This is a genomic window from Streptomyces sp. NPDC005262, assembly GCF_042872425.1.
Classification (GTDB): domain Bacteria; phylum Actinomycetota; class Actinomycetes; order Streptomycetales; family Streptomycetaceae; genus Streptomyces.
The window spans coordinates 795,346-852,847 of the sequence record NZ_JBIAKK010000002.1; the positions used below are offsets into that span (position 1 = coordinate 795,346).

A 57,502-nucleotide genomic window follows, 5' to 3' on the forward strand; every position below is an offset into this window, starting at 1 on the left:
GCGGACCGTCTGGAGCGCACCTCGACCTGGCTGGACCGTATCGAGGGCGGCCTCGACCACGTACGGGACGTCGTCGTCCACGACTCACTGGGGCTCTGCGAGGAGCTGGAGCGGATGATGGCCGACCATGTCGCCGGCTACCGCGACGAGTGGGCCGAGACCATCAACGACCCGGAGCGGCTCCGGCGGTTCGTCACCTTCGTCAACGCACCCGATGCACCCGACCCGTCGGTGAAGTTCGTCCCGGAGCGCGACCAGGTCAAACCCGACCTGGAGATCCTCGCCGGTCCGGTGCTCGCCGTCCGCACTCTCGAAGGGACCTCTTCCCGATGACCGCACAGACGATGGATACGGCACAACGGACCCAGGTGCTCCAACTCGCCGACGGAACTGAGTGGTTCACGGTCTGTGAGCTGTCGCGGCTGACTCCGGGGCGCGGTATCGCCGCGCTCCTCCCGGACGGCCGGCAGATCGCGCTCTTCGTTGACCGGGCAGGGCGCGCGTACGCGATCGACAACCGCGATCCGTTCACGGGGGCGTACGTTCTCTCGCGCGGCCTGGTCGGGTCCGTCGAGGGGCGTCCGTTCGTCGCCTCGCCGCTGCTGAAGCAGCGCTTCGACCTGGCGACGGGCGCCTGCCTGGACGACGACGGGGTACGCGTCCCGGTCTTCGCGGTGCGCGCCGTCTGACGGGTTCCACGAAGACCGGGACAGGAACGCTCCCCAGCCGATTCCGGCCAACAGATCCCGGCCGTACGCTTGATCCATGACCCAGGGCTGGAACGCGAGCGACATCCCCGACCAGAGCGGCCGTACGGCCGTGGTCACCGGAGCCAACAGCGGCATCGGGCTCGTCACCGCACGGGAGCTGGCGCGCCGCGGCGCGAGGGTGCTGCTGGCGTGCCGTGACGAGAGCCGCGGCAAGGAGGCCGAGTCGCGCATCCGGGCCGCGGTGCCGGGCGCGCGGGTGGAGTTCGCACCCCTGGATCTGGCCGATCTGTCCTCCGTGCGGGAGTTCGCGGCGGCGTACCCGTCCGACCGGCTGGATCTGCTGATCAACAACGCGGGTGTGATGGCCCTGCCGTACGGGAGGACGGCCGACGGCTTCGAGACCCAGTTCGGCATCAACCACCTCGGGCACTTCGCTCTGGCCGGCCTGCTCCTGCCCAAGCTGCTCGACGCCCCCGGGGCCCGGGTGGTGAGCGTGTCCAGCGCGATGCACGCCGCGTCCAACATAGACATCGGCGATCTCAACAGTGAGCGCAACTACCGCCGTTGGATCGCGTACGGCCGCTCGAAGACCGCGAACCTGCTCTTCGTCCATGAGCTGGCGCGCCGGCTCGCGGCGTCCGGATCCGGCATCGTGGCCGCCGCCGCACACCCCGGCTACGCGGCGACCAATCTGCAGACCGCGGGCGTACGGATGGAGAACCGCAAGGCGGCGGAACGGGTCTTCGAACTGGGCAACCGGATCGTTGCCCAGCCCGCGTCGTCCGGTGCGCTGCCGACGCTGTACGCGGCAACCGCGCCCGGCGTGCGCCCCGACTCGTTCACCGGCCCGAAGCTGCTGGGCTGGCGGGGTGCGCCCGCCCCGTCCTGGCGGGCGCGCTGGACGCTGAACGACGTGGCGGGCGAACGGCTGTGGGTGGCGTCCGAGCAGCTCACCGGGGTGACCTGGCCGGACCTCAAGCCCTGACCGGTCCCGGGGGCGAGCGCTGCGGCTCGGACCTGGACGGTTCAGCCCTGGCTCTGGACCGCGGCCGGGTCCATCCACACGACCTCCCAGATGTGGTGGTCAGGGTCCTGGAACGACCGGCCGTACATGAACCCGTGGTCCATGGGCTCGTTGGCGGGCGAGCCCCCGGAGGCGAGTGCCGTATCGGCCAGCTCGTCGACCTCCTCGCGGCTCTCGGCGCTGAGCGCGATGATCGCCTCGGTGGTCTTCGAAGCATCGGCGATCTCCTTCTTCGTGAACTCCTTGAAGCGCGGCTCGGTGATGAGCATGGCGAAGATGGTGTCGCTGATGACCAGGCACGCGGTGGTCTCGTCGGAGAACTGCGGGTTGAACGAGAAGCCGAGCTTGCCGAAGAAGCCCTTGGTCGTCTCCAGGTCCTTCACCGGCAGGTTCACGAAGATCATCTGGGTCATGTCCGTCTCTTCTCCTCGGCGGCGCTCCGTGTGAGCGCGGTCGCAGGGTAGACGGCGGGGCGGCGCGGAACTCATCGCGACGGGCGAGAAAATCATCCGGAGCGGCCGGCCCCACCCATTGAGCGGAGTGTCCCCACCCGCCGAGCCGTCCGCTCCCACCTGTCAGGAAAACGCGAGCGGTGCGCCTCCCCTGAGGAGCGAGCCGCCCAGCGGGGTGAGCGTGTGCAGGACCGAGCTGCCGTGCCGCAGGGTGCGTACGAGCCCCGCCTCGCGCAGCACGCACGCATGCTGACTGGCCGAGGCGAGGGACACCCCGGCCCTACGGGCGAGCTCACTGGTCGTGCAGCCCGCGCCGATGGCCTGGAGGACCGTCGACCGGGTGTTGCCCAGGAGCCTGCCGAGCCAGGGGCCCGGGCCCGGCTCGGCGAAGACCGGGGCGGCGGAGTGGGTGACCGGGTACACGAGGACAGGTGTGAGCTTGGAGTTGCGGTAGACGACCGGGGTGGACCGGCAGAAGAACGACGGCTGGAGCAGCAACCCCCGCCCGTCCAGATGCAGTTCGCGGTCGACCGGATAGTCCGCCTCCAGTACCGGGGCCCGCCAGCGGATCATGGACGGGAGGGAGGCGAGGAGTTCGTCGGCGCCTCCGTCAAGGAGGGCGCGGCCACGGACTGCCCGGTCGGCCTCGATGCTGGCCTGGATGTGTGACCAGTACGGCTCGACGGCGGCGCGGTGGTAGCCGCGCAGGGTGGTGATGAGCCGCCCGAGAGGTTCGGTCCGCCCTTCGGAGAGCGCGTCCAGCCGGACGGGCGGCACCGGCCGGCCGTCCCCCGGCCGTCCGCCCGCGGGCCGTACGCCACCGGACCGCGCCCCGCGCCCGGAGCCGTGCCCGCCGCCGTGCCGCCCGCCCAGCGACAACGGCCGTCCGGGCTCACGGCGGTCGGCGCGCAGCAGGCCCAGTTCGACGTGGAGCCGCTCGGCCGGGGTGTCGCGCAGCGCCTCCATCCCGGCATCGAAGCCGTGCGGCTCACTGCCTTCCCGGGAGGGCGTCAGAAAGTCCGGGAAATAGCCGCGGGGTGGCACGAGGGCTGCCAGGAGGCGTGTCTCACCATTCAACCGGGGCCGGGCTTCCGTACGCCATTTCCCGAACACCGTGGAGGCGCGCCGGTCCCTGAGCCGGTGAAAGCTCAGAATGGTTTCCCACAATGCGTCCGGCCGTGTGGCCATCCGCACCTTGGAAAGGTCCATCCCGGACACATGGATACGCAGCACCGAACCCCCATCTGTTGCATCCGCAATTGCCCCCGCCCAAGGGTATGCGCACCGTCACAGGACGTCACCACGGGGTTTCGGCCAGAGGTGAAACGTCTCGCCGAACCCCACCGCCACCGGAAAAGCTGTACGACGTCGGGCACGAAACCTGAGCCGACCGGAAGAGCGAGTGAAGGCCGTGGGGGGTTTTGCTCGTTCGGCGGCGGTCGGCGGACGGTGCGGCTCCGTGTCCGACGGGGGTAAGCCGGGTGCGGTCCATGGATGGGGATCCATGGACCGCACCCCGGTCCGTTCACCGCCTATATCTTTGCGTATTGAACGATGCAATGGGCCGATGAGCGAACGGCGAACACCGAAAGCGCTTGCGCCCTTTTCTCTCTGCGTGAGGACGGGTGACCCATTCACCCACGGCCACTCATGACCGACCGTTTCCGCACACCATCCGCTCCACGGCGTGTGGGCCGACGGCGTACGGGACGGAAGCCGGCGCGGGGCGGTCTCCGCCGGGCAGGGGTACCGGCATCCACGGGTGCCATCAACGTCCCTGTACCGGCGCTCGCAGCAGGACCGGTGACACAGGCACGCCGGTCAAGCACTGTCCCGTAATCCCTGGCGGGCGCACGACGACAGCTACGGCACCTCGCTGCGTTGCCGGAACGCCCGAATACGACCGGTATGAGCCCGTCCCTCCGCCTTGCGATGCACCGCATCTGACGCCGCGCGCTGATCCACCAGGGATTACGGGACAGCCCTTGGCTCACGTGGAGACAGGAGTGCGGGACAGGGCGGTGCGCAGCGCGAAGGCGCCGAGCAGGCCGCCTGCCGTGAACCGCTGGGCGGTCATGACGCGGGGCCGAGCAGCCAGAAATCCCGACACCCGTGCCGCGCCCAGCATGATCAGAGCGTTCACGCAGATCCCCACGATGATCTGCACACCACCGAGCTGGAGCAGTTGTCTCCCGGCCGGACCTGACTGCGGGTCCAGGAACTGGGGCAGTAGAGCGGCATACATGAGAGCGATCTTGGGGTTGAGCAGGTTGGTCAGCAGCCCCATCGAGAACAGCCGGGCGTCGGAGACCGGAGGCAGGTCTTGGGCGGGAGTGAAGGGCGAGCGTCCGCCGGGCTTGAGCATGCCCCAGGCGAGGTAGGCCAGGTAGGCGGCGCCGACGAGCTTGACCACCGTGAACGCCACCGGCACGGCGGCGAACAACGCGGACAGGCCCGCAGCCGCGGCCAGCAGATAGCACAGGAATCCCACAGCGGTCCCGCTGAGGCTGACCAGGGCCGCCCTGCGGCCTTGGGTGATCGCACGGGACGCGAGGTGGATCATGTTCGGTCCTGGAGTCAGGGCCATGCCCAGTTCGACCAGGGCCACTCCTCCCACCGCGGCCAGAGTGATCACCGGTCGACCTCCTGGTCGTTCGTCGGGTCACCTGGTACCCGGGGCGGGAGTCACCCGGCCGCAACGGACGGCTGCGACGAATGGGCAGCGTCTGCCTCGCCTACTGGAGAATACGGCCCCGCCACTCGGTATCTCCACGCACCCCTGACCGCGCCCGACGAGCACCGGTACGGACCGCGGCCCGGCGCCACGGTCCGTACCGGTGGTGCAGCGCTCAGGTGGTCAGCGGGCCTGGTTCACCGCCCAGGGCCTGTGCGAGCCCGGGGCGTGCGCGAGTCCGGTGGCCCACAGCTGGTCGACACGCGAGCGCTCGGTGGCGTTCGGGTAGCGGTTGGTGCAGGACGGGCCGGGGCCGCCACCCGACATCAGCTCACTGCACGGCCCGCTGTAGTCATCCGGCAGGCCCAGCACGTGCCCGGTCTCGTGGGTGGCGACGCGGATCGAGTCGTTCCGCCGGTTCTGGGCGTAGTCGAGGAAGATGTAGCCGCCTCCGTGCCCGTTGGTGGAGGCGTGGGACCCGCGCGAGTCGTTGCCCTCGTAGTAGAAGAAGTCGGCACCACTCGTCGCCGGCTGGAGCTTGACGTTGGACTCGGAGCTGTTCCAGATAGCGGCCGCGCTCGATATCTGCGAACGGAAGCTCGGTGCGTGGGAAGCGTCGTAGTAGACGGTCACCGCCTGCGTGTTCGGCTGGGCGGCGCGCTTCTCGGCGACCGAGTTGAGCACGGCCCCGAAGAACGCCTTGTTGTTCGCAGCCTCCTCGACCGACCCGGCGTACCCCGCCACGGAGGTACCGGCGGCAGTGGACGGGGTGGCGGCCGGTTGCGCGCTCGCCGGCACCACCGCGCCCAGCGCGCCGGTGGCCAGACCCAGGCCGAGAGTGACGGCGAGGAACCTGGCGGATGTTCGAGACGACTTCATACGGGGGCTCCTATCGCTCGTTGACGCCGAGCGCCCGGTGCGTGGTCGACACTGCGTGAGCACCGGTTCCGAACTGCGGCGACGTCCTGTGGGTCGTCATTCTTAGGACGGCTCGACAGGGAGCACAAGGGGGTCCCGCCACGACGTCGCCTCGTAGGTCCCGGGACCTCGCCAGGGGCTGTGCGCCGGTCTTCGGTCCGCACATGACGGCAGGAGGGGAAGCTGTCACGGCGTCAGAAGCCTTACGCCACGAGGCAACGGGCGTGCGGGCCGGCCGGGCGGAATCCCCGGACGCGCGGCGGGATCCGAATCACGGACAATACGGACAAATGCCCAGATGTCTGCCATGCCGTATCTACTAAGTGCGCCGACTGGTCGGCGGAGCGCTGTGACCGATGTCATAGAACAGGGACTTCCGTCCCTTTCGCACCCCATCGACCCCCGGTCGCCCCCAGGGAGTCACCCTCGGCGTTGGGCTGCATCCCCCACCGCTGAGCCGCCGCCACTCAGTCCTGATCAGGATCGAGGCCGGGCCCGCCGTGCAGCCCGGCGAGCGGGGGCTCCTGACGGGACCCAGCCGCGTCCGGAGGGCACAACGAGGGCACAACGGCTTCGCGCAGCTTCAACGGCAACCACCGCAAACCAACACCATTTCGCCTGGTCAGCGACGTAGTTCGACAGTCTCCGCAGATGATGCGCGAAGCGGCGGCACCCCCGCACAGGGTGCCGCCGCTTCCGGGTCGTCCGGGGCTGTCGTCGAGTCGGTGAGGGTCCGGGTGATCCGGCGACAGCCCTGGAGTCCAGGGTGAGTTCAGGTCAGCGGCTGTCGCTGCCCTTCGACTCCGCGGCAGCCCTGCCCGCCTCCAGACGCGCGACCGGGATCCGGAACGGCGAGCAGGAGACGTAGTCGAGGCCCACCTCGTGGAAGAAGTGCACCGACTCCGGGTCGCCGCCGTGCTCGCCGCAGACGCCGAGCTTGAGGTCCGGGCGGGTGGCCCGGCCGGCCGCGACCGCGCTGCGGACCAGGGAGCCCACACCGTCCTTGTCGATCGTCTCGAACGGCGACACCCCGAAGATGCCCTTCTCCAGGTACGCGGTGAAGAACGAGGCCTCCACGTCGTCCCGGGAGAAGCCCCACACCGTCTGGGTCAGGTCGTTCGTACCGAAGGAGAAGAACTGTGCGGCCTCGGCGATCTGACCGGCTGTCAGTGCGGCGCGCGGCAGCTCGATCATCGTGCCGATGGTCAGTTTCAGCGCGGTGCCGGTGGCCGCCTCGACCTCGGTGATGACCTGGTCGGCCTCCTCGCGGACGATCTCCAGCTCCTGGACCGTGCCGACCAGCGGAATCATGATCTCGGCGCGCGGGTCGCCCTTGGCGTTCTTGCGGTGCGCGGCCGCCTCCGCGATCGCGCGGACCTGCATCGCGAACAGGCCGGGGATGACCAGACCGAGCCGTACGCCACGCAGACCGAGCATCGGGTTCTGCTCGTGCAGCTTGTGCACGGCCTGCAGAAGACGCAGGTCGTTCTCGTTGGCGTCCTTGCGGGACTCGGCGAGCGCGACGCGTACCGACAGTTCGGTGATGTCCGGCAGGAACTCGTGCAGGGGCGGGTCGAGCAGCCGTACGGTGACGGGCAGTCCGTCCATCGACTCGAACAGCTCGATGAAGTCGGCCTTCTGCAGCGGCAGCAGCTCGGCCAGCGCGGTCTCCCGCTCCTCGTCCGTGTCCGCGAGGATCAGCTTCTCGACCATCTCGCGGCGCTCGCCGAGGAACATGTGCTCGGTGCGGCACAGGCCGATGCCCTGGGCGCCGAAGCGGCGGGCCCGCAGCGCGTCCTCGGCGTTGTCGGCGTTGGCCCGCACCCGCAGCCTGCGGACCCGGTCGGCGTACGCCATGATCCGGTGCACTGCGGCGACCAGTTCGTCGGCGTCGTCGGCGCCCGCGTGCATCCGGCCCTCGAAGTACTCGACGACCGGGGACGGGACGACGGGGACCTCACCGAGGTACACCTTGCCGGTGGAGCCGTCCACGGAGACGATGTCGCCCTCCTCGACGACGGTCCCGCCGACAGTCAGCCGACGCCGCTTGGTGTCGACCTCGATCTCCTCGGCGCCGCAGACACACGTCTTGCCCATGCCGCGGGCGACGACGGCGGCGTGCGAGGTCTTCCCACCGCGGGAGGTCAGGATGCCCTCGGCGGCGATCATGCCATCGAGGTCGTCCGGGTTGGTCTCCCGGCGGATCAGGATGACCTTCTCGCCGGAGCGGGACCACTTGACGGCGGTGTACGAGTCGAAGACCGCCTTGCCGACCGCGGCTCCCGGCGACGCGGCGATGCCACGGCCGAGCAGCTGCGTCTTGGCGTCCTCGTCGAAGCGCGGGAACATCAGCTGCGCCAGCTGCCCCCCGGTCACCCGCTGCAGCGCCTCGGCCTCGTCGATGAGCCCCTGGTCGACCAGCTGCGTGGCGATCCGGAAGGCGGCACCGGCGGTGCGCTTGCCGACCCGGGTCTGGAGCATCCACAGCTGGCCGCGCTCGATGGTGAACTCGATGTCGCACAGGTCCTTGTAGTGCGTCTCGAGCGTCTTCATGATCTGCATCAGCTGGTCGTACGACTTCTTGTCGATCGACTCGAGCTCGGCGAGCGGGACGGTGTTGCGGATACCGGCGACGACGTCCTCGCCCTGCGCGTTCTGCAGGTAGTCGCCGTACACGCCCGCGTGACCGCTGGCCGGGTCGCGGGTGAACGCGACCCCCGTACCGGAGTCCGGGCCGAGGTTGCCGAAGACCATGGAACAGACGTTGACGGCCGTGCCGAGGTCGCCGGGGATGCGCTCCTGACGGCGGTAGAGCTTGGCCCGGTCGGTGTTCCACGAGTCGAAGACGGCCTTTATGGCCAGGTCCATCTGCTCGCGCGGGTCCTGCGGGAAGTCGCGCCCGGCGTCCCGCGTGACGATCTTCTTGAACTGCTTGACCAGCTTCTTCAGGTCGGCCGCGTCGAGATCAACGTCGACGGTGACGCCCTTGGCCTCCTTCGCGGCCTCCAGCGCCTCCTCGAAGAGGTCGCCGTCGACGCCGAGGACGGTTTTGCCGAACATCTGGATGAGGCGGCGGTACGAGTCCCACGCGAACCGCTCGTCGCCGGCCTGGGCGGCGAGCCCGACGACGGACGCGTCGGAGAGGCCGATGTTGAGAACCGTGTCCATCATGCCGGGCATCGAGAACTTCGCGCCGGAGCGGACGGAGACCAGCAGCGGGTCGTCGGCCTGGCCGAGCTTCTTGCCCATCTGCTTCTCGAGGGCGGCGAGGTGTGCACTGACCTCGTCGCGCAGCGCCCTCGGCTCCTCGCCGCTGTCGAGGTAGACCTTGCACGCCTCGGTGGTGATGGTGAAGCCCGGAGGGACGGGCAGCCCGAGGTTGGTCATCTCGGCGAGGTTGGCGCCCTTCCCCCCGAGCAGGTCCTTCAGATCCTTGTTGCCCTCGGTGAAGTCATAAACGAACTTCTGACCCTGGAGCTCCGGGGTGGATACGTGGGGATCTTTGTTTTCCGACACGGGTCTCGACTCCTCGAGGACGCGGGTGGCTGCCCTGACGGCCAGGAACATACCCAGATCGAAGGTGCCTGGGTACGTCCACTTGCGCGTCATACGGCCTTAACCACTCGTCCGCCAGCAGATCGAAAGTTGCGTACGGCTCCGCCCCTCGAACACAGCCATTCGACTCTTGAACTCATCATCACCCAACGCATCACAGGGGGCGCATGTTAGGCACACTCCGTAATGGATGTGTCGATCGATCAAAGTAAAGTCGGGTGGCACCGAGTGCCATCATTTGAGAAATGCAGTCCCCAAAATACCGCTCATCTGAGCAACGGAGGCCTCAGGGGTGGCGAGAATCACGCCGCACCGTGCGCTCAGATGTCACCATCCGGACACCGTGAGCGCTACACGTGGTCACGCAACGACCGCGCAGGGCGAACAAAATGGAAGCAGGGCGCCTCGATCGCCCGACACGGCATTCCGCACCGCCCGGTTCACCTCCAACCCGCACCCGATATGCGCTCAGATGAGCATCCTTAAGGCAAGGGCACCCGGTGCCTGATACCGGAGACACGAAAGGGCCCCGCGGGAGTGGAGTGACACCCTCCGCAGGGCCCTGTCCTAACCGGAGCCGTCGCCTCAGCCGCCCGACGTGTCGAGCTCCGCCTCCGCGCTCACGCCCGAGCAGTCGTAGGGGTCCTTCAGCCAGCCGTCCGGCAGCACCACACGGTTGTTGCCCGAGGTGCGTCCGCGCGGCCCGTCGGCCCCGTCCGGCCATGCCTGGTCCAGGTCGAGCTCGTGCAGCTGCGCGCCCAGCTCGTCCAGCGACGAGGTGACCGCGAGCTTCCTGCGCATCTCGGAGCCGACCGAGAAGCCCTTGAGGTACCAGGCCACGTGCTTACGGAAGTCGATCACGCCACGGGTCTCGTCGCCGATCCACTCCCCCAGCAGCGTCGCGTGCCGCAGCATGACGGTGGCGACCTCCCGCAGCGTCGGCGCCTGCCGCGTCTGCGTGCCCTCGAAGGCGCTCACCAGATCACCGAAGAGCCACGGGCGCCCCAGGCAGCCGCGGCCCACGACCACACCGTCGCAGCCGGTCTCGCGCATCATCCGGCGGGCGTCGTCCGCGCACCAGATGTCGCCGTTGCCGAGGACGGGGATCTCCGGGACGTGCTCCTTGAGGCGGGCGATCGCGTCCCAGTCGGCGGTGCCGCCGTAGTGCTGTGCGGCGGTCCTGCCGTGCAGCGCGACGGCTGTGACGCCCTCCTCCACCGCTATCCGGCCCGCGTCGAGGTAAGTGAGGTGGTCGTCGTTGATGCCCTTGCGCATCTTGATGGTGACCGGCAGATCACCCGCATTGGAGACCGCCTGGTTCAGGATCGCGCGCAGCAGGGGCCGCTTGAACGGGAGCGCCGAGCCACCGCCCTTGCGGGTCACCTTGGGAACCGGGCAGCCGAAGTTCAGGTCGATGTGGTCGGCGAGGTCCTCGTCGACGATCATGCGGACGGCCTTGCCGACCGTGACCGGGTCCACTCCGTACAGCTGGATCGAGCGCGGGGTCTCGCTCGCGTCGAAGTGGATGAGCTGCATGGTCTTCTCGTTGCGCTCGACCAGCGCCCGCGTCGTGATCATCTCGCTGACGAACAACCCCTTGCCGCCGGAGAACTCCCGGCACAGGGTGCGGAACGGCGCGTTGGTGATGCCGGCCATGGGTGCGAGCACCACCGGCGGCTGCACGGTGTGCGGGCCGATCCGGAGCAGTGGGGGCGAGGGGGCGAGCGTGGTCATTGCTCCATTGTCGCGTACGTCGGAAGCAGCTTCGGCAGGCACCTCGGTACGGGCGACGGGCGACGCCGTCCGTACCCGCGACGGCGCCGTACGGATGGACCGGGGGCGCCGGTCGGGGTCTCCCGGCGACAGCAGTCGTTAGTTAACCGTACTATCTATGTATGCCTGAGCTCACCCACCGCCGACGGCAGTTGGTTCTGGCGATCTGCTGCATGAGTCTGCTGATCGTCAGTCTCGACAACACCGTCCTCAATGTCGCTCTGCCCTCCATGCAGCGGGAGCTGCACGCGACCGTCGCCGGCATGCAGTGGACGATCGACGCCTACACCCTCGTCCTCGCCTCGCTGCTGATGCTGGCGGGCTCCACCGCCGACCGGATCGGACGGGCGAAGGTCTTCAAGATCGGGCTCGTCCTCTTCACCCTCGGCTCGGTGCTCTGCTCCGTCGCGCCGAACCTGGAGTCGCTGGTCGCGTTCCGGATGGTGCAGGCGGTCGGTGGCTCCATGCTCAACCCCGTCGCGATGTCGATCATCACCAACACCTTCACCGACCCGCGCGAGCGCGCCCGGGCCATCGGTGTGTGGGGCGGTGTCGTCGGCATCTCCATGGCGGCGGGACCGGTGGTCGGCGGCCTGCTGGTGGACTCGGTCGGCTGGCGGTCGATCTTCTGGATCAATCTGCCGGTCGGTCTCGCCGCGCTGCTGCTCACCTGGCGGTACGTCCCCGAGTCCCGCGCCCCGAAGCCGCGCCGCCCCGACCCCGTGGGACAGCTGCTGGTGATCACGCTGCTCGGTGCGCTGACGTACGCGATCATCGAGGCGCCCTCGGCCGGCTGGGGCTCGCCGCGGATCCTGGGCTTCGCGGCGCTCGCCGCGTGCGCCCTGATCGGGCTCCTGTTCTACGAGCCCAGGCGCGCCGAGCCCCTCATCGACCTGCGGTTCTTCCGCAGCGCCCCGTTCAGCGGCGCCACCGCCATCGCGGTCTGCGCCTTCGCCGCCCTGAGCGGCTTCCTCTTCCTGAACACGCTGTATCTGCAGAATGTGCGCGGTCTGAGCGCCCTGCACGCCGGTCTGTACATGCTGCCGATGGCCGCTCTCACCTTTGTCTGCGCCCCGCTGTCGGGGCGGCTCGTCGGCAGCAGGGGGCCACGGCTCTCGCTGCTCGTGGCGGGTGCGGCGATGACGGCGTGCGGTCTGATGTTCGCGGCGTTCGACGCGGAGATGCAGAACGTGCTGCTGTTCACCGGCTATGTGCTGTTCGGTCTCGGCTTCGGCATGGTGAACGCGCCGATCACCAACACCGCCGTCTCCGGGATGCCACGCTCCCAGGCGGGCGTGGCGGCGGCCGTCGCCTCGACCAGCCGGCAGATCGGCGGGACGCTGGGTGTCGCCGTGATCGGCGCGGTGCTGGCGGCGGGTGTGGCGGGCAGCGGTTCGCCGCGCGGCGCCGGGTATGCCACCGCCTTCGTGGACGCGAGCAAGCCCGCCTGGTGGATCATCACCGGCTGCGGTCTGGCCGTTCTGCTGGTGGGGGCGCTGACCAGTGGACGGTGGGCGCGCGAGACGGTGCGGCGTACCGCCGAACGGCTGGAGACCCCGACCGGGGCCGGGGCCGCCGGCTACGGAGGTCAGGCTTCGGCGAGCGCCAAGGCGTGAAGGCGCTCGAGCCGCTCGCGGGACTCCTCGTCGGCGGGGACGTACGTCACCATGCGCGGACCCTTGGACGGGCCGAGCCAGAGATCGGTGTGGTCCAGGCGCACCAGTCCGACCTGGGCGTTACGGAAGAGCTTGGTCCGGCCTCCGGGGCCGACGACCTCGTGGCGTGCCCAGATCTCCCGGAATTCCGGTGAGGACGTCTCCAGCCGCTTGAGCAGGGCCTTCCAGGCGGGCTCGGCGAGATGCTCGGCCATCGAGGCGCGGAACTTGGCGGCCATCACCCGGTTCATCTCGGGGAGGTCGACGACGGACGCGCGCCAGTTCTCGTCGGTGTACGACAGCAGCATGCAGTTGCGGTTCTCGGGGGCGACGGCATCCAGGTCGCAGAGCAGCCGCCCGTAGGTCCTGTTGTAGGCGAGGATGTCGTACCGGCTGTTCTGCACACAGGCCGGGATCGGGTCCAGCCGCCACAGCATCTCGCGCAGCGCCGGGGTGATGCTCGGGCACTCCGTACCCGGGGCGGGGTCGACGGCGCCCGCGAGGGCGAAGAGATGGGTGCGCTCGCTCCGGTCGAGCAGCAGAGCTCGGGCGAGGGCGTCCAGGACCTGCGGCGAGACCTGGATGTCCCGCGCCTGTTCGAGCCAGGTGTACCAGGTGACGCCGACGGCGGAGAGCTGGGCGACCTCCTCGCGGCGCAGTCCGGGGGTGCGCCTGCGGCGGCCGCGCGGAAGGCCCACCTGCTCGGGGGTGATGCGCTCGCGCCGACTGCGCAGGAAGCCCGCGAGTTCGTGCCGCCGGACCTCGGTCTCCGGCGGCTCGGCCGAACCGGCCGCCCGGGGACCGTGGGGCATCTGCTGCACTTCGGTCACCATCGTCGTCATGCTCCCAGCGTGCCGAATGACCCGGCCCTGTGCCAGGTGCCGCTTGTACCAGGATAAAGACACTCTGGTACCAGGCTTCGATTGGGACGATCGTCGACATCGTGAGTGATTCCACCGTACGGACACAGACCTCCGCCCTCACCACCCGTGTGGTGCGGCACGACCATCCCATCCCGGTACTCGGCACGCTCGGACTGTTCACCGTGCTGATCGGTGCGGCCCTGCCGCTCATCGACTTCTTCATCGTCAATGTCGCCCTGCCGACCATCGACGAGGATCTGGCCGCGGGCCCCGCACTTCTCGAACTGGTCGTGGCGGGCTACGGACTCGCGTACGCCGTCCTGCTCGTCCTCGGCGGCCGACTCGGCGACATGGCCGGGCGGCGCCGGCTCTTCCTCACCGGCATGGCGGCCTTCGCGCTCACCTCACTGGCCTGCGGGCTCGCCCCGGATGCCTGGACGCTCGTCGGGGCACGGGTGGCGCAGGGGGCCTCGGCGGCGCTGATGCTGCCTCAGGTGCTCGCCACCATCCAGGCCGCCACCTCCGGACACCGGCGGGCGCGTGCGATGAGCCTCTACGGGGCGACGGCCGGGCTCTCGATGGTCGCCGGCCAGATCCTCGGCGGCGTACTGGTCGCGGCCGCTCCGCTGTCGTCGGTGTTCGGCGAGAGCGCGGGATGGCGGTCGGTCTTCCTGGTGAACGTTCCGGTGGCAGCGGTGGGGCTGGTCCTGGCCGCGCGTGCGGTGCCGGAGACCCGCTCGGACCGGCCCGCGCCCATCGACGTGCCGGGGACGCTGCTGCTCGCCGTTTCACTGGTGACGTTGCTGGCGCCGCTGACGGAGGGACGGGCCGCGGGCTGGCCGGTGTGGACCTGGATCTCGCTCGCGCTGTTCCCGATCGCCGCGGCCGCCTTCTACCGGGTCGAACAGCGCGCCGACCGGCGCGGACGGATCCCGTTGATCCCGCCGAGCCTGCTGCGGCTGGACTCGCTGCGACGCGGTCTGGCGCTGGTGCTGCCGTTCTCACTCGGCTTCGGCGGCTTCATGTTCGTCATCGCGGTGGCGCTGCAGCAGGGCCTGAAGCTGGGGCCGGCGGCGGCCGGGCTGGCGCTGGCACCGATGGCGGTGGCCTTCTTCGCGGCCTCGCTGGCCGGACCGCGGCTGGTCCGGCGGTTCGGCAGCCGGGTCGTGACGGCGGGCGGGCTGATCCAGGGCACCGGCGTCGCGGTGCTCGCACTCACTGTGTGGCTCGGCTGGCCCGGCCTGGGACTCCCGGCCCTGCTGCCGGGCGTCGCGATCGCCGGTCTCGGCCAGGGGCTGCAACTGCCGGTCCTGTTCCGCATCGTGCTCTCCGACGTGCCGCCCGAGCGGGCCGGGGTGGGCGGCGGAGTGATGACGACGACACAGCAGGCCGCACTGGCCCTGGGGGTGGCCACGCTCGGGACTCTGTTCCTCGCCCTGGTCCCCGGATCGGGCATGCGGGACGCGCTGATCGTGGCGCTGCTGGTGCAGCTGGCGGCGGTGGCGCTGACGACGCTGCTGAGCCTGCGGCTGCCGCGCGCGGTGGCGTGAGTGCGAGGGGCCGGACGCGGCACGGTTCAGGTACGGGTGTGGGCCCGGATCACTCGATGTGATCCGGGCCCACGGTCGTACGGGTGAGGAGCAGGCGTCAGCTCCGGGCCTGCTGGTCCTGCTCCTGGGAGTCGTCCGACCGTGCGGACTCGGCGGACTCGGCGGACTGCGCACGCTCACGCATCTTGCGCAGCAGCTCCTGCTTCTGGTCGGCCGCCGTCTTGCGGTCGGCGTTGCGCGCGGTGCCCGCGCCCTGCTGCTCGGCGCGGGACAGCTTCTTGCGCTGTCCGCCGACGCCGAGAAGGTTGTTGCGGCTCTTGGCCACGGGGTTCTCCCATTCGTGGTGAGTCGTGAGGTCGTGAGCGACCTGGGATCGATCCGATGGGCGGCGGGCGGAGAGAGTCCGGGCCCGCCGCGCTCTCACTCGTAGATCTGGAAGAACGAAGACATGCGGGAACCGTACCCCGGCCGCACCGGGCCCAGCACCCGCTTTTCGGCCCGTCCGGGTGAAGCATCACAACAATGGACTGACAGATATTGAAATCTGTCATCACTCATGCCACAGTTGTGTACGTCCCGCCCTCTCTTTCCCCTGGGAGTCCCTCATGACCGCCACCCGCACGCTCGGCTCCACCGGCCCACAGGTCTCCGCACTGGGCCTCGGCTGCATGGGCATGTCCGCGCTGTACGGCGAGAGCGACCGCACCGAGTCGATCGCCACCATCCACGCCGCGCTCGACGCGGGCATCACCCTGCTGGACACCGGCGACTTCTACGGCATGGGTCATAACGAACTGTTGATCAACGAGGCGCTGCGCACCGCTCCCGGCGCCGCTCGCGAGCAGGCGCTGACCAGCGTGAAGTTCGGTGCGCTGCGTACGGTCGAGGGCGCCTTCACGGGGTACGACGGCCGCCCTGCCGCCGTGAAGAACTTCGCCGCGTACTCGCTCCAGCGGCTCGGCACCGACCACATCGACATCTACCGGATCGCCCGTGTCGATCCCGATGTCCCGGTCGAGGAGACCATCGGTGCCATCGCCGAACTGGTCGAGGCCGGCCATGTCCGCCACATCGGCCTGTCCGAGGTCGGCGCGGACACGATCCGCCGGGCGGCGTCGGTGGCCCCCATCTCCGATCTGCAGATCGAGTACTCGCTGATCTCCCGGTCCGTCGAGGACGCGATCCTGCCGGTCTGCCGCGAGCTGGGCATCGGCGTCACGGCATACGGGGTGCTGTCGCGCGGGCTGATCAGCGGGCACTTCAGCCGCGACCGCGAGCTGGGCCCCGGCGACTTCCGCGCCATGAGCCCCCGCTTCCAGGGCGAAAACCTGCAGCACAACCTCGACCTGGTCGACGCCCTGCGCAAGATCGCCGAGCAGAAGGGTGTCTCGGTCGCCCAGATCGCCATCGCCTGGGTGCTCGGCCGGGGTACGGACATCGTGCCGCTCGTCGGCGCCCGCCGCCGCGACCGGCTCACCGAGGCTCTCGGCGCCCTGGATGTCACGCTGGACGCTGCCGACCTCGCCGCGATCGAGGAGGCCGTCCCGGCAGGCGCGGCCGCCGGTGCGCGCTACCCGGAGAACCAGATGGCCCACCTCGACAGCGAGCGCTGAGCTCCGGGTACGGTCGTCGGGGTGCGGCCCCCGCCGGGCAGCTCCCCGACCGGCGCCCTCCGAAAGGCAGCACAGACACCATGCCGTCAGCCGACCCACTGACCCCCGAGCGCATTCTCGAGGCCACCGAGGACGTGCTGCGCCGCTACGGCCCCGCCAAGGCGACGGTGGTAGACGTGGCCCGCGCGCTCGGCGTCAGCCACGGCAGCGTCTACCGCCACTTCCGCACGAAGTCGGAGCTGCGTGAGGCGGTGACCGCTCGCTGGCTCACCCGGACCGAGGTCGCCCTCACGGAGATCATCAACACGTCGGCGGAGCCCGCCCCGGCAAAGCTGCAGCACTGGCTGACGGCGCTGTTCGAGGCCAAGCGCCAGAAGGCCGGTGACGACCCCGAGCTGTTCGCCACCTACATCGTGCTGATCGGTGAGAGCACGGTCGTCGAGGCACACATCCGCGAACTGGTCGGCCAGCTGCGGGAGATCGTCGAGGAGGGCGTGCGCAGCGGGCAGTTCGCGGTCGACGATCCGGCGGTCGCCGCCCAGGCGGTCTTCGACGCGACAGCGCGCTTCCACGACCCGGCGTACGCCGCCGAGTGGCAGGCCCCCGCGATCGGCGCCGAGTTCACCGCCGTCTCGGACCTGCTGCTGCGCGGCCTGCGCGCGTAACAGCGCTGCGCACGGAGCCGGTCACGGCAGACCGCCTGACAGACGTGGGGTTCAGGCCGTCGGGTCGACCGTGGCCTGGTGGACCGCGGCGAGGTGCTCCTCGGCCTTGAGCCAGGGCAGGAACTGCACTCCCTTGCGCCAGTCACAGGTGTCGCAGCTCAGCTGCCGCTGGATCCCCGACTTCCGTACATGGACGACATGTTCACGGCCGTGCTGATCCCATCTGCTGACCTTGCTGGTGGTCATGGACGGCATCCGAGCCTCCTGTTGACGCGTGGTCGCGTGTGCCCAGTGTGCAACGAAGCCCCCGGTTCCGTACAAGGAACCGGGGGCTTCGCCGTGGAACCGTGATGCGTCAGCAGCCCAGCAGTCGGGCGCCGAGGTATGCCTGGATCTGGTCCAGCGAGACACGCTCCTGCTTCATGGTGTCGCGCTCGCGCACCGTCACCGCGTTGTCGTCGAGGGTGTCGAAGTCGACGGTGACGCAGAACGGCGTGCCGATCTCGTCCTGACGACGGTAGCGGCGGCCGATGGCGCCCGCGTCGTCGAACTCGATGTTCCAGTTCTTCCGCAGGTCGGTGGCGAGGCCCTTGGCCTTCGGCGACAGCTGCGGGTTACGGGAGAGCGGCAGCACCGCGACCTTGACCGGCGCGAGGCGCGGGTCGAGCCGCATCACGGTGCGCTTCTCCATGACGCCCTTGGCGTTGGGCGCCTCGTCCTCGATGTAGGCGTCAAGGAGGAAGGCGAGCATCGAACGGCCGACACCGGCCGCGGGCTCGATGACGTACGGAGTCCAGCGCTCGCCGGCCTCCTGGTCGAAGAACGACAGGTCCGTGCCGGAAGCGGCGGAGTGGGCCTTGAGGTCGTAGTCCGTACGGTTGGCGACACCCTCCAGCTCGCCCCACTCGCTGCCGCCGAAGCGGAAGCGGTACTCGATGTCAGCGGTGCGCTTGGAGTAGTGGGAGAGCTTCTCCTTCGGGTGCTCGAACCACCGCATGTTCTCCTCGCGCAGGCCCAGGTCCGTGTACCAGTTCCAGCGCTGCTCCATCCAGTACTCCTGCCACTGCTCGTCCTCGCCCGGCTTGACGAAGAACTCCATCTCCATCTGCTCGAACTCGCGGGTGCGGAAGATGAAGTTGCCCGGAGTGATCTCGTTCCGGAAGGACTTGCCCATCTGCGCGATGCCGAACGGCGGCTTCTTGCGCGAGGTCTGCTGCACCTGACCGAAGTTGGTGAAGATGCCCTGCGCGGTCTCGGGGCGCAGGTAGGCGACCGAGCCGGAGTCCTGGGTCGGGCCGAGGTGCGTGGAGAGCAGACCCGAGAACTGCTTGGGCTCGGTGAAGGTGCCCTTGTTGCCACAGTTGGGGCAGTTGAGGTCGGCGAGGCCGTTGACGGGCGGCTTGCCGTGCTTCTCCTCGTACGCCTCCTCCAGGTGGTCCGCGCGGAAGCGCTTGTGGCAGGAGGTGCACTCGGTCAGCGGATCGGTGAACGTGGCGACGTGGCCGGAGGCGACCCACACCTCGGGGGCGAGGATGACCGACGAGTCGATACCGACCACGTCTTCGCGCGAAGTGACCATGTAGCGCCACCACTGGCGCTTGAGGTTCTCCTTGAGCTCAACGCCCAGCGGCCCGTAGTCCCAGGCGGCGCGCTGGCCGCCGTAGATCTCACTGCAGGGGTAAACGAAGCCACGGCGCTTGCTCAGGCTGACGATGGAGTCGATCTTGTCGGCGGCCACGGTGCTCTCTTCATTACGACGACGACGAACGGCGAATGCTTCAGATTACCGGCGGGCACGCCCCCTGGATCAAATCGGTGCGTGGACAGATGGTGAGCAGAGCCTCTCACCGTGCTTGTTGACAATCGTTTCCACTTTTGTTGAAAATGAGTGTCATGAACGTACGCCGCCTCATACCCACCGCCGCTGTCGCCGGGGCCGTCGCCCTCGGCCTCGCTGCGCTCTCCGCCTGCTCCGCCTCCAACGCCGCCGAGAGCAAGAACGGCGACGAGCTGGAAGTGGTGGCCTCGTTCTATCCCATGCAGTTCCTGGCCGAGGAGATCGGCGGGACCCATGTCTCGGTCACCACGCTGACCAAGCCGGGCGTCGAGCCGCACGACCTGGAACTCAGCCCGCGCCAGATCGGCGGGCTCGGAGACGCCGACTACATCCTGTATCTCAAGGGTATCCAGCCCGCCGTCGACGACGCGATCGCGCAGTCCGGAGTCAGGAACTCGGTGGACGCCGCGAAGCTCACCACGCTGGAGGACCACGGCACGGAGACCGGCGGCGACGAGCACGGCCATGCGCACGAGGGCGAGGGGGCCGGGGCCGACCCGCACATCTGGCTGGACCCGGTGAAGTACGCCGAGGTCGCCAAGGGGGTCGGAAAGTCCCTGGAGAAGGCCGACCCGAACCACGCCGCGGACTATCGCACCAACACGGACGCCCTGGTCAAAAAGCTCGACGCGCTGAACGCGTCGTACAAGGCAGGCCTGCGGACCACCACCACCAGGACGTTCATCACCACCCACTCCGCCTTCGGGTACCTCGCCGAGCGCTACGGGCTCGTCCAGGAGGGCATCGCCGGCATCGACCCCGAGGCCGAGCCGAGCCCCGCCCGGATCAAGGACATCCACACCATCGCGGAGAAGAGCAAGGCCACCACCGTCTTCTTCGAGACGCTCGCCAGCGACAAGACCGCGAAGACCGTCGCCTCGGACACCGGCCTGAAGACCGACGTCCTCGACCCCCTCGAGGGAATCACCGCCAAGTCCAAGGGCGATAACTACATCGAGGTCATGCAGTCCAATCTCGCCGCGCTCCAGAAGGCGCTCGGCGCGAAGTGACCCACGCAACACCCGCCACAGCAGTATCGGAGACGCTCATGCCCGAGCCCCGGAGCACCAAGCCCGACCCCGTGATCACCCTGCGCGGAGCCACGGCCACGCTCGGCGCGCGCCCTGTACTGCGCGGCATCGACCTCATCGTGCGCCGCGGGGAGGTCGCCGCGCTGCTCGGAGCCAACGGCTCCGGCAAGTCGACCGCCGTCCGGTCCGTCATCGGCCAGGTCCCGCTCACCAGCGGCTCGGTGGAGTTGTTCGGTACCCCTCTGCGCCGCTTCCGTCACTGGGCGCGGATCGGCTACGTGCCGCAGCGCACCACAGCGGCGAGCGGCGTTCCTGCCACGATCCGAGAGGTCGTCTCCGCCGGGCGGCTGTCCCGTACGAAGCTGGGACCGCTGCGCAAGGCGGACCGGGACGCCGTCGACCGGGCCATCGAACTCGTCGGCCTCGGCGACCGGGCCAAGGACTCGGTGAGCGCCCTCTCCGGTGGGCAGCACCAGCGCGTGCTCATCGCCCGCGCGCTCGCCGCCGAACCCGAGCTGCTGATCATGGACGAGCCGATGGCGGGCGTCGACCTGGCCAGCCAGGAGATCCTCGCCGAGACGCTGCGCGAGCAGGTCGCCACCGGCACCACCGTGCTGCTCGTGCTGCACGAGCTGGGCCCGCTGGAGCCCCTCATCGACCGCGCGATCGTGCTGCGCGACGGCTGTGTGATGCACGACGGGCCGCCCCCGAAGGCCCTGGGCCAGCACGCGCTGCCCGGCCACGACCACGTACACCCCCACGCGGCTTCCGAGCCCGCCCGGACGGGACTGCTGACCTGATGACGGAATTCCTCCAGCCCCCCTTCATGCAGCGGGCCCTGCTCGCCGCCGTACTCGTCGGCGTCATCGCTCCCGCCGTCGGCATCTACCTCGTCCAGCGCCGCCAGGCCCTGATGGGCGACGGAATCGGCCATATCGCGATGACCGGTGTCGGGCTCGGCTTCCTGCTCTCCACCAGCCCCGTCTGGATGGCCACGGCCGTCGCCGTCGTCGGCTCGGTCGTCATGGAGCTGGTCCGCTGGTACGGGCGCACCCGCGGCGACATCGCGCTGGCCATGCTGTTCTACGGAGGCATGGCGGGCGGTGTGCTGCTGATCAACCTCTCCGACACCGGCTCCAACGCCAACCTCACCTCGTACCTCTTCGGCTCGCTGTCCACGGTCTCGTCCGAGGACATCACCGCGATCTGTCTGCTGGCCGCCTTCGTGCTGCTGGTGACGCTGGGGCTGCGTCGCCAGCTGTTCGCGGTCAGCCAGGACGAGGAGTTCGCGCGGGTCACCGGGCTGCCGGTGCGTGCACTGAACCTGCTGATCGCGGTCACCGCGGCGGTGACCGTCACCGTCGCGATGCGGGTCGTCGGTCTGCTGCTGGTCAGCGCATTGATGGTGGTGCCGGTCGCCGCCGCGCAGCAGATCTCGAAGTCCTTCAAGGTGACGTTCGTGCTGTCCGGCGTCATCGGTACGGCGGTGACCCTGGCGGGCACCGTGACCTCGTACTACCAGGACGTGCCGCCCGGCGCGACGATCGTGCTGCTGGCCATCGGCGTCTTCGTCGCCCTGGCCCTGCTCGCCGCACCGCTCGCCGCACGGCGCGCCCGCCGCAGCGAAACGGCCACGGCGCAGTGCACCCTGGAAGGGAAGGCTCCGGACGTACGGGCTTCCCGACCGGCCTCGGACGACGTCCGGGTTTGACCCCGGCACGCGGGCGGACTGGCACAATGGCCCGACAGATGTACGGGCGACACGAGGAGGCACCTGTGGCGACGGCGCCGATCAGTGGGACGAACGCATCCCCGGTACGCGGCCGGTCGACCCGGCAGCGCGCCGCGGTGGCGGCGGCGCTCGACGGAGTGGACGAGTTCCGCAGCGCCCAGGAACTGCACGACGTACTCAAGCACCGCGGTGACTCGGTCGGGCTGACCACGGTCTACCGCACCCTGCAGTCCCTCGCCGACGCGGGCGAGGTGGACGTCCTGCGCACCACCGACGGCGAGTCCGTCTACCGGCGGTGCTCGACCGGGGAGCACCACCACCATCTGGTGTGCCGGGTCTGCGGCAAGGCCGTCGAGGTCGAGGGGCCGGCGGTGGAGCAGTGGGCGGCGACGATCGCCTCGCAGCACGGGTTCGTGAACGTGGCGCACACGGTGGAGGTCTTCGGTACGTGCGCGGAGTGCGCGGAGTGCCCGACGGCGGGGTGACCGCTTCCGGGGGCTCGGCCCCCGGACCCCAGCCACCGGCTCAGGAGCCGCACGGGGCCGCAGAACAGCAGCGCCACCACGGCACCGGCACGTCGTGCCGCTCACCGAGGACAGTGCGGTGGCCACGACGGCACAACCCGTCGTGGCCACCCCCCGAATCCGCTGCCGCCGACCCGCCGCACCGACCCGGTTGCGGGCACGGCCGCCGAAGAGTCCCGCAGTACCGGGCGGTGTCTCAGCTCGGCCGCACCGTGCACGGTCCCCCGTTCCTCGCGCACGGCCCTTCCCGAGGTGTGAAGAGCCGTGATCGGAACGGCAGGCTCAGGCCGTCGGTTCCGCCTTCTCCGCCGCTTCCACCGCGCCGCCGAAGCGCCGGTCGCGCTGGGCGTACTCCAGGCAGGCCCGCCACAGGTCACGGCGGTCGAAGTCCGGCCACAGCACGTCCTGGAAGACCATCTCGGCGTACGCGCTCTGCCAGATCAGGTAGTTGGAGGTGCGCTGTTCACCGCTGGGGCGCACGAACAGGTCCACGTCCGGCATGTCCGGGTAGTAGATGTACTTCGCGAAGGTCTTCTCGTTGACCTTGGCCGGGTCCAGCTTTCCGGCTGCGACGTCCTCGGCGATGCGCTGCGCGGCGTCGGCGATCTCGGCCCGGCCGCCGTAGTTGACGCAGAAGTACAGCGTCATCTTGTCGTTGTCCTTCGTCTGCTCCTGAGCGACCTGGAGCTCCTGGACGACGGACTTCCACAGCTTCGGCATCCGGCCCACCCAGCGGATGCGGATGCCCAGTTCGTCCATCTCGTCACGCCGGCGGCGGATGACGTCGCGGTTGAAGTTCATCAGGAACTTCACTTCTTCCGGCGAACGCTTCCAGTTCTCGGTGGAGAAGGCGTACAGCGAGAGGTTCTTGACGCCCATCTCGATGCAGCCCTTGAGGACGTCCATGACGACGCCCTCGCCGACCTTGTGGCCCTCGGTGCGCGGGAGGCCCCGTTCCTTGGCCCAGCGGCCGTTGCCGTCCATCACGACGGCGACGTGCTTGGGCACCAGCTCGCCGGGGATCTTCGGGGGTGTGGCCCCGGAGGGGTGCGGCTCGGGGGTCTTGTATACGCGCCTGTTACGGCCACCGAGGATCCCGCGTACTGCCATGAGCTGTCTCGTCTCCCTGTGCCTGCTGTGCCGGTGTCGGTTACTTCTCTACGTAACGCAGCGAGCGCAGTCCGCGCTCCAGATGCCAGTGCAGATAGGCGGACACCAGCCCGCTCCCCTCCCTGACATGCCGCGCCTCGCACGCGTCGGCCGTCTCCCAGTCACCGGTGAGCAGCGCGCTCAGCAGGGCGACGGCCTCTGCTGAGGGTACGACGCTGCCGGGCACCCGGCAGTCGCCGCATATGGCACCGCCCGCCGCGACGGAGAAGAATCGGTTCGGTCCGGGCATTCCGCACTTCGCGCAGTCCTCGAAGCTGGGTGCGTAGCCGTTGACGGCAAGGGAACGCAGCAGAAAGGCGTCGAGGATCAGGTTCGGCGCGTGTGCCCCCTGGGCGAGGGTGCGCAGCCCGCCGACGAGCAGCAGATACTGCTGGACCGCGGGCTCGCCCTCGTGGTCGGTGAAGCGCTCGGCGGTCTCCAGCATCGCGGTGCCCGCGGTGTACCGGGCGTAGTCGGTGACGATGCCGCCCCCGTACGGCGCGATCGTCTCGCTCTGTGTGCAGAGCGGCAGACCGCGGCCGATCAGTTCGCTGCCGCGCGCGAAGAACTGCACGTCCACATGGGAGAACGGTTCGAGGCGGGCGCCGAACTTCGACTTCGTGCGCCGCACACCGCGGGCGACGGCCCGCACCCGGCCGTGGCCGCGGGTCAGGATCGTGATGATCCGGTCGGCCTCGCCCAGTTTCTGCGTGCGCAGCACCACGCCGTCGTCCCGGAACAAGCTCATGCGTCCATTGTCCTGTACGCGCGCACCGGAGCGGGCCCGCCCCCGAAGACCGTACGGTTCGGCTTCCGCCGGCCGATACCGCGTGCTGCGCCGCCCCGAGCTGCCGTTCCGGGGCACCTGTCCCGGCTCCCGGCCGCCGGGGGCCGGCTTCGCGGCTGCTGCGGGGCGCGGGGAGCACGAACACGCCCGCGGGAGTGCACGCCGGGAGCCTGCGGCGCGTCCGGTCGGGCGGTGCGCCCCCGGGGGATCAGGGAACAGACGCTAGGACGGGGTGCGCGCCGCCGCGGCGAGCAGCCGGGCGGTGTCGTCCGCGCAGAGCTGCAGCGCCGCACCGACCGTGGTCAGCACCTCACGCTCGGCCTGGCTGTACGGGCCGTCGGCGAGCGCGATCCTGGCACCCTGCAGCAGGATCGATTCACGTCCGGCCGGCGCCAGATGCGGGGCGAGAGGTTCCAGCGCCTCGTGGAGCTCGATGGCGAGGGCGGCGCCGCACGCCTCGGCCGCGGCGTCGAAGGCGGAGCCGTGGCCGATGTCGGCGGCGAGCACCTCGACTACGGTGGAGAGTTGCTCCTCCGTGCAGTCGTCGAACCCGGCGCTGCGCACGGTGGCCACCGCGGTCTCCAGGACCGTGCGCGAGGTGGCGCCACCGGCGGCGAGGACGCCGAGGGCGACGGTGTGGACGGCGTCCCGGAGCATCGCGGAGAACCGGGTGGTGGTGGGGTGGTCGAGCGCTTCGGTGTCGAAGTGCGTGCGGCAGGCGGCGCATTCGACGACGGGGCCCACGGTCCCGCGGCGCAGCAGCGGCACGCCGAGCACGGTGAAGCGCCGACGGCCGGTGAGGCGGCGGTAGTTGCGGTCGCCGCCGCAGCCGGGGCAGAAGAACTCGCCGTCGGCGACGGCGTCCCAGATGGTGCGGATGCCGCAGATACGCAGCTTCATGGCGCGTTGTCCCAGGGCTGACCGCACGTCGCACACCTCCGTAACGCTCCGGCAACATTGCCGTGTCGACGTGATGTTAACCACAGTCACGATGTGGCGTCAGCACCTCGATCGTCACAACCCTCGGGAGATGGCCGAACCCCGCCCCCGGGAGCCGGGTGGACGGGGTTCGACGATCATGCGCCTGTGCGCCCTTTCGGGCGCCGGGTCAGCGGGTCGCGCGGTTGACCGCGGAGACGACCGCCTTCAGCGAGGCCCGGGTGGTGTTGGCGTCGATGCCGATGCCCCACAGGACCTTTCCGTCGATCGCGCACTCGATGTACGAGGCGGCCTGGGCGCTCGCACCCTCGCTCATCGTGTGCTCGGTGTAGTCCAGCAGACGGGCGTCGATGCCGATGGCCTGCAGCGCCTCGAAGAACGCGGAGATCGGGCCGTTGCCGGAACCGGTCAGCACGGTGTCCGTGCCGTCCACGGTCGCGTCGACGGTGATCGTGTCCCGGCCGTCGGAACCGGTCGTCGTCTGACCGGAACGGATCTGCACGCGGCCCCAGGCGTTCTCCGGGTTGGGCAGGTACTCGTCCTGGAACGTGGACCAGATCTGCGTCGGCGTGACCTCGCCGCCCTCGGCATCGGTCTTGGCCTGAATGATCCGGGAGAACTCGATCTGCATCCGCCGCGGCAGGTCCAGCTTGTGGTCGTTCTTCAGGACGTAGGCGATTCCGCCCTTGCCGGACTGCGAGTTGACCCGGATGACGGCCTCGTACGAGCGGCCGACGTCCTTCGGGTCGATCGGCAGGTACGGCACCGCCCACTCGATCTCGTCGACGGTCTTGCCCTGGGCGGCCGCGTCGGCCTCCATGGCGTCGAAGCCCTTCTTGATGGCGTCCTGGTGGGAGCCGGAGAAGGCGGTGTAGACCAGGTCGCCCGCGTAGGGGTGGCGCGGGTGGACCTCCATCTGGTTGCAGTACTCGCTGGTGCGACGGATCTCGTCGATCTGCGAGAAGTCGATCTGCGGGTCGACGCCCTGCGAGAACAGGTTCATGCCCAGCGTCACCAGGTCGACGTTGCCGGTGCGCTCGCCCTGGCCGAACAGGCAGCCCTCGATCCGGTCCGCGCCGGCCATGATGGCCAGTTCCGCGGCGGCGACGGCGGTGCCACGGTCGTTGTGCGGGTGGACCGACAGGCAGACGTGCTCGCGACGCGACAGGTTGCGCGACATCCACTCGAACCGGTCCGCGTGCGTGGACGGCGTCGAACGCTCCACGGTGGCGGGCAGGTTGAGGATGATCTCGCGGCCCTCCTCGGGCTGCCAGACGTCACAGACGGCCTCGCAGACCTCCAGGGCGAAGTCGAGCTCGGTGTCGGTGAAGATCTCCGGGCTGTACTGGTAGCCGAAGATCGTCTCGTCGCCGAGGATCTTCTCCGCGTACTCCATGACCAGTCGGGTGCCGTCCACCGCGATCTGCTTGACCTCCTCCTTCGAGCCGCGGAAGACCACGCGGCGGAAGGTGGGGGCGGTGGCGTTGTACAGGTGCACGGTGGCCCGGCGGGCGCCGCGCAGCGACTCGACGGTCCGCTCGATCAGCTCCTCGCGAGCCTGGGTGAGGACGGAGATCGTCACGTCCTCGGGGATCGCGCCCTCTTCGATGATGGAGCGGACGAACGCGAAGTCGGTATCGCCGGAGGACGGGAAACCGACCTCGATCTCCTTGTAGCCCATGCGCACGAGCAGGTCGAACATCTCGCGCTTGCGGGCCGGCGACATCGGGTCGATCAGCGCCTGGTTTCCGTCACGCAGATCGGTGGACAGCCAGCGGGGCGCCACGGTGATCCGGTTGTCGGGCCAGGTGCGGTCGGGGATTGCGACGGCCTCGTACCGGCCGTACTTGTGAATCGGCATCCCGGACGGCTTCTGCAGCGCGGTGGCGTTGGTGATCGGCGTGGGGCGGCCTACGGAGTTCTCGGCAGAGTTCCGGGCGGGATTCACGGCGGTCATGGCGTACGGCTCCTCGGGGTCCAGCAATGGGACGGCCGACTGTGTCGCTGCAGCACCAGACTCCGCGGGGAGGGGGTCGGCCTACGACTACAGGCCCTCGCCGCGGCAGCTAAGAAGAAGCAGCCCGTAACGCATGATGCAACGAGACTAACCGAGGGATGCCTGGCACGTCGGTCCGTATCAGTATGCGGGACCAGGTGCCGGTAACGGGTAAAGAGTGATCAGTCACTCCATTTCGTCAATCCTGATCGCAATCAGTGACAGGGAGGTGACGCGGTGCCACAGTCGGACCCATGCAGCCTCGACCTCAGCACGGGTTCCACCCCGTCTTCTGCACGATCGTGCCGCCCCATGTTCTCGACAAGCTGTCACAGGCCGACGACCCCGGTCTCTCCGGTCCGGCCCGCCGCACCCTGGAGGGCGACGCCGCCCGGCGCACCCGCCGCCAGATGACCACCCTCGTCCCCTCCGTGCCCACCGTGGCGACGGGGACGGAGTCCGACAAGCCCGAGCGCGTCCTGTACGACTGCCGGCACGGCACGCAGCTGCCGGGCTTCAAGGTCCGCTCCGAGGGGGAGCAGCCGACGCAGGACGCGAGCGTCAACCGCGCGTACGCGGGGCTCGGCGCCACCTTCGAACTTCTTTTCACGGCGTACGGTCGCCGTTCGATCGACGGCAACGGGCTGCCGCTGATCGGCTCCGTGCACTACGACGAGCAGTACAACAACGCGTTCTTCGACGGCGAGCAGATGGTCTTCGGCGACGGGGACGGCGAGATCTTCCTCGACTTCACCGTGGCCATCGACGTGATCGGTCACGAACTGACGCACGGCCTCACCCAGTACACGGCCAACCTGAGCTATTTCGGCCAGTCGGGCGCGCTCAACGAGTCCATGTCCGACGTCTTCGGCTCCCTGGTCAAGCAGTACTCGCTGGGCCAGACAGCGGACCAGGCCGACTGGCTGATCGGCGCCGGGCTGCTGGCCCCCCGGGTCCAGGGGAAGGCGCTGCGCTCGATGAAGGCACCGGGAACGGCGTACGACGACGATGTGCTCGGCAAGGACCCGCAGCCCTCGTCGATGGAGGACTACATCCACACCACCGAGGACAACGGCGGTGTACATCTGAACTCCGGCATCCCGAACCGCGCCTTCTACCTGCTGGCCACGGCGCTCGGCGGCAAGGCGTGGGAGCGGGCGGGCCGGCTCTGGTTCGACGTGCTCACGGGCGACGGACTGGCCGGGGACGCGGACTTCTCGGACTTCGCCCGCCTGACGGTCGAGGCGGCGAAGGACCGCTACGGCGAGGGCGACGAGCTGGAGGCGGTACGGAAGGCCTGGTCGGAGGTCGGCGTGCCGTCCGCGTAGCCCCGGGGGCGAGCCCCTCGGAATCCCCCATGCCTGTGCGGCCATGGGGGATTGGGGAGCGGTGTCCGGGGCAGAGGCCCGGGAACAAGCCGAGAGGAGTCGGGCCGTGCGCATCGAGGTACACCGCACCGGCGGTTTCGCCGGCATCGCACGCCACCGCGAGGTCGACACCTCGGGCCTGGCCGACGCCGCCGACTGGGAGGCCCTGGCCGAATCCGCGCTCGCGGACGGCCGGGGTACCCCGCCGCCCGGGGTGCCGGACGGCTTCCAGTACCGGATCACGGTCGGCGACCGCACCGTCCACTGCGCGGATCCGCATCTGACCGAAGCGCAGCGCGCACTGGTCTCACGCGTCCTCAAGGAGGGCGCGTGAGACCGGTGCGCAGCTGACCCGCCTCAGAATCCGAGCTTGCGCAGCTGCTTGGGATCGCGCTGCCAGTCCTTGGCGACCTTCACATGCAGGTCCAGGAAGACCGGCGTGCCGAGCAGCGCCTCGATGTGCTTGCGCGACTTCATGCCGACCTCCTTCAGCCGCTTGCCCTTCGGGCCGATGATGATGCCCTTCTGGCTGGGCCGCTCGATGTAGACGTTCGCGTGGATGTCGAGCAGCGGCCGGTCCGCGGGACGGTCCTCGCGCGGCAGCATCTCCTCGACGACGACCGCGATGGAGTGCGGCAGCTCGTCGCGTACGCCTTCGAGCGCGGCCTCCCGGATCAGCTCCGCGACCATGACCATCTCGGGCTCGTCGGTGAGGTCGCCCTCCGGGTACAGCGGCGGGCTCTCGGGGAGCAGCGGGGCGATCAGGTCGGCGAGCAGGTCGACCTGGCTGTCCTTCACGGCGGAGACCGGGATGATCTCGGCCCACTCGAAGCCGAGCTCCTCGCCGAGGCGGGAGACGGCGAGCAGCTGTTCGGCGAGCTGCTTGGAGTCGACCAGGTCGGTCTTGGTGATGATCGCGATCTTCGGGGTCTTCTTGATGCCCGCGAGTTCCTTGACGATGAACTTGTCGCCGGGGCCGAGCTTCTGGTCGGCGGGCAGGCAGAAGCCGATGACGTCGACCTCGGCCCAGGTGGTGCGTACGACGTCGTTGAGCCGTTCGCCCAGCAGGGTGCGCGGCTTGTGGAGGCCGGGGGTGTCGACCAGGATCAGCTGCGCATCCTCGCGGTGCACGATGCCGCGCACCGTGTGCCGGGTGGTCTGGGGCCGGTTGGAGGTGATCGCCACCTTCTGGCCCACCAGAGCGTTCGTGAGGGTGGACTTGCCCGCGTTGGGGCGGCCCACGAAGCAGGCGAAGCCGGCCCGGTGGGGGGCGTTGTTCTCAGCCTGCTGCGCAGCAGCTTCTGGGTTAGGTCGAGCGCTCATGGCGCCCATTGTCCCCGATCCGGACGGCCCTGCCGCACAGCGGGCCGCCGCATGGCTTCCCGGGCGTCGTCCCAGGCCGTACCGGCGCGGCTCCGACGAGCCCGGTACGGGACGACGGCCCGGCTCATTCCGGCGACTGGCACCCGCGGCCGGGTGCGCTCGGCGGTGTGTCGGCCCGGCGTCAGCCGGCCGTCACGCTGAGCCGGACCACACCGTCCGGCCCGGCCAGCAGCACCGGGGTCGCCGGCCCGCCCAGGTCCCGTACAGCCGCACGGTCCGCGTCCGACGGGGCCTCGGCCTCGGAGACGATCGCGGCCGCCTCCAGGGAGGTCGCGCCGCTGGCCACCGCCATCGCGACGGCGGTCTGCAGCGCACTGAGCCTCAGCGACTCCAGCTGCACGGTCCCCGCGACATAGGTACGCCCGGTCTCGTCCCGTACGGCCGCGCCCTCCGGCACACCGTTGCGGGCGCGGGTGCTGCGCGCCAGGGTGACGATCTTGCGGTCCTCGGGGCCGAGGTCGGTGCTCTCAGTCATGTGCCGAGCATACGAAGCGGGTGGCCTGGTCCCCGCTCCGCCCCCGCAGAGAACTACGCCCGGTCCAGCCGCAACCGTTCCGCCCGCGGCAGCCCCGCCACCACCAAGTCGTACGAGTCCTCGATCAGCTCCCGCAGCAGCCGGCCCGGCACCCCGGACACGGTCACCGTGTTCCAGTGCCGCTTGTTCATGTGCCAGCCCGGCACGATCGCCGCGTACTCCTCCCGCAACCGCACCGCGTCATCCGGATCGCACTTCAGATTGATCGTCAGCGGCCGCCCGTCCAGCGCGCTGAGAGCGAACATCTTGCCGAGCACCTTGAACACCGAGGCCTCCGGTCCGAACGGAAACTCCTCGACACTCGCGTTGAACTCCAGGCAGAACGCCCTCAGCTCCTGCGGAGTCATTCCGCCTTCGCCTCCTCCGGCCCAACCGGCTCCACCAGCACCGTGACAATCTTGTTCCGGCGCCCCGCCGGAGACTCCGCCGTCAGCCGCAGCCGACGCCCGTCGGGCAGGTCGACGACCGCCGACGCCCCGGCGATCGGCACCCGGCCCAGCGCCTTCGCGAGCAGCCCGCCCACCGTTTCCACGTCCTCGTCGTCGTACTCGTCGAGGTCGAACAGGTCTCCGAGGTCGCCGATGTCGAGCCGGGCGGTCACCCGGAAGCAGTCGTTCTCCAGCGCCTGGACGGGTGGCAGTTCGCGGTCGTACTCGTCGGTGATCTCGCCGACGATCTCCTCCAGGATGTCCTCGATCGTGACGATCCCCGCCGTACCGCCGTACTCGTCGATGACGACGGCGACATGGCTGCGCTCCTGCTGCATCTCACGCAGCAGATCCCCGGCGTTCTTCGTGTCCGGCACGAACGCGGCCGGCCGCATCGCCGTGGAGACCAGATCGGCCTCCGACTCCCGGTTGATGTGCGTCTTGCGGACGAGGTCCTTGAGGTAGACGACCCCGACGATGTCGTCCTCGTTCTCCCCGGTGACCGGGATCCGCGAGAACCCTGAGCGCAGGGCCAGGGTCAGCGCCTGCCGGATCGTCTTGTACCGCTCGATGCAGACCAGGTCCGTCCGCGGCACCATCACCTCGCGTACGAGCGTGTCACCGAGCTCGAAGACGGAGTGCACCATGCGCCGCTCATCGTCCTCGATCAGCGACTCCTGCTCGGCGAGGTCGACCATCGCCCGCAGCTCGGCCTCGCTCGCGAACGGGCCCTTGCGGAACCCCTTGCCGGGTGTGAGCGCGTTGCCGAGCAGGATCAGCAACTGCGGGATCGGGCCCATGATCCTGGCCAGCGGCAGCAGCACGTACGCCGCCGCCGTCGCCGTGTTCAGCGGGTGCTGCCGGCCGATGGTCCGTGGCGAGACCCCGATGGCGACGTACGAGACGAGGACCATCACGCCCATGGCGACGGCCAGCGCCTCCCAGGTCTCCGTGAACTCCTGGAGGCAGGCGTACGTGACGAGCACCCCCGCCGCCATCTCGCAGGCGACCCGCACCAGCAGGGCGACGTTGAGATAACGGGTCGGGTCCGCCGCGACCTGTTCCAGCTTGTCGCTGCCGCGCCGCCCGGACCGGACCGCCTCGGCGGCCCGGAAACTCGACGTCCGGGCGATGCCCGCCTCGGCGCAGGCCGCCAGCCAGCCGACGACGATCAGCAGGACGGCGCCGGTGATGAGGGGGACGCTCACGACACGGTCGGGGCGGGTGACGGACCGGTCAGGCCGTGCTCGGCGCGCCAGCCGTCGACGATCGCCGCCTGGAGACCGAACATCTCGGCCTTCTCGTCCGGCTCCTCATGGTCGTACCCGAGGAGATGCAGCACTCCGTGGACGGTGAGGAGCTGGAGCTCCTCGTCCATGGAGTGCTGGGTCTCCGCGTCCTCACCCTGCTTCTTCGCCACCTCGGGGCAGAGCACGATGTCACCGAGGAGGCCCTGCGGGGGCTCCTCGTCGTCCTTGGCCGGCGGACGCAGTTCGTCCATCGGGAAGGACATGACATCCGTCGGACCCGGCAGGTCCATCCACTGGATGTGGAGCTGCTCCATGGCGTCGGTGTCCACCACGATCACCGAGAGTTCGGAGAGCGGGTGGATCCGCATCCGCGCGAGCGCGTAGCGGGCGATGTCGAGGATCGCCTGCTCGTCGACCTCGGTTCCGGACTCGTTGTTGACGTCGATCGACATGGCGCGCTGCGACTACTTCCCGTTGTGGCTGTCTCGGTTGTCGTACTTCTCGTACGCGTCGACGATACGGCCGACCAGCTTGTGCCGGACGACATCCTGGGAGGTGAGCCGGGAGAAGTGCACGTCCTGGACACCGTCGAGGATGTCCTGTACCTGGCGCAGGCCGCTCTTCGTGCCGTTCGGCAGGTCCACCTGGGTGACGTCACCGGTGACGACGATCTTCGAGTCGAAGCCGAGGCGGGTCAGGAACATCTTCATCTGCTCGGCGCTGGTGTTCTGCGCCTCGTCGAGAATGATGAACGCGTCGTTGAGCGTGCGGCCGCGCATGTATGCCAGCGGTGCCACCTCGATCGTGCCCGCCGCCATCAGCCGCGGGATCGAGTCGGCGTCGAGCATGTCGTGCAACGCGTCATAGAGCGGGCGCAGATACGGGTCGATCTTGTCGAAGAGCGTGCCGGGCAGGAAGCCGAGCCGCTCCCCCGCTTCGACGGCGGGCCGGGTCAGGATGATCCGGCTGACCTGCTTGGACTGCAGGGCCTGGACCGCCTTCGCCATGGCGAGATAGGTCTTGCCGGTACCGGCGGGTCCGATGCCGAAGACGATCGTGTGCTTGTCGATCGCGTCCACGTACCGCTTCTGGTTGAGCGTCTTGGGGCGGATCGTGCGACCGCGGCTGGAAAGGATGTTCTGGGTGAGCACCTCGGCGGGAGTCTCGCCCTGCGGCTCCCCCTGACCGTTGCCGCTCGCCCGGAGCATGGCGATCGAGCGTTCCACTGCGTCCTCCGTCATCGGCTGCCCGGTGCGGAGCACGAGCATCATCTCGTCGAACAAGCGCTGGATCAGGGCGACATCGGCCGCGTCCCCGATGGCACTGATCTCATTGCCCCGGACATGGATATCGGCGGCCGGGAACGCCGTTTCGATCACGCGCAGCAGCGAGTCTCCCGATCCCAGGAGCATCACCATGGGGTGTGCGGCCGGAATCCTGATCTGGGCACGCGCCTGCGGCTGTGTGGGTGTCTGAGTCATGGGCCGGCCCTCGGGCCTGCACATACCTCCCGTTGCAGGGTTCTCGCTGCTCGACAACCTCTGGATTACCAAGCGTACGACTCCGCACGGACAACACCGAGGGCTTTTTCGTACGCATGGCGAACACGCGTGCCCGCATACCCCTGCGTCACGCCGGGCTACGGAAGCCGATCGTGGGTACGGCCCGGCGCAGCGGCCAGGGCCGGGCGGCCGCGGGCAGCAGGTCCTCCAGGAACGCGTACCGCTGCAGCGCCGCCGGATCCTGGCCGTCGCAGGTGCGGACCCGCTGCCACCAGGCGGCGATCTCCGCCCAGCCCGGCGCCGACAGGGACCCGCCGAACTCCTGCACCGAGAGCGCCGCGGTCAGTCCCGCGAAGGCCAGCCGGTCGGCCAGCGGCCAGTCCGCCAGGGTGCCGGTGACGAAACCGGCGACGAAGACGTCACCCGCGCCGGTCGGATCCAGCGCCTCGACCTCGATCGCGGGCACCTCGGCGGTGACACCGGTCGCCGCGTCCACCGCGTACGCGCCCTCCGCACCGAGGGTGACGACGGCGAGCGGCACCCGCTCGGCCAGGTCGTGGGCGGCGGCGCGCGGGCAGTCGGTGCGCGTGTAGCGCATCGCCTCCTCCGCGTTGGGCAGAAAGGCCTGGCAGTGCTCCAGGTCGGGCAGCGCATCCAGGTCCCACCGGCCGGTCTCGTCCCAGCCGACGTCGGCGAAGATCCGGGCGCCGTGCCGGGCCGCGGTGGCCACCCACGGTTCGCTGCGGCCGGGAGCCAGTGAGGCCACGGCGGCGCGGGCGCGCGGCGGGCAGTGCGGGAAGGTCCGGTTCGCCGGGGTGGCGGGCGACGGGGCCTCGTGGCCGTGCGAGACCATCGTCCGCTCGCCCTCGTACGCCATCGACACGGTCACCGGCGAATGCCAGCCGGGGACGGTGTGCGACATCGAGAGGTCGATGCCCTCGCCCTGCTCGAGGGCGTCCCAGCAGTACTCCCCGTAGTGGTCGTCACCGAATGCCGCGGCGAGCGAGGTGTGCAGTCCGAGTCTGGCCAGCGCGGTGGCCATGTTGGCGACCCCGCCCGGGCTGGAGCCCATGCCGCGTGCCCAGGACTCGGTGCCGCGCACCGGGGCGCTGTCCAGGCCGGTGAAGACGATGTCGAGGAAGACCGTGCCGGTGAGGAACACATCGCAGGCCGGGTCCTGCGGGGCGCGCAGTCCGTCCAGTGGGTCGATGCCTGGATTGTCTGTGCTCACCTTGCACTCCCCGGTCGTGGCAGATCCCGCCAGTGTGCCCGATACGCGTACGCATCCGGAGGGTCCGCGCCGCCGCGCCGGGAGGGCGTGCGGCCCTCCTGCGCGCACATACGCTGACCTGCGTAAACATTCGCTGCTACCCAGCCGGTAAGACCGTAAACAGAGATGTGACCCAGATCACATCAAGGCGCCTTTCGGTCGACTGTGCGCACTTGATACAAATTGGCGCGCGAGCATCGCCGTCGGCGTCACCGACGGGTGCGCCGCTTCCCCCGCATTTTCCCGCATCGCCCTCCCCTGCCTTCTTCGGCATGTCTTCAGGAACTCCCATGTCCTCGCGCCCGCGCGCCGCGTGGCCCCTGGTCGCCGTGTTCACCGCCGGTTACCTCGCCGCCTATCTGCTCCCCACCCTCGTAGCCAGGCTCTCCACCCATCTGGGCCTCAGCGCGGCCCAGGCCGGTCTGGTCGGCAGCGCCCTGCTGCTGAGTTCGGCCTGTGCCGGGTTCTCGCTGGCCGGCCGGGTCGAGGTGTACGGACTGCGCAGACCGGCACGGACCGGGCTGCTCCTGGCCGTGGCGGGGTACGGCTGCGCCGCACTGACGACCTCCGTGCCGCTGGTGGTCATGGGCGCCATGATCGGCGGCTTCGGCTCCGGTACGGCGACGGCGGTGGCCGCGGCAGGCATCGCCGCGCAGCGCGATCCGCACCGCACCTCGTCCCTGGGACTGCTCAGCGTCTCCGCGACCGCGGGCGTCCTCTATCTGACGATGCCGCACCTGGGCGGCGGCCACCGGCTGCCGTTCGCCTCGATCGCGCTGGTCGCCCTGCTCGTCTGGCCCGCCACCGCACGGCTCGGCGGCTCGGCGGCCACCGGCGCCGGCACGCCCGCCTCCGGGCGGCTGCCGCACCGCCGCTCCGGTCTGGTGCTGGCGGGCGGCATGCTCGTCTGGTCCATGGCACAGAACGCACTGTGGGGGGTCAGCAGCCGGATCGGGGTGGGCCAGGCCGGGCTCTCCGAGGTCACTGTCGGCGCGGTGTTCGCCGCCGCGCTCGGCGCCGGTCTGCTCGGTGTGATGGGTGCCGGGGTGCTGGGCGCACGGCTCGGCCGGGCCGTACCGATCGGTCTCGGGACGATGATCATCGCGGCCAGCATCGTGCTCAGCTCGTCGGCCGGCGGCCTCGGTTCGTTCGCCGCCGGCGAGATCACGTGGAACACCGTCTACCCGGTGGTCCTCTCGTATCTGATCGGACTGGCCGCGGCCCTGGACGTACGCGGACGCTGGGCGGTCCTTGCGGGCTCCGCGTCGTCCGTCGGCGTGGCCTGCGGCCCGGTCCTCGGCAGTGTGCTGTCCGATGTGGCCGGCTATCCGGTGATGGGCTTGATCCTGGGAGCCGTGACGCTGCTGGTCGCCGCTCCGGTCACGGCTGTCGCGCTGCACACCGGTGGCCGTCCGCTGGTGCCCGGTTCGGTCCGGCGCCGGGGCGGCGCTCCCGCGGCCCTGCTCGCCGCGACCACCGGAACGCTGTCCGGTGCGGTGCCGAAGATGGGTTCGCCCGAACAGGCCGTCACGGAGATCAGCGTGCCTGCGCTGCGCCGCAGGCGCCTCGGCAGGAACGCGTTCCGGACGGCCGGTCCGTCGGGTGCGGGCGGTCAGTCGAACGCGTACGCCTCGACCTCCGACAGATAGCGCGACCTGCGCTCCTCGTCGTGGTCGAGGAAGGCCGCCTCGAAGGAGTTGCGGGCCAGCGTGCGCAACTGCTCACGCTCCAGGCCGAGCGCCTCATGGACGGCGTGGAAGGTGTCTCCGACGTATCCGCCGAAGTAGGCGGGGTCGTCGGAGTTCACCGTGCAGACCAGCCCGGCGTCCAGCATGGCGCGCAGGGGGTGGTCCTCCAGGGTGTCGACGGCGCGCAGCCGCACGTTGGACAGCGGGCAGAGCGTGAGCGGCACCCGCTCGGCGACGAGCCGCTTCACCAGCTCCGGGTCCTCCATGCAGCGCAGCCCGTGATCGATGCGCTCGACCCCGAGGATGTCGAGCGCCTCCCGGATGTACTCGGGCGGGCCCTCTTCGCCGGCGTGTGCGACCTTCCGCAGCCCGAGCGCCTCGGCCGCCTCGTACACCTCACGGAATTTCGCGGGCGGATGCCCGACCTCCGCCGAGTCGAGGCCGACGGCGCTGATCCGGTGCAGATGGGGCTTCGCGGCGTCGAGGGTCTCCAGGGCCGACGCGGCGGACTGGTCACGCAGGAAGCACATGATCAGCTGGGTGGAGATGCCGTGCTCCTCCTCGCTGCGGTCGAGCGCCCGGCCGAGTCCTTCGACGACGGTGCCGATCGGGACGCCACGGGCGGTGTGCGCCTGCGGGTCGAAGAAGATCTCCGCGTGGCGCACGCCCTGGGCGGCGGCGCGGGTGAGATAGGCGTCGGCGAGCTCCTCGAAGTCCTGCTCGGTGCGCAGGACGGCCATCAGCGCGTAGTACAGGTCGAGGAAGGTCTGCAGATCGTCGAAGAGGTAGGCGGTGCGCAGCTCTTCGGTGTTCGCGTACGGCAGCTCCACGCCGTTGCGCGCGGCGAGGACGAAGGCCAGCTCGGGTTCGAGGGTTCCTTCGATGTGGAGGTGGAGTTCGGCCTTGGGGAGTTGCACGGGTTTCTCGCTAACGAATGCTGTTGCTGTCGCTGTTGGTGTCACTGCTGCTGATGGCGGGTGGGGACGGGAACGCTCATCAGGTCCTGGGCAATGGTCAGTTCGCCTTCGAACCCGGCGGCACGGGCCTGGGTGGCGAAGACATCCGGGTCCGCGTACCGCTGTGAGAAGTGCGTGAGCACGAGATGCCGTACGCCCGCCTCCCGGGCCACCCCGGCCGCCTGCCCGGCGGTGAGATGACCATGGTCGGTGGCGAGACGTTCGTCCTCGTCGAGGAAGGTCGACTCGATGACCAGCATGTCGCACCCCTCGGCGAGCGCGTACACGCCGTCGCAGAGCCTTGTGTCCATGATGAACGCGAAGCGCTGTCCGCGCCTGCTCTCGGACACCTCGTCGAGGCCCACGCCGCCCAGCGTCCCCTCGCGCTGGATCCGACCGACGTCCGGCCCGCTGATCCCGTGCTCGGCGAGCCGGTCGGGGAGCATGCGCCGCCGGTCGGGCTCCACGAGGCGGTAGCCGAACGACTCGACGGGGTGCGAGAGCCGGTGGCTGTGCAGGGTGTACGCGTCCGTCTCGGCGAGGATCCCGTCGGCGGCGACCGGGGCCTCGGCCAGCTGGACGGACTCGCGGTAGGCGGTCGCGTACCGCAGCCGCTCGAAGAAGTGCCGGCCGCTCGCCGGGTAGTGCGCGGTGACGGGGTGCGGTACCTGGTCGAGGTTGATCCGCTGGATCACCCCGGCCAGGCCGAGCGAATGGTCGCCGTGGAAGTGAGTGATGCAGATCCGGTTGATGTCGTGCGCGGCGACCCCGGCCCGCAGCATCTGGCGCTGGGTGCCCTCGCCCGGGTCGAAGAGGATGCCCTCGCCGTCCCAGCGCAGCAGATAGCCGTTGTGGTTGCGGTGCCGGGTGGGGACCTGGCTGGCGGTGCCGAGGACGACGAGTTCTCGTACGGACATGATGCGGCGGCCTGTTATCCCGGAGGCCACTGCATTCCGCGGCCGCCCAGGACGTGGGCGTGCGCGTGGAAGACGGTCTGCCCGGCACCGGCGCCGGTGTTGAAGACGACCCGGTAACCGCTGTCGGTGATCTTCTCGTCCGCGGCGACGTGCCCGGCCTCGCGCATTATGTCGGCGGCGATCTGCGGTTCGGCGGCGGCGAGGGTGGCGGCGTCGCGGTGGTGGACGCGCGGGATGATGAGGATGTGGGTGGGAGCCTGGGGGTTGATGTCGCGGAAGGCGACGGTCGTCTCGGTCTCGCGGACGATGGTTGCCGGGACGTCCCCCGAGACGATCTTGCAGAACAGGCAGTCGGGCTGCGGTTCTCCCGCCATGGCCGGGCTCCTCGGTCGCGTGGTTGATCCGTACACGGGCATGCTATCGGGCCTGGTCGCCCCGTTCTCGAAGCCGGGGCGGACCCCGGCTTCGAGAACGGGCGAGCAGGGGAACGAGCCCCGCCTCCTACCCCGGCAGACCCGGTGCCGTCTTCGCCGGGCTCTCCGCGAGCCCCTCGAGCGCGATCCGGATCGCCGCGTCCAGCTGCGGATCCCGCCCCACCGCATGGTCCTGCGGAGTCATCACGACCTCCACATCGGGATCCACCCCATGGTTCTCCACACCCCAGCCGTACCCCTCCAGCCAGAACGCGTACTTGGGCTGTGTGACCAGCGTGCCGTCGACCAGCCGGTACCGGCTGTCGATGCCCACCACACCGCCCCACGTCCGCGTACCGACCACCGGCCCGATCCCGAGCGCCTTGATCGCCGCGTTCACGATGTCGCCGTCCGAGCCGGAGAACTCGTTCGCCACGGCCACCACCGGACCGCGCGGCGCGTCCCCGGGGTAGCTGTACGGCTGCATGCCACGCGGCAGGTCCCAGCCGACGATGCGGCGGGCCAGCTTCTCCACGACCAGCTGCGACGTGTGGCCGCCCCGGTTCTCGCGTACGTCCACCACCAGCCCTTCACGGGCCACTTCGACCCGCAGGTCCCGGTGCAGCTGGGCCCAGCCGGAGCCGACCATGTCGGGGACGTGGAGGTAGCCGAGGCGGCCGCCCGACTGCTCGTGCACGTACGCCCGTCGGTCCGCGACCCATGCGTGGTACCGCAGCGCCTCCTCGTCCGCGGTGGGCACGACGACGACATGACGCAGGTTGCCGCCGTCCGCCGGCTCGACGGTCAGCTCGACCGGCTTGCCCGCCGAACCGGTGAGCAGCGGTCCAGGTCCGGTCAGAGGGTCGATCTCCTGCCCGTCGACGGCCAGGATCGCGTCCCCGGCGCGGACCGCGACGCCGGGCGCGGCGAGCGGCGAGCGGGCCGCCGGGTCGGACGTCTCGGAGGGCAGGATCCGGTCGATGCGCCAATGACCGTCGTCCGTACGGGAGATGTCGGCCCCTAGCAGCCCCTGCCGGCTCGTGTCGTCGTGCCGGCCGCCCGGCGGCGTCACATACGCATGCGAGGTGCCGAGCTCCCCCTGCACCTCCCAGAGCAGGTCGACGAGGTCGTCATGGGTGGCGACCCGCGCCAGCACCGGCCGGTAGCGGTCGAGGACCCCGCCCCAGTCGACACCACCCATGTCGGGCCGCCAGAAGTTGTCGCGCATGATGCGGCCGGCCTCGTCGTACATCTGGCGCCACTCGGCGGCCGGTTCGACGGTCCGGCGGATCCGGGAGAGGTCGACGGTGTCGCTGCCGCCGTCGTGGTCGTCGTCGGAGCCCGCCGGGACCCGGCTGTCGGCGGGCACCACGCGCAGCTTGCCCCGGGTGTGCAGGACCAGCCGTCTGCCGTCGCCGCTGACGGCGAACCGGCTGACGTCGGAGGCGAGTTCGTCGCTGTGCAGCTTCTCCAGGTCGTACCGCTCCAGCACGGTCTCCGGCCCGCGGGAGTCCGGCGTCGCCCCTGCCGTTCCGAGCACGCCCGTCACCGGGTGCCGCAGCCACAGCAGTCCGTCCTTCGCCGCGCGCAGCGAGGAGTAGCGGGCGGCCTCGACGGGCAGCGGCACGATCCGGTCGGCGAGCCCTTCGAGGTCGATCCGGGTGACGGGCACCGCGGTGGGGTTGTCCTGGTCGCCGTCGCCGGAGTTCTTCTCCTTCTCGGTCGGGCGGCCGTGACGCTGCGGCCCGAACGGGGAGGGTGTGGTGGCGGCGAGCGTCAGCAGGTGGGGGCGGCAGGCGCCGACGAAGGCCAGGTCGAAGACGTGCGCGTCGTAGACCGGGTCGAAGGCCCGCTCGGAGAGGAAGGCGAGGTGCTTGCCGTCGACGGTGAACGCGGGGGCGTAGTCCCGGAAACGCAGCGGCGTGGCCTCGGACACCGACAGGTCGGCGAGGTGCGCGAGCTTGAGCTGGCTCAGCGGCTCGGGCCCGGGGTGGGACCACGCGAGCCATGCGGAGTCGGGCGAGAAGACGAGCCCGGAGGCGTCGCCGTGTTCGCTGCGGTCGACCTCGTGGACCTCGCCCCTCTCCCGCTCGACGATCAGGATCCGGCCGTCGTGCGAGGCGACGGCGAACCGGCTGCCGTCGGGGGCCGCCGTCAGGTCGAGCACCCTGCCGAGCCGGCCGGCTGCCAGTCGGTGCGGTGCGGTGCCAGGAGCGATTCCGGTGGCGGGTGCGCACTCGAGGGCGTCGTCGCCCTCCGCGTCGGTGACCCAGACGACGTGCTGATCGCCGTCGGCCTGGAAGGTACGGGGCAGTCTGGCCCGCACCCCGGGTTCGACGGCCAGTGCGCGGGCCGGGCCCTCGCGGTGGGTGACCCAGTGGACGGCGCCGCGTGTCCCGACGGCGCTGCCGCGGCCGGTACGGTCCGGGGACGCCGAGTCGAGGTGACTCCCGGCGTGCACGGGGTGCGGCTGGAGGTCGGCGCGCTGGCCGCCGAGGCGGATGTCGAGACGGCGGGGTCCGGCGCCTTCGAGGTCGTCGAGCAGCCACAGCTCGCCGGCCGAGGAGTAGCTGACGCGGGTGCCGTCGGTCGTCGCGTGGCGGGCGTAGAAGCCGTCGGTCTCGGTGTGCCGGCGCAGGTCGGAACCGTCGGGGAGCGAGGAGTAGAGCGCGCCGACGCCTTCGTGGTCGGAGAGGAAGGCGAGACGGTCGCCGACCCACATCGGGCATTCGATGTTGCCGTCGAGGCCCTCGTGGATCCGTACGAAGTCCGCGGCGCCGTCCGGTCCCCGGCCTTCCCCGGGTGCTTGCGCGAGCCACAACTTGCCTGCCGTGCCACCCCGGTAGCGCTTCCAGGTGGCGGCCTCACGCCCCATGGTGGCGGAGAGCAGCAGGACCCGTCCGCCGGGTCCGTACGCGAGGGAGCCGACCGGTCCGTACGGCAGGGTCCGGGCGGGCCCGCCGTCGACCGGGACGGCCCGGGCCCAGCTGCGGCGCAGCGACACCTGGCCCTGGGTGCTGATGACCAGGACGTCGCCTTCGGGGGTCCAACCGCGCACGGACGTCCGGGCGTCACCCCAGTAGGTCAGCCGCCTCGACGGGCCGCCGTCGACGGGCGCGAGGTGCACCTCGGGGGCACCGTCCCGGGTGGATGTCCAGGCGACGTGGGTGCCCTCGGGCGATATGCGCGGCTGGCTGACGGGCCGGTTGTCGGCGCTGACCCGCCAGGCCCGGCCGCCGTCGAGCGGCGCCAGCCAGACGTCGTCCTCAGCGGTGAAGGCGATCAATTCGCCCTGGACATGGGGGTACCGGAGATAGGCAGGCTGTGTCACATCGATCACCCTAGGCCGCGGTCGTGCTCCGGGGAACGGGGTTGGCCGGAGTCCGCCCACGCCTGCGTGTCGGACACACTCACTTGCCCCGGGGAGATTCGATCACTGTGACGGTCACGGTGACCGTCGGCCGGGCACCGCCGCCACCGCCGTTCCCGCCACTGCCGCCTCCACCCCCCGTCGGCGGTGTCACAGCGCCGGACGAGGGGGCGGCGTCGCAGTCGCCGAGCACATCGGCCGACAGGACGGTTCTGTCGCCGACCCTCCCGGTCAAGTCGCCCCGCACACAGAGCCCGTCGACCTCCTTCGTGACCTTGCCGGCGAGCGTGATGTCCTTGCCGCCCACGGTCCGGCCGCGGCAGTCGACCTGCGCCACCTGCCGCACGGACGCCGAGGGGGAGGGCGAGGACGGCGTCGCACCGACGCCCTCGACCTCGGCCGTGCAGTTCAGCCACCGCACATCGACCCCTTTGCCCTCCAGCGCCCCGGTGCCGGTCCGGTCCGTGGTCAGGGCGACGGACGCGGAGTTCATCCCGTCGATCGGCTCACAGGCGACGGCCCCCGCAACCGCCGCACCGACAAGGCACAGTACGGCCGGAATGCGACAGGTCCGGCCGCGCCCCCATGGACTTGATGCCCTCAATGTCCCCATACGTGAAAGCGTCCCACTACTTCCCCGCCGCGCGGTAGACCGCTTGCGGCCACACCGGACTTGCTGTACAGGGTGGTTACGCCCAGCGGCCGGTGCGTCCCAGCAGCAGCGCCGTCGCCGCGGTGCCCGCCGTGGAGGTGCGCAGCACGCTCCGGCCGAGCCGGCAGGTCCGGGCTCCGGCCTCGGCGAAGGCTGCCAACTCGCCCGGCGAGACACCGCCCTCGGGCCCCACGACCAGCATGATCTCGCCCCCGACCGGGAGTCCGACGGTGGCCAGCGGCTCGCTGTCGCACGCCCGCTCCTCGTGCAGGACGGCCGCGAAGTCCGCTGCGGCCAGAAGAGCGGCAACCTGTTTGGTCGTCATGGCGTCCGTCACCTCCGGGAACAGCACCCGGCGCGACTGCTTGCCCGCCTCGCGGGCCGTGCTCCGCCATTTCGTCAGGGACTTGAGGCCACGATCACCCTTCCATTGGGTGATGCAGCGCGAGGCTTGCCACGGCACGATCGCGTCGACGCCGGTCTCCGTGAGGGTCTCGACGGCGACCTCGCCGCGGTCGCCCTTGGGAAGCGCCTGGACCACGGTGATACGGGGCGCGGGCCGGAGCTCCGCGTGGACCGTGCCGAGGCCCGTCAGGACGAGCCGGTCCTTGCCCTCGGCGGCCTCCACGACGCCTTCCACCCACCGGCCGTGCCCGTCCGTCAGGACGACGTCCTCACCGGCGTGCAGCCGTTTCACCGATACAGCGTGCCGCCCCTCGGGCCCGTCCAGGACGAACCGGGGGCCGCTGGGGACCTGCTCGACAACGAAGACCGGTGCGGTCACTGCGTGCTCCTTGTGCTCACTGCCGCGCGCGCGGCATCCAGTTCTTCGGCGAGCAGTTCCGTCAGCCGGCCGGCCGGCAGCTCGCGTGCCATCCGGTGGCCCTGGCCCGCCCACAGGGCCATGCCCTGGGCGTCCCCGGCCTTGGCTGCGGCCTTCCGCAGCCCGCTGGTGACATGGTGCACCTGCGGGTAGGCGGCGGGTGCGTACGGCCCGTGCTCGCGCATGAAGCGGTTGACGAGACCGCGGGCCGGGCGCCCGGAGAACGCCCGGGTCAGCTCCGTCCGTGCGAACAACGGGTTGGTCAGCGCCTGCTTGTGCAGCAGATGGGCACCGGACTCGGGGCAGGCCAGGAAGGCCGTGCCGAGCTGCGCCGCCTCCGCGCCCGCCGCGACCACCGCCGCGATCTGGGCGCCACGCATGATGCCGCCCGCCGCGATGACCGGCACCTGGACGGTCTCCCGGACCTCGGCCACCAGGGAGAGCAGCCCGATGCCGGTGCCGTCGGTCTGCGGGTCGTCGCGGTAGGTGGACCGGTGGCCGCCCGCCTCGATGCCCTGGACGCAGACCGCGTCGGCGCCCGCCCACTGGGCGGTCTGCGCCTCCTCCGGCGTGGTGACCGTCACGACGGTGTACGTACCGACTCCGGCGAGCGCGTCGAACGTGTCGCGGGTGGGGCAGCCGAACGTGAAGGAGACCGCCGGAACCGGGTCCTCCACGAGGATGGCGAGCTTGGCCTCGTATCCGTCGTCGCCGCGCGAGTCCGGCTCGCCGAGCGGAGTCTCGTACCAGGCGGCCTCACCGGCCAGTTGCTGCCGGTACACCTCGACGGCGCTCGGGTCCGCGAGGTTCGGCTGCGGCATGAAGAGGTTGACGCCGAACGGCTGACCGGTCAGCCGGCGCAGCTGTTTGATCTCGTTGTACATGCCGTCCGCCGTCTTGTACCCGGCGGCGAGGAAACCGAGCCCGCCCGCTTCCGCGACGGCCGCGACCAGCTGTGGACAGGACACACCGCCCGCCATCGGGGCCTGCACGATCGGATACCGGCAGAGATCGGTCAACGCGGATGACATGACCGCATCGTGCCACGTCGCCTGCACCCTGCCGAATCAGCCATGAGGCGGCCGGAAAAATATCCGAGGCGGAAGCCGGAGGGGGATCCGAAAGGTGACCGGATGGGCCACCGCCATATGCGTACCGCCCGCCGGTCCAGGACCGGCGGGCGGTACGTTGCAGAATGCGGTGACGCGACGGACGGCGCTCAGCGGCCGTTGAACGCGTCCTTGAGCCGGGAGAACAACCCCTGCTGCCCCGGCTGGAACTGACCGGTGGGCCGCTCCTCGCCGCGCAGCTTCGCCAGCTCACGCAGCAGTCGCTCCTGCTCCGGGTCCAGCTTCGACGGGGTCATCACCTCGACGTGCACGATCAGATCGCCGCGCCCGCCACCACGCAGGTGGGTGATGCCGCGCCCGTGCAGCGGGACCGACTGACCGGACTGGGTGCCCGGACGGATGTCGACCTCCTCCAGGCCGTCGAGCGTCTCCAACGGCACCTTGGTGCCGAGCGCGCCCGCCGTCATGGGGATCGTGACGGTGCAGTGCAGATCGTCGCCGCGGCGCTGGAACACCGCGTGCGGCAGCTCGTGGATCTCGACATACAGGTCGCCGGCCGGACCGCCGCCGGGGCCGACCTCGCCCTCGCCCGCGAGCTGGATGCGGGTGCCGTTGTCGACACCGGCGGGAATCTTCACGGTGAGCGTGCGCCGCGAACGGATGCGGCCGTCACCGGCGCACTCCGGGCACGGTGTCGGCACGACCGTACCGAAGCCCTGGCACTGGGGGCAGGGCCGCGAGGTCATGACCTGGCCGAGGAACGACCGGGTGACCTGGGAGACCTCACCGCGACCGCGGCACATGTCACAGGTCTGGGCGGAGGTGCCGGGTGCGGCGCCCTCCCCGCTGCAGGTCGTACAGACGACGGCCGTGTCGACCTGGATGTCCTTGGTGGTGCCGAACGCGGCCTCAGCGAGATCGATCTCCAGCCGGATCATCGCGTCCTGGCCGCGCCGGGTGCGCGAACGGGGTCCGCGCTGCGACGCCGTACCGAAGAACGCGTCCATGATGTCGGAGAAGTTGCCGAAGCCACCCTGTCCGAATCCGCCCGCGCCACCGCCGCCGGAGGCGGACAGCGGGTCGCCGCCGAGGTCGTAGACCTGCTTCTTCTGCGGGTCCGACAACACCTCGTAGGCGGCGTTGATCTCCTTGAACCGCTCCTGGGTCTTCGGATCGGGGTTGACATCCGGATGCAGCTCGCGTGCGAGCCGCCGGAAGGCCTTCTTGATCTCGTCCTGAGATGCGTCGCGGCGCACGCCGAGTACGGCGTAGTAGTCCGTGGCCACTTACGACTCCGCCAGGATCTGTCCGACGTAACGTGCCACTGCGCGTACCGCTCCCATCGTTCCGGGGTAGTCCATGCGGGTCGGTCCGACCACGCCGAGTTTGGCGACTGCCTCGTCGCCCGAACCGTAGCCGACCGCGACGACGGACGTGGAGTTGAGCCCCTCGTGGGCGTTCTCGTGCCCGATACGTACGGTCATGCCCGAGTCCTTGGCCTCGCCGAGCAGCTTCAGCAGCACGACCTGCTCCTCCAACGCCTCCAGCACCGGCCGGATCATCAGGGGGAAGTCGTGCCCGAAGCGGGTGAGGTTGGAGGTGCCGCCGATCATCAGCCGCTCCTCCGTCTCCTCGACGAGGGTTTCGAGCAGGATCGAGAGCACGGTGGACACGGTTCCCCGGTCCTCGCTCTCGAAGGATTCCGGCAGATCCTGCACCAGCTGCGGGACATCCGAGAAACGGCGTCCGACGACCCGGCTGTTGAGCCGGGCCCGCAGGTCGGCGAGAGAAGTCTCACCGAACGGCGCGGGGCAGTCGATCATGCGCTGCTCGACCCGGCCGGTGTCCGTGATCAGCACGAGCATCAGCCGGGCGGGCGCCAGCGACAGCAGCTCCACATGCCGCACCGTCGACCGGGTCAGCGAGGGGTACTGCACGACGGCGACCTGCCGGGTCAGCTGCGCGAGCAGCCGTACGGTGCGGCCCACGACGTCGTCGAGGTCGACCGCGCCGTCGAGGAAGTTCTGAATGGCCCTGCGCTCCGGCGACGACAGGGGCTTGACCCCCGCGAGCTTGTCGACGAAGAGCCGGTAGCCCTTGTCCGTCGGGATACGCCCCGCGCTGGTGTGGGGCTGGGCGATGAAGCCCTCGTCCTCCAGCACTGCCATGTCGTTGCGGACCGTGGCCGGGGAGACCCCCAGCTTGTGCCGCTCGGTGAGCGCCTTGGAACCGACGGGCTCCTCGGTGCCGACATAGTCCTGGACGATGGCGCGCAGCACTTCGAGTCTGCGTTCGCTGAGCATGGCGCACACCTCCAGCTGTGTCACTCGGTGGATCCCGGTCGTTTTCGTCGTTCCTCGAAGGCCCTGGCACTCGATGCGTACGAGTGCCAGTAATCCCCCGCCAGTGTACGGCGGCCGGGTAGGGGCCTAGCAAGGGCGACCGGCCACGCTACCCCGAGACTGCGCAGGTCGTTGCCGATAGCGTCGCCGCATGGACGCCTCTTGGGAAGAGTTCGGCTGGGAGCGACTCGGCAACGGTGTGGGCCGACGGCGGCTTCCCGGGTGGGACGCGACGGTCGCACTGGTGGTCGGAGCGGACGGGGTGCTGCTCTTCGACACCGGATCGACGCTGCGCGAAGGCACGGAGGTCCGGGCCCAGGTGGAGGCTCTGATCGGCCGGAGGGTGACGCATATCGCACTCAGCCACCCCCACTTCGACCATGTGCTCGGCACCGCGGCCTTCGCCGGGGCCGAGGTGTACGGGGCGGTCGGAGTGACGGATCTCCTGGCCCGCGGAGCGGACGAGCTGCGTGCCGACGCCGTGCGCCACGGGGTGCCCGAGGAGGATGCGGCACAGTCGGCCGATGTGCTGGTGGCACCGCACCATCAGGTGCACGACGAGTGGACCCTCGACCTGGGCGGCGGCCGCCAGGTGCTGCTGGCGAACGTGGGCCCCGGCCACACCGGCCACGATCTCGCGGTCCTGGTGCCCGGCTCCCCCGCCGTCGTGCTCTGCGGCGACCTGGTCGAGGAGTCCGGCGAACCGCAGGCGGGCCCGGACGCGATCCCGTCGCGCTGGCCGGCCGCACTGGACCGGCTGCTGGCGCTGGGCGGCGAGGACGCGGTTTACGTCCCGGGGCACGGTGCGCTCGTGGACGCCTCGTTCGTACGTGCGCAACGTGACCAACTGTCCACCGCATTCGGCGTGTCGTGACCCGTTCCCGTCCTATCGTCGTCCGATGCGCAGCTACCACCCGGATCTGACCCCACCGTGGAAGAAGTCCGCCCCCGTCCCCGAGGTCCCCGCCGAGCCCGATCTGGTCGTGGAGGAGGTCTCCAGCGGCTTCTGCGGCGCCGTGATCCGCTGCGAGAAGACGGCTCAGGGCCCGACAGTGACCCTGGAGGACCGTTTCGGCAAGCACCGGGTGTTCCCGATGGAGCCTCGCGGCTTCCTGCTGGAGGGCCGGGTCGTCACCCTCGTACGCCCGTCGGCGCCCGGTCCCGTACGCCCCGCCCGCACGGCCTCCGGCTCGCTCGCGGTCCCCGGGGCGCGGGCACGCGTGGCACGGGCGGGCCGGATCTATGTCGAGGGCCGGCACGACGCGGAGCTGGTCGAACGGGTCTGGGGTGACGACCTGCGCATCGAGGGCGTGGTCGTCGAGTACCTGGAGGGCATCGACGACCTCCCGGCCATCGTCCGCGACTTCTCCCCCGGCCCGGACGCGCGACTGGGCGTCCTGGTCGACCACCTGGTCCCCGGCTCCAAGGAGTCGAGGATCGCGAGCGGGGTCACGGACGCGAACGTGCTGGTGGTGGGCCACCCCTACATCGACGTCTGGGAGGCGGTGAAGCCGTCGTCGGTCGGCATCGCGAGCTGGCCGGTGGTCCCGCGCGGCCAGGACTGGAAGACGGGCGTGTGCCGGTCGCTGGGCTGGCCTGAGAACACGGGTGCGGCGTGGCAGCGCATCCTCTCCAGGGTCCGCTCGTACCGGGACCTGGAGCCGGCGCTGCTGGGCCGGGTGGAGGAGCTGATCGACTTCGTGACGGCGCCGACGGGATAGACGGGCCGGTGTGCCTGCCGTGACCGGGCGCCTTCAGTCCGTCCGGGGTTCGCGGGCGGGGGTCCGGAGGTGGCGCGCCCGGTTTCGGTCGGGGTCTCCCCTGCTCGAGCGAAGCCGAGAACTCGGGGAGGACCGACGACAACGCGGCAGATGTGCGTTCCGTACCCCGCGCGCCCAGCAGGATCCGAACGAGCGGCCCTGGCCGTCCCGATCAGTCGACCAGGTCCCTGACCACCGCGTCCGCGAGCAGCCGACCTCGCAGGGTCAGCACCGCCCGCCCCTCCGCATAGGGCGCCTCCTCCAGCAACCCGTCCGCCACCGCCCGTCCCGCCGCAGCCAGTCCGGCGGGCGCCAGCAGCGACAGCGGACAGCCGTCGACCAGCCGCAGCTCCAGCAGGATCCGTTCGACACGACGGTCCTCGGCCGACAGGATCTCCCGCCCGGCCCCGGGCGACCGCCCTTCCGCCAGGGCCTGCGCGTACGCACCGGGATGCTTGACGTTCCACCACCGCACCCCGCCCACATGGCTGTGCGCGCCCGGCCCGGCCCCCCACCAGTCGGCGCCCCGCCAGTACAGCTCGTTGTGCAGGCACCGCCCCGCCGCCGTCCGGGCCCAGTTCGACACCTCGTACCAGGAGAAGCCCGCCGCGGCCATCGCCTCGTCGGCCATCAGGTAACGGTCGGCGTGGACGTCGTCGTCCGTCATCGGAACCTCGCCGCGCCGGATCCGCCGCGCCAGCTGCGTCCCCTCCTCGACGATCAGCGCGTAGGCGGACACGTGGTCCGGCCCCGCCCCGATCGCCGCGTCCAGCGAGGCCCGCCAGTCGTCGTCGGACTCTCCGGGGGTGCCGTAGATCAGGTCGAGGTTGACGTGCTCGAAGCCCGCAGCCCTCGCCTCCGCGACGCATGCCTCGGGCCGCCCCGGCGTATGCGTACGGTCGAGGATCTTCAGCACGTGCTGCCGAGCACTCTGCATCCCGAACGAGATCCGGTTGAAGCCGCCTTCCCGCAGCTCCGCCAGATAGGCCGGATCGACGGACTCCGGATTGGCCTCGGTCGTGATCTCCGCGTCGTCGGCGAGCCCGAACTCGTCCCGGATCGCCGCCAGCATCCGTACGAGATCCCCGGCGGCCAGCAACGTGGGCGTGCCGCCGCCGACGAACACCGTACGGACCGGCCGCGGGTCGTCGCCGAGCACCTTGCGGGCCTGCCGGACCTCGCCGATCAGGTGGGCGGCGTAGTTGTCCCGGGAGGCCAGCGCACCGCCGGAGCCGCGCAGCTCGGTCGCGGTGTACGTGTTGAAGTCGCAGTAGCCGCAGCGGGTCGCGCAGTACGGCACATGCAGGTAGAAGCCGAGCGGGCGGTCGACGGCGCCTTCCAGGGCATGGCGGGGCAGGGCCCCGTCGTCGGGCACGGGTTCACCATCGGGGAGTACGGAAGGCATACCGTCCATTGTCACTCGCCGCCGGACGTTCCCGGCCCACGTTCACTGGGCCTGCAGCACGACCAGCGCCAGATCGTCGTCCGGCGGCCGCTCTGCGAACTCGTGGACGGCCCGTTTGATCCGGTCCGCGATGCCTTCCGCGCTCAGCCCGGCGCAGCCGGCCAGCGCCTGGGCCAGACCGTCCCCGTCGTCGAACATCAGCGGCCCGGAGCGCCGCTCCGTCACGCCGTCCGTGACGCACAGCAGGCTGTCGCCCGGCGCCAGGTCGAAGCTCTGGCTCTCGTACGCGACGTCCTCGACGACCCCGAGCAGCACCTGCGGCTCGGCGGCGGGCCGCACCGTACCGTCCGGGCGCAGCAGCAGCGGCAGCGGATGGCCCGCACTGGCCAGCGTGCAACGCACGCCGCCGCCGGGCAGCGGCACCATCTCGCCGTAGAGCAGGGAGAGGAACCGGGGCTGCCCGCCGTCCGGCAGCTGCTGGCCGTCCTCCCGCAGATGCTGGCCGCCCTCCGTCAGGTGCTGCCCGCCCGCCGCGGCGACCATGAGGGCGGCGGCCTCGGCGGTCTCCATCGCGTCGTCGAGGAGCAGCCGGTTGAGCCGGTCGAGCACCTCGCCGACGCGGAAGCCCTCCCGGGCCAGCAACCGCAGCCAGGGCCGGGCGAGGCCGGTGACGACGGCGGCCTCGGGACCGCTGCCCTGCACATCGCCGAGGATGAAGCACCAGCGGTCGCCGGGACACGCGAAGATGTCGTAGAAGTCACCACCCACGACGCCGTCGTCACTGGGCTCGTACACCAGTGAGCTGGTGACTCCGGGGATGTCGGCGACCTTGCTGGGCAGCAGTCCGCGCTGCAGGATGCGGCTGATGGTGGCCTGCCGGGTGTAGGCACGGGCGGCGCCGACGGCCAGGCCGACACGGCGTACGAAGTCCTCTATCAGCGCGGTCACCCCGTCGGGGACGCGGGCGATGCCCTCCCGTCCCAGGAGTACGGCTCCGAGCGTGCGGCCGCCGGCGGTTATCCGATAGGCGAGCGCGGCCCCCGCACGGCCGTTGGAGCGCCCGTCGGCGCCCGGGCCGGCCCCTTCCTCGTCGGCCCCGGGCCACGGCATGGAGACGGGCCCGGTGCCCACCCGCTCCGGCAGCCGGATCGGGTCCTGCTCCAACATGGTGCGCAGCTGCCCGGTCTCGGCCTCGTCACGGTGCCAGACGCTCGCGAGCCGGGGGACGGCCGCGGGGCCGCCGTTCTCCGGTTCCAGCCAGATCGCGCACCAGTCGGCGAGTCTGGGCACAAGTAACTGTCCGGCGAGCGCCGCCACGATGTCCTCGTCGAGCTGGCCGGCAAGCAGGTCGGAGGCCTCGGCGAGGAACGAGAGCGCACCGCGGCCCGCCCAGTCCGCGTCGTCGCGCAGAGCGCGCCGGGCCGTGGGGGCGAGCAGCTCGGCGGTGCGCAGCCCGCTCCGGAGTTCCGGCTCCGCGGCCGCCTCGGGCAATGCGGTCCAGTCGTCGACGGGCAGCCGGGCCCAGACGGTCTTGAGGCCGGTGCGGTACGTGATGCCCCAACGCTCGGCGAGTGCGGCGACCACCTGCAGCCCGCGCCCGACCTCGGCCGGGTCGTCCGGGTCCGTCGCGGGCACCGGTTCGGGGCGTTCGCTGCGTACGGAACGGGCGGGGTGGTGGTCGGCGACCTCCAGCACGAGGGCTGCGGCCTCGTCGCCGGCGACCTCCTCCAGCCGGAAGAGCAGCTCGACGGTGGTTCCGGCGTGCACGACGGCGTTGGTGACGAGTTCATCGGCGACGATCACCGCGTCGTCGGCCAGCCGGTCGCTGAAGCCCACCGCCGCGGGCAGCCCGAGCCCGGTCCACTCGGCGAGGGCGGCCCGGACGAACCGGCGCGCGGCTGCCGGAGCGAGGAGATTCCCCGGCAGGCTCGTCCGGGCGACCGGCTGCGCGTCCGCCTGCCCGACGTGGTTACCGGGACGCTGAACGGTGTCCCGCTGCAAGGGAATGGGCCCCATGGCGCCGCTCCTGACCTGTTCTCGCACGGCCTGTGTGGCGCCGTGTGCCGCTGACGACACGGACAGAGTGACAGACCGACCCTCCCCAGAAGCACCGAGTTACCGAAGTGGGAGGAGAAGACACAGGAACGACGAGCGGGAACGGGCATCAGGAAGAGCGGTGCGGACGGGACAGCCCGCCCCGTCCGCACCATGGGCGGTGCCTACGCCTCGCGGGCGCCGACGTACATCTCGTCGATGAGGCCCTTGTACTCGCGCTCGACGACCGGCCGCTTGAGCTTGAGGCTCGGCGTCAGCTCGCCGTGCTCGACATCGAGGTCGCGCGGCAGGAGCCGGAACTGCTTGATGGTCTGCCAGCGCTGCAGCCCGCCGTTGAGCCGCTTCACATAGCCGTCGATGAGCTCCACGACCTTCGGGGACGCCACCACTTCGGCGTACGGCCTGCCTTCCAGCCCGTTCTCGGCGGCCCAGCCGAGGATGGTCGGCTCGTCGAGGGCGATCAGGGCGGTGCAGTAGTTACGGTCCGCGCCGTGCACCAGGATGTTGGAGACGAACGGGCACACCGCCTTGAACTGTCCCTCGACCTCCGCCGGAGCGACGTACTTGCCGCCCGACGTCTTGATCAGGTCCTTCTTGCGGTCGGTGATCCGCAGGTATCCGTCCACGGACAACTCGCCGATGTCGCCGCTGTGCAGCCAGCCGTCAGCCTCCAGCACCTCGGAGGTCTTCTCCGGCTGCCCGTGGTAGCCCTGCATGATGCCGGGGCCGCGCAGCATGATCTCGCCGTCGTCGGCGATCCGAACCTCGGTGCCGGGGAGCGGCTTGCCGACCGTACCGGTGCGGTAGGCCTCGCCCGGGTTGACGAAGGAGGCGGCGCTGGACTCCGTGAGCCCGTAGCCCTCCAGGATGTGGATGCCGGCGCCCGCGAAGAAGTAGCCGATGTCGGGGGCGAGCGCCGCGGAGCCGGATACGCAGGCGCGGAGCCGGCCGCCGAAGGCTTCACGGATCTTGGCGAAGACGAGGGCGTCGGCGACCTTGTGCTTGGCGCCGAGGCCGAACGGGACGGAGGCCGTGCCGGTGCGCCGGAAGTTGTCCTGGGACACCTTCGCGTACTCGCGGGCGACCCCGGCCGCCCACTGGAAGATCTTGTACTTGGCGCCGCCACCGGCCCGCGCCTTGGACGCGACCCCGTTGTAGACCTTTTCGAAGATACGCGGCACGGCGGCCATGTACGTCGGCTGGACCACCGGCAGATTCTCGATGATCTTGTCGATCCGGCCGTCGACTGCCGTGACATGGCCGACCTCGATCTGGCCCGAGGTGAGGACCTTGCCGAAGACGTGCGCGAGCGGCAGCCAGAGGTACTGGACGTCGTCCTGCGTGATCAGACCGGTCGACACGGTGGCCTTGGCCATGTACGACCAGTTGTCGTGCGGCAGCCGTACGCCCTTGGGGCGGCCGGTGGTGCCCGAGGTGTAGATCAGAGTGGCCAGCTGTTCGGCGGCGATCGCGTCGACCCGCTCCTTGACCGCGCCCGGGTTCTTCGCCAGGAGCTCGGCGCCGCGGGCCTCCAGGTCGGCCAGCGAGAGCACCCAGCCCTCGGGGTCGGCCGCGTCGGGCTCGACGCCGTCCGGGTCGATGACGACGACATGGGTGAGGTTCGGGAGGTCGGCGCGGCGCTCGCGGGCCTTGGCCAGCTGGCCGGCGTCCTCGGCGATCAGCACCCGGCTCTCGGAGTCGGCGAGGATGAACGACGATTCCTCGGCGTTGGTCGACGGGTAGATCGTGGTGGTCGCGGCGCCGGCGCACATCACACCGAGGTCGGCGAGGATCCACTCGACGCGGGTGGCGGAGGAGAGCGCGACCCGTTCCTCCGGCTCCACCCCCAGACCGATGAGCCCTGCGGCGATCGCGTACACGCGCTCCGCGGCCTGTGCCCAGCTCAGCGACTTCCATTCGTCGGCGCCCTGTCCGGTGGCCGAGGGGACCGGGTAGCGGTAGGCCTCCCCGTCCGGAGTGGCCGCAACGCGGTCGATGAAGAGGGTCGCCACGGAGGGCGGTCGGTTCTCGATCAGGGTCTGTGTGTCGCTCACGACATCCTCCGGGCCTGCGGCAGTGCTTCACGACCGGTTGTTTGGTTGCTGCGTGCTGCTGCTTGTTCCTGCTTACATGCGTCCGTCTGCGTGCTGATCCTGCGTGCGTGATTCCGCTTGTTTAACTCGCGAGTAACTACGAGTCGTGATCAGGGTAGAGCGCGCGCGTCCGCCGCGTAAGAGGCAATCGGACGCCGCTTCATAACGAACGGACCCCCACGCCGCAGGGTTCTGCGACGCAGGGGTCCGTTGGGGCTACCACCGAGTAGGGCAGCGTGGATCAAGCCGGGACAGAAGCGGAGATCCGGCGGGAACTACTTCTTGCCCTTGCTCTCCCCACCCGACTCGTCGGTGGACAGCACGGCGATGAAGGCCTCCTGCGGCACCTCCACATTGCCGACCATCTTCATCCGCTTCTTGCCTTCCTTCTGCTTCTCCAGCAGCTTCCGCTTACGGGAGATGTCACCGCCGTAGCACTTGGCGAGAACGTCCTTGCGGATGGCGCGGACCGTCTCACGGGCGATGACCCGGGAGCCGATGGCCGCCTGGATCGGCACCTCGAAGTTCTGCCGCGGGATGAGCTCACGCAGCTTGGCGACGAGCCGCACGCCGTACGCGTACGCCTTGTCCTTGTGCGTGACCGCGGAGAACGCGTCGACCTTGTCGCCGTGCAGCAGGATGTCGACCTTGACGAGCTGGGCGGACTGCTCCCCGGTGGGCTCGTAGTCGAGCGAGGCGTAGCCGCGGGTCTTGGACTTCAGCTGGTCGAAGAAGTCGAAGACGATCTCGGCGAGGGGCAGGGTGTACCGGATCTCGACCCGGTCCTCGGAGAGGTAGTCCATGCCGAGCAGGGTGCCGCGCCGGTTCTGGCAGAGCTCCATGATCGCGCCGATGAACTCGCTGGGAGCGAGGACGGTGGCACGTACGACCGGCTCGTGCACCTTGTCGATCTTGCCCTCGGGGAACTCGCTCGGGTTGGTGACGGTGTGCTCGCTGCCGTCCTCCATCTCGACGCGGTAAACCACGTTGGGGGCGGTGGCGATGAGCTCCAGACCGAACTCGCGCTCCAGACGCTCGCGGATCACGTCGAGGTGCAGCAGCCCGAGGAAGCCGACACGGAAGCCGAAGCCGAGGGCCGCGGAGGTCTCCGGCTCGTACACCAGGGCGGCGTCGTTGAGCTGGAGCTTGTCGAGGGCCTCGCGCAGGTCCGGGTAGTCGGAGCCGTCCAGCGGATACAGACCCGAGAACACCATCGGCTTGGGGTCCTTGTAACCACCGAGCGCCTCGGTCGCCCCCTTGCTCAGGGAGGTGATCGTGTCACCGACCTTGGACTGCCGGACGTCCTTCACACCGGTGATGATGTAGCCCACTTCGCCCACACCGAGGCCGTCGGCCGGGGTCATCTCCGGGGAGGAGACACCGATCTCCAGCAGCTCGTGGGTGGCGCCGGTGGACATCATCCTGATGCGCTCGCGCTTGTTGAGCTGGCCGTCGACGACACGGACGTACGTGACGACGCCGCGGTACGAGTCGTAGACCGAGTCGAAGATCATCGCGCGGGCCGGGGCATCGGCCTTGCCGATCGGCGCCGGGACGTCCCTGACCACCCGGTCCAGCAGGGCGTCCACGCCGACACCGGTCTTCGCGGAGACCTTGAGGACGTCCTCGGGCTGGCAGCCGATGAGATTGGCCAGCTCCTCGGAGAACTTCTCGGGCTGCGCGGCCGGCAGGTCGATCTTGTTGAGCACCGGAACGATGGTGAGGTCGTTCTCCATCGCCAGGTAGAGGTTGGCCAGCGTCTGGGCCTCGATGCCCTGCGCGGCGTCGACCAGCAGGACCGTGCCCTCGCAGGCGGCGAGCGAGCGGGAGACCTCGTAGGTGAAGTCCACGTGGCCCGGGGTGTCGATCATGTTGAGGACGTGGGTGCGCCCCTCGCCCTCGCCCGTGGTGGGCGCCCACGGCAGACGGACCGCCTGGGACTTGATGGTGATGCCGCGCTCGCGCTCGATGTCCATCCGGTCGAGGTACTGAGCGCGCATCTGCCGCTGGTCGACCACGCCCGTCAGCTGGAGCATCCGGTCGGCAAGGGTCGACTTGCCGTGGTCGATGTGAGCGATGATGCAGAAGTTGCGGATCAGCGCCGGGTCGGTACGGCTCGGCTCGGGCACGTTGGTAGGAGTCGCGGGCACGCAGGGTCCTGATTCTTGAGACGCCGAACGCCGTGTCTCGGGTCGATGTCGGGTCGGTCGGATCGATACGTAGCTTCCATCGTCCCACGGCTGCGGGGCAGAGACCGGTTTGGGCCGGTCGGAGCGCGGCTGGTACCGTTGACAGCTGTGCCTCGTGGCTCTTATGGGCAGCGGGGCGCACTTCGAAGATCCAACGAACCTGAAAAGGCTCTTTCGTGGCGAACATCAAGTCCCAGATCAAGCGGAACAAGACGAACGAGAAGGCGCGCCTGCGCAACAAGGCCGTCAAGTCCTCGCTCAAGACCGCGATCCGCAAGGCCCGTGAGGCTGCCGCAGCGGGCGACGTCGAGAAGGCCACCACGGCCGTTCGCGACGCTTCGCGCGCACTCGACAAGGCTGTCTCGAAGGGCGTCATCCACAAGAACGCCGCCGCCAACAAGAAGTCGGCGCTGTCCTCCAAGGTTGCCGCCCTCCAAGGCTGAGCTTTCTGATGTAACTGCCGGAACGGACCAGCGGGCCCTCTCTCCCGCCCCTGCCCGGCCCCCGCGCCGCACACCGAACCTGCGTTCGCCACGCGGGTGCGGCGCACCAAGCAAAAACCGAGGCCCCGGTCCGTCACCCTCCCC

51 protein-coding genes (1 of these 51 cut by a window edge) are annotated in these 57,502 nt (G+C 70.1%); 17 read left to right on the forward strand and 34 right to left on the reverse strand.

Annotated features, from left to right (window positions below; genetic code table 11):
• The 3 genes from nirB to ACFYP5_RS08825 form a co-directional block, all read left to right on the forward strand.
• A protein-coding gene (gene nirB / locus ACFYP5_RS08815; protein WP_389032378.1) for a nitrite reductase large subunit NirB crosses the window boundary here: on the forward strand, window positions 1-333 show its 3' portion. Its footprint begins 2,256 nt before the window's first position; only the last 333 of its 2,589 coding nucleotides appear in the window; its start codon lies beyond the left edge, outside the window; it ends in the stop codon at window positions 331-333.
• Window positions 330-689 carry a nitrite reductase small subunit NirD gene (gene nirD, locus ACFYP5_RS08820; protein WP_389032381.1) on the forward strand — a complete coding sequence of 120 codons (360 nt, stop codon included), beginning with the start codon at window positions 330-332 and terminating at the stop codon, window positions 687-689. The genes nirB and nirD overlap by 4 nt, the downstream gene beginning before the upstream one ends.
• 76 nt (window positions 690-765) lie before the next feature.
• A complete protein-coding gene (locus ACFYP5_RS08825) occupies window positions 766-1,695 on the forward strand; it encodes an oxidoreductase (protein ID WP_389032384.1) in 930 nt (309 codons plus the stop codon).
• Window positions 1,696-1,736: 41 nt separating this feature from the next.
• Here ACFYP5_RS08825 and ACFYP5_RS08830 read toward each other — a convergent pair whose 3' ends face one another.
• From ACFYP5_RS08830 to dusB, 6 genes are all read right to left on the reverse strand, one after another.
• Window positions 1,737-2,147 carry a VOC family protein gene (locus ACFYP5_RS08830; protein ID WP_326603643.1) on the reverse strand — a complete coding sequence of 137 codons (411 nt, stop codon included), beginning with the start codon at window positions 2,145-2,147 and terminating at the stop codon, window positions 1,737-1,739.
• A gap of 162 nt (window positions 2,148-2,309) precedes the next feature.
• Entirely contained in the window at window positions 2,310-3,419 is a 1,110-nt protein-coding gene (locus ACFYP5_RS08835; protein ID WP_389032387.1) for an ArsR/SmtB family transcription factor, read from the reverse strand.
• 757 nt (window positions 3,420-4,176) lie between these two features.
• Window positions 4,177-4,821 (reverse strand): LysE family translocator, encoded by a 645-nt coding sequence (locus ACFYP5_RS08840; RefSeq protein ID WP_389032390.1) that lies wholly within the window; start codon window positions 4,819-4,821, stop codon window positions 4,177-4,179.
• A 222-nt stretch (window positions 4,822-5,043) separates the two neighbouring features.
• Window positions 5,044-5,739 (reverse strand): snapalysin, encoded by a 696-nt coding sequence (gene snpA, locus ACFYP5_RS08845; RefSeq protein WP_389032393.1) that lies wholly within the window; start codon window positions 5,737-5,739, stop codon window positions 5,044-5,046.
• Window positions 5,740-6,555: 816 nt separating this feature from the next.
• Window positions 6,556-9,294, reverse strand: a complete 2,739-nt coding sequence (gene ppdK, locus ACFYP5_RS08850) for a pyruvate, phosphate dikinase (RefSeq protein ID WP_389032396.1) — start codon at window positions 9,292-9,294, stop codon at window positions 6,556-6,558.
• Window positions 9,295-9,918: 624 nt separating this feature from the next.
• On the reverse strand, window positions 9,919-11,067 hold the full coding sequence (dusB, locus tag ACFYP5_RS08855; RefSeq protein WP_389032399.1) for a tRNA dihydrouridine synthase DusB: 1,149 nt from the start codon (window positions 11,065-11,067) through the stop codon (window positions 9,919-9,921).
• Window positions 11,068-11,228: 161 nt separating this feature from the next.
• Between dusB and ACFYP5_RS08860 the strand changes: the two genes are divergently transcribed.
• Window positions 11,229-12,722, forward strand: coding sequence for an MFS transporter (locus ACFYP5_RS08860; protein ID WP_389032402.1), 1,494 nt, complete (start codon window positions 11,229-11,231; stop codon window positions 12,720-12,722).
• On the opposite strand, the gene ACFYP5_RS08865 is transcribed toward ACFYP5_RS08860, so the two are convergent.
• Complete coding sequence (locus ACFYP5_RS08865) at window positions 12,695-13,603, reverse strand: helix-turn-helix domain-containing protein (protein ID WP_389032405.1); 909 nt, start codon at window positions 13,601-13,603, stop codon at window positions 12,695-12,697. The two genes, ACFYP5_RS08860 and ACFYP5_RS08865, sit on opposite strands and share 28 nt — an antisense overlap.
• Before the next feature lie 149 nt (window positions 13,604-13,752).
• Between ACFYP5_RS08865 and ACFYP5_RS08870 the strand changes: the two genes are divergently transcribed.
• On the forward strand, window positions 13,753-15,174 hold the full coding sequence (locus tag ACFYP5_RS08870) for an MFS transporter (RefSeq protein WP_389032992.1): 1,422 nt from the start codon (window positions 13,753-13,755) through the stop codon (window positions 15,172-15,174).
• 97 nt (window positions 15,175-15,271) lie between these two features.
• Here the strand turns inward: ACFYP5_RS08870 and ACFYP5_RS08875 are convergent, their stop codons facing one another.
• Window positions 15,272-15,499 (reverse strand): DUF6243 family protein, encoded by a 228-nt coding sequence (locus ACFYP5_RS08875; protein WP_389032407.1) that lies wholly within the window; start codon window positions 15,497-15,499, stop codon window positions 15,272-15,274.
• Window positions 15,500-15,779: 280 nt separating this feature from the next.
• Here ACFYP5_RS08875 and ACFYP5_RS08880 point away from each other — a divergent pair, with 280 nt between their 5' ends.
• Together ACFYP5_RS08880 and ACFYP5_RS08885 are read left to right on the forward strand one after the other, a co-directional pair.
• Window positions 15,780-16,787, forward strand: a complete 1,008-nt coding sequence (locus ACFYP5_RS08880; protein ID WP_389032410.1) for an aldo/keto reductase — start codon at window positions 15,780-15,782, stop codon at window positions 16,785-16,787.
• 80 nt (window positions 16,788-16,867) lie between these two features.
• Window positions 16,868-17,452: a TetR family transcriptional regulator gene (locus ACFYP5_RS08885; protein ID WP_389032413.1), complete on the forward strand. Its 585-nt coding sequence runs from the start codon at window positions 16,868-16,870 to the stop codon at window positions 17,450-17,452.
• Between the two features lie 51 nt (window positions 17,453-17,503).
• Here ACFYP5_RS08885 and ACFYP5_RS08890 read toward each other — a convergent pair whose 3' ends face one another.
• A complete protein-coding gene (locus ACFYP5_RS08890; RefSeq protein ID WP_389032415.1) occupies window positions 17,504-17,707 on the reverse strand; it encodes a hypothetical protein in 204 nt (67 codons plus the stop codon).
• A gap of 100 nt (window positions 17,708-17,807) precedes the next feature.
• A complete protein-coding gene (locus ACFYP5_RS08895; RefSeq protein WP_267005274.1) occupies window positions 17,808-19,190 on the reverse strand; it encodes a glycine--tRNA ligase in 1,383 nt (460 codons plus the stop codon).
• Window positions 19,191-19,345: 155 nt separating this feature from the next.
• On the opposite strand from ACFYP5_RS08895, the gene ACFYP5_RS08900 reads away from it, so the two are divergent.
• The 4 genes from ACFYP5_RS08900 (at window position 19,346) to ACFYP5_RS08915 (ending at window position 22,537) form a co-directional block, all read left to right on the forward strand.
• Window positions 19,346-20,299, forward strand: a complete 954-nt coding sequence (locus tag ACFYP5_RS08900; protein ID WP_389032418.1) for a metal ABC transporter substrate-binding protein — start codon at window positions 19,346-19,348, stop codon at window positions 20,297-20,299.
• Window positions 20,300-20,337: 38 nt separating this feature from the next.
• Window positions 20,338-21,120: a metal ABC transporter ATP-binding protein gene (locus tag ACFYP5_RS08905; RefSeq protein WP_389032421.1), complete on the forward strand. Its 783-nt coding sequence runs from the start codon at window positions 20,338-20,340 to the stop codon at window positions 21,118-21,120.
• Complete coding sequence (locus tag ACFYP5_RS08910; RefSeq protein ID WP_389032995.1) at window positions 21,117-22,031, forward strand: metal ABC transporter permease; 915 nt, start codon at window positions 21,117-21,119, stop codon at window positions 22,029-22,031. The genes ACFYP5_RS08905 and ACFYP5_RS08910 overlap by 4 nt, the downstream gene beginning before the upstream one ends.
• 65 nt (window positions 22,032-22,096) lie before the next feature.
• A complete protein-coding gene (locus ACFYP5_RS08915) occupies window positions 22,097-22,537 on the forward strand; it encodes a Fur family transcriptional regulator (protein ID WP_389032424.1) in 441 nt (146 codons plus the stop codon).
• A gap of 321 nt (window positions 22,538-22,858) precedes the next feature.
• Here the strand turns inward: ACFYP5_RS08915 and ACFYP5_RS08920 are convergent, their stop codons facing one another.
• The 4 genes from ACFYP5_RS08920 to leuA all read right to left on the reverse strand — a co-directional run bounded on the left by ACFYP5_RS08920 (window position 22,859) and on the right by leuA (window position 27,408).
• Window positions 22,859-23,686, reverse strand: a complete 828-nt coding sequence (locus ACFYP5_RS08920) for an isoprenyl transferase (RefSeq protein ID WP_389032426.1) — start codon at window positions 23,684-23,686, stop codon at window positions 22,859-22,861.
• Between the two features lie 40 nt (window positions 23,687-23,726).
• Window positions 23,727-24,473 (reverse strand): DNA repair protein RecO, encoded by a 747-nt coding sequence (gene recO, locus ACFYP5_RS08925; RefSeq protein ID WP_389032428.1) that lies wholly within the window; start codon window positions 24,471-24,473, stop codon window positions 23,727-23,729.
• Window positions 24,474-24,734: 261 nt separating this feature from the next.
• A complete protein-coding gene (locus tag ACFYP5_RS08930) occupies window positions 24,735-25,412 on the reverse strand; it encodes a TerB family tellurite resistance protein (protein ID WP_389032431.1) in 678 nt (225 codons plus the stop codon).
• Window positions 25,413-25,620: 208 nt separating this feature from the next.
• A complete protein-coding gene (gene leuA, locus ACFYP5_RS08935) occupies window positions 25,621-27,408 on the reverse strand; it encodes a 2-isopropylmalate synthase (protein ID WP_389032433.1) in 1,788 nt (595 codons plus the stop codon).
• Between the two features lie 293 nt (window positions 27,409-27,701).
• Between leuA and ACFYP5_RS08940 the strand changes: the two genes are divergently transcribed.
• Together ACFYP5_RS08940 and ACFYP5_RS08945 are read left to right on the forward strand one after the other, a co-directional pair.
• Entirely contained in the window at window positions 27,702-28,775 is a 1,074-nt protein-coding gene (locus ACFYP5_RS08940; RefSeq protein WP_389032436.1) for a M4 family metallopeptidase, read from the forward strand.
• A 106-nt stretch (window positions 28,776-28,881) separates the two neighbouring features.
• Complete coding sequence (locus tag ACFYP5_RS08945; protein WP_389032438.1) at window positions 28,882-29,148, forward strand: protealysin inhibitor emfourin; 267 nt, start codon at window positions 28,882-28,884, stop codon at window positions 29,146-29,148.
• A 23-nt stretch (window positions 29,149-29,171) separates the two neighbouring features.
• On the opposite strand, the gene era is transcribed toward ACFYP5_RS08945, so the two are convergent.
• The 7 genes from era to ACFYP5_RS08980 form a co-directional block, all read right to left on the reverse strand.
• Complete coding sequence (gene era, locus ACFYP5_RS08950) at window positions 29,172-30,146, reverse strand: GTPase Era (RefSeq protein WP_326603658.1); 975 nt, start codon at window positions 30,144-30,146, stop codon at window positions 29,172-29,174.
• A gap of 172 nt (window positions 30,147-30,318) precedes the next feature.
• The gene (locus tag ACFYP5_RS08955) at window positions 30,319-30,672 is read right to left on the reverse strand and encodes a cytidine deaminase (protein ID WP_389032441.1); all 354 of its coding nucleotides are present in this window, start codon (window positions 30,670-30,672) and stop codon (window positions 30,319-30,321) included.
• Window positions 30,673-30,725: 53 nt separating this feature from the next.
• Window positions 30,726-31,079, reverse strand: a complete 354-nt coding sequence (locus tag ACFYP5_RS08960; RefSeq protein ID WP_389032444.1) for an MmcQ/YjbR family DNA-binding protein — start codon at window positions 31,077-31,079, stop codon at window positions 30,726-30,728.
• Window positions 31,076-32,368 carry a hemolysin family protein gene (locus ACFYP5_RS08965; protein ID WP_389032447.1) on the reverse strand — a complete coding sequence of 431 codons (1,293 nt, stop codon included), beginning with the start codon at window positions 32,366-32,368 and terminating at the stop codon, window positions 31,076-31,078. Before ACFYP5_RS08965 ends, ACFYP5_RS08960 begins: the two co-directional genes overlap by 4 nt.
• Window positions 32,365-32,862: an rRNA maturation RNase YbeY gene (gene ybeY, locus ACFYP5_RS08970; protein WP_030921061.1), complete on the reverse strand. Its 498-nt coding sequence runs from the start codon at window positions 32,860-32,862 to the stop codon at window positions 32,365-32,367. The genes ACFYP5_RS08965 and ybeY overlap by 4 nt, the downstream gene beginning before the upstream one ends.
• A 12-nt stretch (window positions 32,863-32,874) precedes the next feature.
• A complete protein-coding gene (locus ACFYP5_RS08975; protein ID WP_389032450.1) occupies window positions 32,875-33,891 on the reverse strand; it encodes a PhoH family protein in 1,017 nt (338 codons plus the stop codon).
• A 148-nt stretch (window positions 33,892-34,039) separates the two neighbouring features.
• Window positions 34,040-35,143, reverse strand: a complete 1,104-nt coding sequence (locus ACFYP5_RS08980) for a carbohydrate kinase family protein (RefSeq protein WP_389032453.1) — start codon at window positions 35,141-35,143, stop codon at window positions 34,040-34,042.
• Window positions 35,144-35,472: 329 nt separating this feature from the next.
• Between ACFYP5_RS08980 and ACFYP5_RS08985 the strand changes: the two genes are divergently transcribed.
• The gene (locus ACFYP5_RS08985; RefSeq protein ID WP_389032454.1) at window positions 35,473-36,831 is read left to right on the forward strand and encodes an MFS transporter; all 1,359 of its coding nucleotides are present in this window, start codon (window positions 35,473-35,475) and stop codon (window positions 36,829-36,831) included.
• Here ACFYP5_RS08985 and ACFYP5_RS08990 read toward each other — a convergent pair.
• From ACFYP5_RS08990 to hrcA, 9 genes are all read right to left on the reverse strand, one after another.
• Window positions 36,795-37,787, reverse strand: a complete 993-nt coding sequence (locus tag ACFYP5_RS08990) for an adenosine deaminase (RefSeq protein WP_389032456.1) — start codon at window positions 37,785-37,787, stop codon at window positions 36,795-36,797. The genes ACFYP5_RS08985 and ACFYP5_RS08990 overlap by 37 nt on opposite strands.
• A 41-nt stretch (window positions 37,788-37,828) precedes the next feature.
• Entirely contained in the window at window positions 37,829-38,743 is a 915-nt protein-coding gene (locus tag ACFYP5_RS08995) for a ribonuclease Z (protein WP_389032459.1), read from the reverse strand.
• Between the two features lie 14 nt (window positions 38,744-38,757).
• Window positions 38,758-39,117 (reverse strand): histidine triad nucleotide-binding protein, encoded by a 360-nt coding sequence (locus ACFYP5_RS09000; protein WP_389032461.1) that lies wholly within the window; start codon window positions 39,115-39,117, stop codon window positions 38,758-38,760.
• Window positions 39,118-39,244: 127 nt separating this feature from the next.
• The gene (locus ACFYP5_RS09005; RefSeq protein WP_389032463.1) at window positions 39,245-42,487 is read right to left on the reverse strand and encodes a S41 family peptidase; all 3,243 of its coding nucleotides are present in this window, start codon (window positions 42,485-42,487) and stop codon (window positions 39,245-39,247) included.
• Window positions 42,488-42,566: 79 nt separating this feature from the next.
• The gene (locus ACFYP5_RS09010; protein ID WP_389032466.1) at window positions 42,567-43,019 is read right to left on the reverse strand and encodes a hypothetical protein; all 453 of its coding nucleotides are present in this window, start codon (window positions 43,017-43,019) and stop codon (window positions 42,567-42,569) included.
• 196 nt (window positions 43,020-43,215) lie between these two features.
• The gene (locus ACFYP5_RS09015) at window positions 43,216-43,962 is read right to left on the reverse strand and encodes a 16S rRNA (uracil(1498)-N(3))-methyltransferase (RefSeq protein WP_389032468.1); all 747 of its coding nucleotides are present in this window, start codon (window positions 43,960-43,962) and stop codon (window positions 43,216-43,218) included.
• Entirely contained in the window at window positions 43,959-45,032 is a 1,074-nt protein-coding gene (locus ACFYP5_RS09020) for a nitronate monooxygenase (RefSeq protein ID WP_389032471.1), read from the reverse strand. The genes ACFYP5_RS09015 and ACFYP5_RS09020 overlap by 4 nt, the downstream gene beginning before the upstream one ends.
• Window positions 45,033-45,220: 188 nt before the next feature.
• Window positions 45,221-46,357: a molecular chaperone DnaJ gene (gene dnaJ / locus ACFYP5_RS09025; protein WP_389032474.1), complete on the reverse strand. Its 1,137-nt coding sequence runs from the start codon at window positions 46,355-46,357 to the stop codon at window positions 45,221-45,223.
• Window positions 46,358-47,374, reverse strand: coding sequence for a heat-inducible transcriptional repressor HrcA (gene hrcA, locus ACFYP5_RS09030; protein ID WP_267008107.1), 1,017 nt, complete (start codon window positions 47,372-47,374; stop codon window positions 46,358-46,360).
• A gap of 190 nt (window positions 47,375-47,564) precedes the next feature.
• Between hrcA and ACFYP5_RS09035 the strand changes: the two genes are divergently transcribed.
• On the forward strand, window positions 47,565-48,287 hold the full coding sequence (locus ACFYP5_RS09035; protein WP_389032477.1) for an MBL fold metallo-hydrolase: 723 nt from the start codon (window positions 47,565-47,567) through the stop codon (window positions 48,285-48,287).
• Window positions 48,288-48,312: 25 nt separating this feature from the next.
• Window positions 48,313-49,134, forward strand: coding sequence for a DUF3097 domain-containing protein (locus tag ACFYP5_RS09040; RefSeq protein WP_389032480.1), 822 nt, complete (start codon window positions 48,313-48,315; stop codon window positions 49,132-49,134).
• Window positions 49,135-49,345: 211 nt separating this feature from the next.
• Here the strand turns inward: ACFYP5_RS09040 and hemW are convergent, their stop codons facing one another.
• From hemW to lepA, 4 genes are all read right to left on the reverse strand, one after another.
• Window positions 49,346-50,587 carry a radical SAM family heme chaperone HemW gene (hemW, locus tag ACFYP5_RS09045; RefSeq protein WP_389032483.1) on the reverse strand — a complete coding sequence of 414 codons (1,242 nt, stop codon included), beginning with the start codon at window positions 50,585-50,587 and terminating at the stop codon, window positions 49,346-49,348.
• Between the two features lie 33 nt (window positions 50,588-50,620).
• Window positions 50,621-52,594, reverse strand: coding sequence for a SpoIIE family protein phosphatase (locus ACFYP5_RS09050; RefSeq protein ID WP_389032486.1), 1,974 nt, complete (start codon window positions 52,592-52,594; stop codon window positions 50,621-50,623).
• A gap of 203 nt (window positions 52,595-52,797) precedes the next feature.
• Window positions 52,798-54,687 (reverse strand): AMP-dependent synthetase/ligase, encoded by a 1,890-nt coding sequence (locus ACFYP5_RS09055; RefSeq protein WP_389032488.1) that lies wholly within the window; start codon window positions 54,685-54,687, stop codon window positions 52,798-52,800.
• Window positions 54,688-55,001: 314 nt separating this feature from the next.
• A complete protein-coding gene (gene lepA, locus ACFYP5_RS09060; RefSeq protein WP_389032490.1) occupies window positions 55,002-56,876 on the reverse strand; it encodes a translation elongation factor 4 in 1,875 nt (624 codons plus the stop codon).
• Window positions 56,877-57,091: 215 nt separating this feature from the next.
• Between lepA and rpsT the strand changes: the two genes are divergently transcribed.
• Window positions 57,092-57,358 (forward strand): 30S ribosomal protein S20, encoded by a 267-nt coding sequence (rpsT, locus tag ACFYP5_RS09065; RefSeq protein ID WP_326603674.1) that lies wholly within the window; start codon window positions 57,092-57,094, stop codon window positions 57,356-57,358.
• Window positions 57,359-57,502: the final 144 nt, after the last annotated feature.

Coding starts and splice junctions, on each gene's coding strand:
- nirD (WP_389032381.1), top strand. CDS start 330: ATGACCGCACAGACGATGGATACGGCACAACGGACCCAGGTGCTCCAA.
- ACFYP5_RS08825 (WP_389032384.1), top strand. CDS start 766: ATGACCCAGGGCTGGAACGCGAGCGACATCCCCGACCAGAGCGGCCGT.
- ACFYP5_RS08830 (WP_326603643.1), bottom strand. CDS start 2,147: ATGACCCAGATGATCTTCGTGAACCTGCCGGTGAAGGACCTGGAGACG.
- snpA (WP_389032393.1), bottom strand. CDS start 5,739: ATGAAGTCGTCTCGAACATCCGCCAGGTTCCTCGCCGTCACTCTCGGC.
- dusB (WP_389032399.1), bottom strand. CDS start 11,067: ATGACCACGCTCGCCCCCTCGCCCCCACTGCTCCGGATCGGCCCGCAC.
- ACFYP5_RS08860 (WP_389032402.1), top strand. CDS start 11,229: ATGCCTGAGCTCACCCACCGCCGACGGCAGTTGGTTCTGGCGATCTGC.
- ACFYP5_RS08865 (WP_389032405.1), bottom strand. CDS start 13,603: ATGACGACGATGGTGACCGAAGTGCAGCAGATGCCCCACGGTCCCCGG.
- ACFYP5_RS08880 (WP_389032410.1), top strand. CDS start 15,780: ATGACCGCCACCCGCACGCTCGGCTCCACCGGCCCACAGGTCTCCGCA.
- ACFYP5_RS08885 (WP_389032413.1), top strand. CDS start 16,868: ATGCCGTCAGCCGACCCACTGACCCCCGAGCGCATTCTCGAGGCCACC.
- ACFYP5_RS08890 (WP_389032415.1), bottom strand. CDS start 17,707: ATGCCGTCCATGACCACCAGCAAGGTCAGCAGATGGGATCAGCACGGC.
- ACFYP5_RS08900 (WP_389032418.1), top strand. CDS start 19,346: ATGAACGTACGCCGCCTCATACCCACCGCCGCTGTCGCCGGGGCCGTC.
- ACFYP5_RS08905 (WP_389032421.1), top strand. CDS start 20,338: ATGCCCGAGCCCCGGAGCACCAAGCCCGACCCCGTGATCACCCTGCGC.
- ACFYP5_RS08920 (WP_389032426.1), bottom strand. CDS start 23,686: ATGGCAGTACGCGGGATCCTCGGTGGCCGTAACAGGCGCGTATACAAG.
- recO (WP_389032428.1), bottom strand. CDS start 24,473: ATGAGCTTGTTCCGGGACGACGGCGTGGTGCTGCGCACGCAGAAACTG.
- ACFYP5_RS08930 (WP_389032431.1), bottom strand. CDS start 25,412: ATGAAGCTGCGTATCTGCGGCATCCGCACCATCTGGGACGCCGTCGCC.
- leuA (WP_389032433.1), bottom strand. CDS start 27,408: ATGACCGCCGTGAATCCCGCCCGGAACTCTGCCGAGAACTCCGTAGGC.
- ACFYP5_RS08940 (WP_389032436.1), top strand. CDS start 27,702: ATGCAGCCTCGACCTCAGCACGGGTTCCACCCCGTCTTCTGCACGATC.
- era (WP_326603658.1), bottom strand. CDS start 30,146: ATGGGCGCCATGAGCGCTCGACCTAACCCAGAAGCTGCTGCGCAGCAG.
- ACFYP5_RS08955 (WP_389032441.1), bottom strand. CDS start 30,672: ATGACTGAGAGCACCGACCTCGGCCCCGAGGACCGCAAGATCGTCACC.
- ACFYP5_RS08960 (WP_389032444.1), bottom strand. CDS start 31,079: ATGACTCCGCAGGAGCTGAGGGCGTTCTGCCTGGAGTTCAACGCGAGT.
- ybeY (WP_030921061.1), bottom strand. CDS start 32,862: ATGTCGATCGACGTCAACAACGAGTCCGGAACCGAGGTCGACGAGCAG.
- ACFYP5_RS08975 (WP_389032450.1), bottom strand. CDS start 33,891: ATGACTCAGACACCCACACAGCCGCAGGCGCGTGCCCAGATCAGGATT.
- ACFYP5_RS08985 (WP_389032454.1), top strand. CDS start 35,473: ATGTCCTCGCGCCCGCGCGCCGCGTGGCCCCTGGTCGCCGTGTTCACC.
- ACFYP5_RS08995 (WP_389032459.1), bottom strand. CDS start 38,743: ATGTCCGTACGAGAACTCGTCGTCCTCGGCACCGCCAGCCAGGTCCCC.
- ACFYP5_RS09000 (WP_389032461.1), bottom strand. CDS start 39,117: ATGGCGGGAGAACCGCAGCCCGACTGCCTGTTCTGCAAGATCGTCTCG.
- ACFYP5_RS09010 (WP_389032466.1), bottom strand. CDS start 43,019: ATGAACTCCGCGTCCGTCGCCCTGACCACGGACCGGACCGGCACCGGG.
- ACFYP5_RS09020 (WP_389032471.1), bottom strand. CDS start 45,032: ATGTCATCCGCGTTGACCGATCTCTGCCGGTATCCGATCGTGCAGGCC.
- hrcA (WP_267008107.1), bottom strand. CDS start 47,374: ATGCTCAGCGAACGCAGACTCGAAGTGCTGCGCGCCATCGTCCAGGAC.
- ACFYP5_RS09035 (WP_389032477.1), top strand. CDS start 47,565: ATGGACGCCTCTTGGGAAGAGTTCGGCTGGGAGCGACTCGGCAACGGT.
- ACFYP5_RS09040 (WP_389032480.1), top strand. CDS start 48,313: ATGCGCAGCTACCACCCGGATCTGACCCCACCGTGGAAGAAGTCCGCC.
- hemW (WP_389032483.1), bottom strand. CDS start 50,587: ATGGACGGTATGCCTTCCGTACTCCCCGATGGTGAACCCGTGCCCGAC.
- ACFYP5_RS09050 (WP_389032486.1), bottom strand. CDS start 52,594: ATGGGGCCCATTCCCTTGCAGCGGGACACCGTTCAGCGTCCCGGTAAC.